Annotated in this window: 67 protein-coding genes (2 of these 67 running past the window's edge); 57 read left to right on the top strand and 10 right to left on the bottom strand. The window is 53.4% G+C overall.

Going from position 1 to position 55683, the window contains the following annotated elements:
• A protein-coding gene (locus KB235_RS07695; RefSeq protein WP_034818091.1) for an ROK family glucokinase crosses the window boundary here: on the top strand, positions 1-425 show its 3' end. It extends 544 nt beyond the left edge of the window; only the last 425 of its 969 coding nucleotides appear in the window; its start codon lies off the left edge, out of view; the stop codon is at positions 423-425.
• Between the two features lie 229 nt (positions 426-654).
• On the top strand, positions 655-2571 hold the full coding sequence (locus tag KB235_RS07700) for an LTA synthase family protein (RefSeq protein ID WP_211779294.1): 1917 nt from the start codon (positions 655-657) through the stop codon (positions 2569-2571).
• Between the two features lie 77 nt (positions 2572-2648).
• Here the strand turns inward: KB235_RS07700 and KB235_RS07705 are convergent, their stop codons facing one another.
• Positions 2649-2828 carry a DUF2759 domain-containing protein gene (locus KB235_RS07705; protein WP_034805892.1) on the bottom strand — a complete coding sequence of 60 codons (180 nt, stop codon included), beginning with the start codon at positions 2826-2828 and terminating at the stop codon, positions 2649-2651.
• A 157-nt stretch (positions 2829-2985) separates the two neighbouring features.
• Here KB235_RS07705 and KB235_RS07710 point away from each other — a divergent pair, with 157 nt between their 5' ends.
• The gene (locus KB235_RS07710) at positions 2986-3606 is read left to right on the top strand and encodes an MBL fold metallo-hydrolase (protein ID WP_034805894.1); all 621 of its coding nucleotides are present in this window, start codon (positions 2986-2988) and stop codon (positions 3604-3606) included.
• A gap of 37 nt (positions 3607-3643) precedes the next feature.
• On the opposite strand, the gene KB235_RS07715 is transcribed toward KB235_RS07710, so the two are convergent.
• Positions 3644-3907, bottom strand: a complete 264-nt coding sequence (locus tag KB235_RS07715; protein ID WP_034805897.1) for a DUF2626 domain-containing protein — start codon at positions 3905-3907, stop codon at positions 3644-3646.
• 251 nt (positions 3908-4158) lie between these two features.
• Between KB235_RS07715 and KB235_RS07720 the strand changes: the two genes are divergently transcribed.
• The 13 genes from KB235_RS07720 (at position 4159) to gcvPB (ending at position 12913) form a co-directional block, all read left to right on the top strand.
• A complete protein-coding gene (locus KB235_RS07720; protein ID WP_211779295.1) occupies positions 4159-4545 on the top strand; it encodes a Spx/MgsR family RNA polymerase-binding regulatory protein in 387 nt (128 codons plus the stop codon).
• 59 nt (positions 4546-4604) lie between these two features.
• Positions 4605-5423: an ATPase, T2SS/T4P/T4SS family gene (locus KB235_RS07725; protein ID WP_211779296.1), complete on the top strand. Its 819-nt coding sequence runs from the start codon at positions 4605-4607 to the stop codon at positions 5421-5423.
• The gene (locus tag KB235_RS07730; RefSeq protein WP_211779297.1) at positions 5393-6367 is read left to right on the top strand and encodes a type II secretion system F family protein; all 975 of its coding nucleotides are present in this window, start codon (positions 5393-5395) and stop codon (positions 6365-6367) included. The genes KB235_RS07725 and KB235_RS07730 overlap by 31 nt, the downstream gene beginning before the upstream one ends.
• Positions 6368-6379: 12 nt before the next feature.
• A complete protein-coding gene (locus KB235_RS07735; protein ID WP_034805903.1) occupies positions 6380-6691 on the top strand; it encodes a prepilin-type N-terminal cleavage/methylation domain-containing protein in 312 nt (103 codons plus the stop codon).
• Positions 6688-7125 (top strand): prepilin-type N-terminal cleavage/methylation domain-containing protein, encoded by a 438-nt coding sequence (locus tag KB235_RS07740; protein WP_034805905.1) that lies wholly within the window; start codon positions 6688-6690, stop codon positions 7123-7125. The genes KB235_RS07735 and KB235_RS07740 overlap by 4 nt, the downstream gene beginning before the upstream one ends.
• Positions 7112-7348 (top strand): hypothetical protein, encoded by a 237-nt coding sequence (locus tag KB235_RS07745; RefSeq protein ID WP_034818095.1) that lies wholly within the window; start codon positions 7112-7114, stop codon positions 7346-7348. The genes KB235_RS07740 and KB235_RS07745 overlap by 14 nt, the downstream gene beginning before the upstream one ends.
• Positions 7284-7778, top strand: coding sequence for a hypothetical protein (locus tag KB235_RS07750; protein ID WP_156028828.1), 495 nt, complete (start codon positions 7284-7286; stop codon positions 7776-7778). The genes KB235_RS07745 and KB235_RS07750 overlap by 65 nt, the downstream gene beginning before the upstream one ends.
• A gap of 29 nt (positions 7779-7807) precedes the next feature.
• Positions 7808-8044 (top strand): hypothetical protein, encoded by a 237-nt coding sequence (locus KB235_RS07755; RefSeq protein WP_211779298.1) that lies wholly within the window; start codon positions 7808-7810, stop codon positions 8042-8044.
• The gene (locus tag KB235_RS07760) at positions 8037-8522 is read left to right on the top strand and encodes a shikimate kinase (RefSeq protein ID WP_246514141.1); all 486 of its coding nucleotides are present in this window, start codon (positions 8037-8039) and stop codon (positions 8520-8522) included. The genes KB235_RS07755 and KB235_RS07760 overlap by 8 nt, the downstream gene beginning before the upstream one ends.
• The gene (locus KB235_RS07765) at positions 8519-8857 is read left to right on the top strand and encodes a hypothetical protein (RefSeq protein ID WP_211779299.1); all 339 of its coding nucleotides are present in this window, start codon (positions 8519-8521) and stop codon (positions 8855-8857) included. The genes KB235_RS07760 and KB235_RS07765 overlap by 4 nt, the downstream gene beginning before the upstream one ends.
• 148 nt (positions 8858-9005) lie before the next feature.
• On the top strand, positions 9006-10079 hold the full coding sequence (gene gcvT, locus KB235_RS07770; RefSeq protein ID WP_211779300.1) for a glycine cleavage system aminomethyltransferase GcvT: 1074 nt from the start codon (positions 9006-9008) through the stop codon (positions 10077-10079).
• A 24-nt stretch (positions 10080-10103) separates the two neighbouring features.
• A complete protein-coding gene (gene gcvPA / locus KB235_RS07775) occupies positions 10104-11438 on the top strand; it encodes an aminomethyl-transferring glycine dehydrogenase subunit GcvPA (RefSeq protein ID WP_211780931.1) in 1335 nt (444 codons plus the stop codon).
• Positions 11438-12913 (top strand): aminomethyl-transferring glycine dehydrogenase subunit GcvPB, encoded by a 1476-nt coding sequence (gene gcvPB / locus KB235_RS07780; RefSeq protein ID WP_211779301.1) that lies wholly within the window; start codon positions 11438-11440, stop codon positions 12911-12913. Before gcvPA ends, gcvPB begins: the two co-directional genes overlap by 1 nt.
• Positions 12914-13003: 90 nt before the next feature.
• Here gcvPB and KB235_RS07785 read toward each other — a convergent pair whose 3' ends face one another.
• Positions 13004-13384 (bottom strand): rhodanese-like domain-containing protein, encoded by a 381-nt coding sequence (locus tag KB235_RS07785; RefSeq protein WP_081825815.1) that lies wholly within the window; start codon positions 13382-13384, stop codon positions 13004-13006.
• A gap of 163 nt (positions 13385-13547) precedes the next feature.
• On the opposite strand from KB235_RS07785, the gene mntR reads away from it, so the two are divergent.
• Positions 13548-13979: a transcriptional regulator MntR gene (gene mntR, locus KB235_RS07790; protein WP_211779302.1), complete on the top strand. Its 432-nt coding sequence runs from the start codon at positions 13548-13550 to the stop codon at positions 13977-13979.
• Positions 13980-14146: 167 nt separating this feature from the next.
• Positions 14147-14674: a hypoxanthine phosphoribosyltransferase gene (gene hpt, locus KB235_RS07795; protein ID WP_211780932.1), complete on the top strand. Its 528-nt coding sequence runs from the start codon at positions 14147-14149 to the stop codon at positions 14672-14674.
• Between the two features lie 36 nt (positions 14675-14710).
• Here hpt and KB235_RS07800 read toward each other — a convergent pair whose 3' ends face one another.
• Both KB235_RS07800 and KB235_RS07805 read right to left on the bottom strand, forming a co-directional pair.
• Positions 14711-15121: an SA1362 family protein gene (locus tag KB235_RS07800; protein ID WP_034805933.1), complete on the bottom strand. Its 411-nt coding sequence runs from the start codon at positions 15119-15121 to the stop codon at positions 14711-14713.
• A 15-nt stretch (positions 15122-15136) separates the two neighbouring features.
• Positions 15137-16078 (bottom strand): DUF1385 domain-containing protein, encoded by a 942-nt coding sequence (locus tag KB235_RS07805; protein WP_211779303.1) that lies wholly within the window; start codon positions 16076-16078, stop codon positions 15137-15139.
• A gap of 139 nt (positions 16079-16217) precedes the next feature.
• On the opposite strand from KB235_RS07805, the gene aroQ reads away from it, so the two are divergent.
• The 15 genes from aroQ to spo0A all read left to right on the top strand — a co-directional run bounded on the left by aroQ (position 16218) and on the right by spo0A (position 29908).
• Positions 16218-16655 carry a type II 3-dehydroquinate dehydratase gene (gene aroQ, locus KB235_RS07810; protein ID WP_034805937.1) on the top strand — a complete coding sequence of 146 codons (438 nt, stop codon included), beginning with the start codon at positions 16218-16220 and terminating at the stop codon, positions 16653-16655.
• On the top strand, positions 16651-17718 hold the full coding sequence (locus KB235_RS07815) for a M24 family metallopeptidase (protein ID WP_034806041.1): 1068 nt from the start codon (positions 16651-16653) through the stop codon (positions 17716-17718). The genes aroQ and KB235_RS07815 overlap by 5 nt, the downstream gene beginning before the upstream one ends.
• A gap of 29 nt (positions 17719-17747) precedes the next feature.
• Positions 17748-18314 carry an elongation factor P gene (gene efp / locus KB235_RS07820; RefSeq protein WP_024371514.1) on the top strand — a complete coding sequence of 189 codons (567 nt, stop codon included), beginning with the start codon at positions 17748-17750 and terminating at the stop codon, positions 18312-18314.
• A gap of 114 nt (positions 18315-18428) precedes the next feature.
• Entirely contained in the window at positions 18429-18881 is a 453-nt protein-coding gene (accB, locus tag KB235_RS07825) for an acetyl-CoA carboxylase biotin carboxyl carrier protein (protein WP_034818107.1), read from the top strand.
• Between the two features lie 7 nt (positions 18882-18888).
• Positions 18889-20232, top strand: a complete 1344-nt coding sequence (gene accC, locus KB235_RS07830; RefSeq protein WP_211779304.1) for an acetyl-CoA carboxylase biotin carboxylase subunit — start codon at positions 18889-18891, stop codon at positions 20230-20232.
• 113 nt (positions 20233-20345) lie between these two features.
• Positions 20346-20729, top strand: a complete 384-nt coding sequence (nusB, locus tag KB235_RS07835) for a transcription antitermination factor NusB (protein WP_024371517.1) — start codon at positions 20346-20348, stop codon at positions 20727-20729.
• Positions 20730-20794: 65 nt separating this feature from the next.
• On the top strand, positions 20795-21631 hold the full coding sequence (gene folD / locus KB235_RS07840) for a bifunctional methylenetetrahydrofolate dehydrogenase/methenyltetrahydrofolate cyclohydrolase FolD (protein WP_034805941.1): 837 nt from the start codon (positions 20795-20797) through the stop codon (positions 21629-21631).
• On the top strand, positions 21624-22973 hold the full coding sequence (xseA, locus tag KB235_RS07845) for an exodeoxyribonuclease VII large subunit (protein WP_211779305.1): 1350 nt from the start codon (positions 21624-21626) through the stop codon (positions 22971-22973). The genes folD and xseA overlap by 8 nt, the downstream gene beginning before the upstream one ends.
• Entirely contained in the window at positions 22942-23172 is a 231-nt protein-coding gene (gene xseB / locus KB235_RS07850; RefSeq protein WP_034805943.1) for an exodeoxyribonuclease VII small subunit, read from the top strand. Before xseA ends, xseB begins: the two co-directional genes overlap by 32 nt.
• Positions 23169-24038: a polyprenyl synthetase family protein gene (locus KB235_RS07855; protein ID WP_211779306.1), complete on the top strand. Its 870-nt coding sequence runs from the start codon at positions 23169-23171 to the stop codon at positions 24036-24038. The genes xseB and KB235_RS07855 overlap by 4 nt, the downstream gene beginning before the upstream one ends.
• Positions 24039-24160: 122 nt before the next feature.
• On the top strand, positions 24161-26053 hold the full coding sequence (dxs, locus tag KB235_RS07860) for a 1-deoxy-D-xylulose-5-phosphate synthase (protein ID WP_211779307.1): 1893 nt from the start codon (positions 24161-24163) through the stop codon (positions 26051-26053).
• Between the two features lie 6 nt (positions 26054-26059).
• Positions 26060-26881 (top strand): TlyA family RNA methyltransferase, encoded by an 822-nt coding sequence (locus KB235_RS07865; protein WP_034805945.1) that lies wholly within the window; start codon positions 26060-26062, stop codon positions 26879-26881.
• 134 nt (positions 26882-27015) lie between these two features.
• Positions 27016-27465: a transcriptional regulator AhrC/ArgR gene (gene ahrC / locus KB235_RS07870; RefSeq protein WP_024371524.1), complete on the top strand. Its 450-nt coding sequence runs from the start codon at positions 27016-27018 to the stop codon at positions 27463-27465.
• A 13-nt stretch (positions 27466-27478) separates the two neighbouring features.
• Entirely contained in the window at positions 27479-29176 is a 1698-nt protein-coding gene (recN, locus tag KB235_RS07875) for a DNA repair protein RecN (RefSeq protein WP_211779308.1), read from the top strand.
• On the top strand, positions 29177-29908 hold the full coding sequence (spo0A, locus tag KB235_RS07880; protein WP_211779309.1) for a sporulation transcription factor Spo0A: 732 nt from the start codon (positions 29177-29179) through the stop codon (positions 29906-29908).
• A 624-nt stretch (positions 29909-30532) separates the two neighbouring features.
• Here spo0A and KB235_RS07885 read toward each other — a convergent pair.
• Positions 30533-30778: a DUF2627 family protein gene (locus tag KB235_RS07885; protein WP_034805950.1), complete on the bottom strand. Its 246-nt coding sequence runs from the start codon at positions 30776-30778 to the stop codon at positions 30533-30535.
• A 131-nt stretch (positions 30779-30909) separates the two neighbouring features.
• Between KB235_RS07885 and KB235_RS07890 the strand changes: the two genes are divergently transcribed.
• From KB235_RS07890 to KB235_RS07925, 8 genes are read left to right on the top strand one after another with little or no spacing between them, the layout of a single operon-like run.
• Positions 30910-32547 carry a sigma 54-interacting transcriptional regulator gene (locus tag KB235_RS07890; RefSeq protein WP_211779310.1) on the top strand — a complete coding sequence of 546 codons (1638 nt, stop codon included), beginning with the start codon at positions 30910-30912 and terminating at the stop codon, positions 32545-32547.
• Positions 32548-32588: 41 nt separating this feature from the next.
• Positions 32589-33566 (top strand): phosphate butyryltransferase, encoded by a 978-nt coding sequence (gene yqiS / locus KB235_RS07895; RefSeq protein ID WP_276514430.1) that lies wholly within the window; start codon positions 32589-32591, stop codon positions 33564-33566.
• Positions 33567-33589: 23 nt separating this feature from the next.
• The gene (locus KB235_RS07900) at positions 33590-34711 is read left to right on the top strand and encodes a Glu/Leu/Phe/Val family dehydrogenase (RefSeq protein ID WP_034805959.1); all 1122 of its coding nucleotides are present in this window, start codon (positions 33590-33592) and stop codon (positions 34709-34711) included.
• A gap of 1 nt (position 34712) precedes the next feature.
• Positions 34713-35804 (top strand): butyrate kinase, encoded by a 1092-nt coding sequence (gene buk / locus KB235_RS07905; RefSeq protein WP_211779312.1) that lies wholly within the window; start codon positions 34713-34715, stop codon positions 35802-35804.
• Positions 35788-37197 (top strand): dihydrolipoyl dehydrogenase, encoded by a 1410-nt coding sequence (lpdA, locus tag KB235_RS07910; RefSeq protein WP_211779313.1) that lies wholly within the window; start codon positions 35788-35790, stop codon positions 37195-37197. The genes buk and lpdA overlap by 17 nt, the downstream gene beginning before the upstream one ends.
• 22 nt (positions 37198-37219) lie before the next feature.
• The gene (locus KB235_RS07915; RefSeq protein WP_211780933.1) at positions 37220-38218 is read left to right on the top strand and encodes a thiamine pyrophosphate-dependent dehydrogenase E1 component subunit alpha; all 999 of its coding nucleotides are present in this window, start codon (positions 37220-37222) and stop codon (positions 38216-38218) included.
• Entirely contained in the window at positions 38218-39195 is a 978-nt protein-coding gene (locus tag KB235_RS07920; protein ID WP_211779314.1) for an alpha-ketoacid dehydrogenase subunit beta, read from the top strand. Before KB235_RS07915 ends, KB235_RS07920 begins: the two co-directional genes overlap by 1 nt.
• 11 nt (positions 39196-39206) lie before the next feature.
• Entirely contained in the window at positions 39207-40529 is a 1323-nt protein-coding gene (locus KB235_RS07925) for a dihydrolipoamide acetyltransferase family protein (RefSeq protein WP_034805969.1), read from the top strand.
• A 52-nt stretch (positions 40530-40581) separates the two neighbouring features.
• Here the strand turns inward: KB235_RS07925 and KB235_RS07930 are convergent, their stop codons facing one another.
• Positions 40582-41355: a sporulation protein gene (locus KB235_RS07930; protein WP_211779315.1), complete on the bottom strand. Its 774-nt coding sequence runs from the start codon at positions 41353-41355 to the stop codon at positions 40582-40584.
• A 98-nt stretch (positions 41356-41453) separates the two neighbouring features.
• Here KB235_RS07930 and KB235_RS07935 point away from each other — a divergent pair, with 98 nt between their 5' ends.
• The 8 genes from KB235_RS07935 to KB235_RS07970 all read left to right on the top strand — a co-directional run bounded on the left by KB235_RS07935 (position 41454) and on the right by KB235_RS07970 (position 47198).
• Positions 41454-42638: a class I SAM-dependent methyltransferase gene (locus KB235_RS07935; RefSeq protein WP_420842129.1), complete on the top strand. Its 1185-nt coding sequence runs from the start codon at positions 41454-41456 to the stop codon at positions 42636-42638.
• A 31-nt stretch (positions 42639-42669) separates the two neighbouring features.
• On the top strand, positions 42670-43098 hold the full coding sequence (locus tag KB235_RS07940; protein WP_211779317.1) for a BrxA/BrxB family bacilliredoxin: 429 nt from the start codon (positions 42670-42672) through the stop codon (positions 43096-43098).
• A 56-nt stretch (positions 43099-43154) separates the two neighbouring features.
• Positions 43155-43496: a DUF952 domain-containing protein gene (locus KB235_RS07945; protein WP_034805977.1), complete on the top strand. Its 342-nt coding sequence runs from the start codon at positions 43155-43157 to the stop codon at positions 43494-43496.
• Between the two features lie 182 nt (positions 43497-43678).
• Positions 43679-44467, top strand: coding sequence for a transporter substrate-binding domain-containing protein (locus KB235_RS07950; RefSeq protein ID WP_051622579.1), 789 nt, complete (start codon positions 43679-43681; stop codon positions 44465-44467).
• Between the two features lie 55 nt (positions 44468-44522).
• Positions 44523-45182 carry an amino acid ABC transporter permease gene (locus tag KB235_RS07955; protein ID WP_034805980.1) on the top strand — a complete coding sequence of 220 codons (660 nt, stop codon included), beginning with the start codon at positions 44523-44525 and terminating at the stop codon, positions 45180-45182.
• Entirely contained in the window at positions 45179-45901 is a 723-nt protein-coding gene (locus KB235_RS07960; RefSeq protein WP_211779318.1) for an amino acid ABC transporter ATP-binding protein, read from the top strand. The genes KB235_RS07955 and KB235_RS07960 overlap by 4 nt, the downstream gene beginning before the upstream one ends.
• 41 nt (positions 45902-45942) lie before the next feature.
• Positions 45943-46617, top strand: a complete 675-nt coding sequence (locus KB235_RS07965; protein WP_211779319.1) for a metal-dependent hydrolase — start codon at positions 45943-45945, stop codon at positions 46615-46617.
• Positions 46617-47198, top strand: coding sequence for an HD domain-containing protein (locus KB235_RS07970; protein WP_211779320.1), 582 nt, complete (start codon positions 46617-46619; stop codon positions 47196-47198). The genes KB235_RS07965 and KB235_RS07970 overlap by 1 nt, the downstream gene beginning before the upstream one ends.
• A 31-nt stretch (positions 47199-47229) precedes the next feature.
• On the opposite strand, the gene fadH is transcribed toward KB235_RS07970, so the two are convergent.
• Together fadH and KB235_RS07980 are read right to left on the bottom strand one after the other, a co-directional pair.
• Complete coding sequence (fadH, locus tag KB235_RS07975; RefSeq protein WP_420842130.1) at positions 47230-47994, bottom strand: 2,4-dienoyl-CoA reductase; 765 nt, start codon at positions 47992-47994, stop codon at positions 47230-47232.
• A 95-nt stretch (positions 47995-48089) separates the two neighbouring features.
• Positions 48090-49160 carry an N-acetylglucosaminidase gene (locus tag KB235_RS07980; protein ID WP_034818136.1) on the bottom strand — a complete coding sequence of 357 codons (1071 nt, stop codon included), beginning with the start codon at positions 49158-49160 and terminating at the stop codon, positions 48090-48092.
• A 79-nt stretch (positions 49161-49239) separates the two neighbouring features.
• Here KB235_RS07980 and KB235_RS07985 point away from each other — a divergent pair, with 79 nt between their 5' ends.
• Entirely contained in the window at positions 49240-50238 is a 999-nt protein-coding gene (locus KB235_RS07985; protein ID WP_211779321.1) for an aromatic acid exporter family protein, read from the top strand.
• Positions 50239-50410: 172 nt separating this feature from the next.
• On the top strand, positions 50411-51538 hold the full coding sequence (locus KB235_RS07990) for a M20/M25/M40 family metallo-hydrolase (protein ID WP_211779322.1): 1128 nt from the start codon (positions 50411-50413) through the stop codon (positions 51536-51538).
• A 48-nt stretch (positions 51539-51586) separates the two neighbouring features.
• On the opposite strand, the gene KB235_RS07995 is transcribed toward KB235_RS07990, so the two are convergent.
• Complete coding sequence (locus KB235_RS07995; RefSeq protein ID WP_167331260.1) at positions 51587-51760, bottom strand: hypothetical protein; 174 nt, start codon at positions 51758-51760, stop codon at positions 51587-51589.
• Between the two features lie 74 nt (positions 51761-51834).
• On the opposite strand from KB235_RS07995, the gene rnz reads away from it, so the two are divergent.
• The 6 genes in view from rnz to KB235_RS08025 are tightly spaced (at most 1 nt apart) and all read left to right on the top strand, a layout consistent with a single transcriptional unit that may run on beyond the window.
• Entirely contained in the window at positions 51835-52740 is a 906-nt protein-coding gene (gene rnz, locus KB235_RS08000; RefSeq protein WP_211779323.1) for a ribonuclease Z, read from the top strand.
• 1 nt (position 52741) lies between these two features.
• Positions 52742-53632, top strand: a complete 891-nt coding sequence (locus tag KB235_RS08005; RefSeq protein ID WP_211779324.1) for a hypothetical protein — start codon at positions 52742-52744, stop codon at positions 53630-53632.
• Positions 53629-54039, top strand: a complete 411-nt coding sequence (locus KB235_RS08010) for a DUF4430 domain-containing protein (protein ID WP_034806005.1) — start codon at positions 53629-53631, stop codon at positions 54037-54039. Before KB235_RS08005 ends, KB235_RS08010 begins: the two co-directional genes overlap by 4 nt.
• Positions 54017-54691, top strand: coding sequence for a hypothetical protein (locus KB235_RS08015; protein ID WP_034806006.1), 675 nt, complete (start codon positions 54017-54019; stop codon positions 54689-54691). The genes KB235_RS08010 and KB235_RS08015 overlap by 23 nt, the downstream gene beginning before the upstream one ends.
• Positions 54654-55610: an ATP-binding cassette domain-containing protein gene (locus KB235_RS08020; RefSeq protein ID WP_211779325.1), complete on the top strand. Its 957-nt coding sequence runs from the start codon at positions 54654-54656 to the stop codon at positions 55608-55610. The genes KB235_RS08015 and KB235_RS08020 overlap by 38 nt, the downstream gene beginning before the upstream one ends.
• Positions 55583-55683 carry the 5' portion of a hypothetical protein gene (locus tag KB235_RS08025; RefSeq protein WP_034806008.1) on the top strand. It continues 445 nt past the right edge of the window, so only the first 101 of its 546 coding nucleotides appear in the window; the start codon lies at positions 55583-55585; its stop codon lies beyond the right edge, outside the window. The genes KB235_RS08020 and KB235_RS08025 overlap by 28 nt, the downstream gene beginning before the upstream one ends.

Genomic DNA, 55683 nt, shown 5'->3' on the forward strand with positions numbered 1-55683 from the left:
GCCGCACCGGATGCATCGAGACGATCGCCTCGGCGACGGGCGTCTCGCGTTTGGCGCTACAAAAACGTAAAAATCGGACAACGTCGTTGAATGAATTGAAAGAAGTGACCGCTCGCGATGTGTTCGAAGCGTACAAAGCGAACGATGAAGTGGCAACCGAAGTCGTCGAAGAGATGACGGAATACCTCGGTCTGACGATTTCGAATATCGCCAACACGCTCAACCCGAAGATCATCGTCATCGGTGGCGGCGTCTCGAAAGCGCGTGAAGCACTCCTTGAACCGCTCGATGCCCAGTTCAAACGATTCGCGCTCGAACGCGTGTATGAGTCGACGACGTTCAAAATTGCGGAACTCGAAAACGATGCCGGTGTCATCGGTTGCGCCTGGCTCGCCCGGAAACACTTCTTGCCGACACGCGTCTAACTCGATGTCAGACTGTCACGCCTATGCGACTCGCATAGGCGTGTTTTTTACGTGGAACGGGTATTGAGTAATGTAAATTTTGTAATCGTGGAGTTGATTTTTTGTTAAAAAAGGGGTAAGATTTGAACTTGATACTGGACTGATACCGTTCGTGAAAAAGAGAACAAACTATACACGAACCTCATACGACTGCGGTCGTTAAAAACTGAAAAGAGGAGGAGACCGTCAGATGAAGTCATCTCAACGCTTCTCGAAGCTAACTATGCGACTGAATGAAACGGTCCGCGCTTCGTTTCAAGAATATCATTTATTCTGGATTTTTACTTTATTGCTTTGGACGAAGACGTACATCGTATACCAATTTTTCTTCAACATTCCGATTGAAAACACGGCGCAAGCCTTCATTTTACTAATCAGCCCGATTAGTTCGACGCTGTTCCTGTTCGCGTTCAGCTTCTTCTTCAAAGGCAGTAAACAAAAATGGGTGATTTTCACGCTCTATGCGTTCGCCTCGTTCATCTTGTTTGCGGATGCTGTCTATTATCGGGAGTTCACAGACTACTTGACGATGCCGGTCATCTTGCAACCGTCGAACATGGAGACGTTGTCGACATCGTTCACGTCATTGCTTGAATGGAAGGACTTGATCATCCTTGGCGATGTGCTCGTGTTGCCGTTCATCCTTTGGAAAGTGAACACGCGTCAGAACGCGGCATCCCATCGACGTGCGCTCGTCACATTCGTGGCGGCCGTCGCGGTGTTCCTCTTCAACTTGTCGCTCGCGGAGACGGAACGCCCAGAGCTCTTGACACGCTCGTTCGACCGCGAACTGCTCGTCAAAAACATCGGGACGTTCAACTTCCACGTGTACGACGCGATGCTCCAGACGAAGACGTCGGCGCAAAAAGCGATGGCAGATGGGTCGGAGCTTGCTGAAATCGAACAGTTCACCCGTCAAAACTATGCGGCGCCGGACCCGGAGCTGTTCGGGAAGTATAAGGGCAAGAACGTCATCGTCGTCTCATTCGAGTCGGCTCAAAACTTCACCCACAACATGAAGGCTTCAAACGGCGAGTACATCACGCCGAACTTGAACAAACTGATTGAAGAGTCACACTTCTGGCCGAACTATTATCACACGGTCGGACAAGGCAAGACGTCCGATGCCGAGTTCGCCCTCGACAATTCGCTCTACGGACTTCCGCGCGGAGCCGTCTACTTCACGAACGCCGATAACGAATATCAGGCCCTTCCTGAAGTGATCAAAGAAGATAATTATTATTCGGCCGTGTTCCATGCGAACAACAAATCGTTCTGGAACCGCGACCATATGTATAAGAACGTCGGGGTCGACGAATTCTTTGACGAGAAGAGCTATGACCTTGGGAACCCAGAAGACATGACCGAGTGGGGACTGCTCGATGATAGTTTCTTCGAACAGTCGATTCCGATCCTTGAAGAGCTTCCGCAACCGTTCTATGCAAAGTTCATCACGCTCACGAACCATTTCCCATACACGATGCCGAGCGAAGACTATGAGCTCGTGCCGAAGTTCGAGACGAACTCGACGACGCTCAACAACTTCCCGCAGGCGCTCGCCTATCAGGACTATGCGCTCGGGCTGTTCATCGACGAGTTGAAGGCGAACGGCATGTGGGACGACACGATCTTCATCGTCTACGGGGACCATTATGGCATTTCGACGAACCACAACGCCGCGATGGCTGACTTGCTCGGGAAAGAAGAATTGACGCCGTATGACGTGGCGAAACTTCAACAAGTACCGTTCGTCGTCCACCTACCTGACCAAACAAAAGGTGAAGTGCATGAAACGATCGGCAGTCATGTCGATATGAAACCGACAATTCTCCACTTGTTAGGGATGGATACGTCCGACTTGATCGGATTCGGAAACGACCTGTTCTCGAAAGAACGGAACAGTCGCGCCATCTTCCGGGACGGCACCGTGTTGACCGATGAGTACGTTTGGACGCAATCGACATGTTATGATGCGCAGACAGGCGAAGTCGTCGAGGACGCTTCGCTCTGTGGACCAGTCAACGAAGAGGCAGAGTCGATTCTACAGATGAACGATGATTTGATTTACTCCGATTTGTTGCGTTTCAAAGAACAGTCGAATAACTGATTGAGAAAAGCGTCGTCCGTTCGGACGACGCTTTTACTGTACAAAAAAAACGACCGAAGTCGTTTTTTAGTACTTCATTAGCTTGGAATTCCACCGTAAATCAATGTCGCGATACCGAAAAATCCGAAGACGAGCACGGTGACGGCTGCAAAGGCGAGTGGAAAGAATTGACGCTTCTTGAATGAACGGGCCATTCCCCAAATCGCAACGAGTGCCACGATGAGTGAGATCCATCCAAATGGCTCATACAAATGCATGACGAGTTCCCCCTTTATTATACGTCATGAAATTCATAAAAATTTCACTGAAATATCACTATTATTTTATCCGAAATATGTGACGCTGTCGAGCAAAGAAAGGCGCTGCTACAATTTTGCCACAATATCGATTAGAATGGATACGGAGGTGTTCATAATGAACGTTGTAAAAATCACATCCGGCTTGGCACAAGAGAACGGTTATGTCGTCGAACAGGACGGAACGGTCGTCATCATCGACCCGGGGACGGATGATAGTCGGTTCTTTGAGGCGGTCGAACGGTTCGGCGGATTACACGCCATCTTGTTGACCCACGCCCATTTCGACCATATCGGCGGCATTGATGCGTTACGCGATCGCTTTAACGTGCCCGTGTACGTCCACGAAGCAGAGCGGACGTGGTTAACCGATGACGAAAAGAACGGGGCGGCCAAATTTCATTTGCCATCCGCTTCGATGCGACCTGCGGAACGAACGTATCAAGGAAAAACACTTGAGATTGGGGCGCTCGCGTTTGAGCTGCATCACACGCCGGGACATTCACCTGGGAGTGTGACACTCTATCTTCCAAGTGACAAAATCGCGTTTTGCGGCGACTTGATCTTTAAGCAATCGGTCGGGCGCACCGATTTGTATGGCGGCGACCAGGCCACGTTGCTCGGATCGATTGACCGGCTTCGCCAACTGTTACCAAAAGAGACGGTACTCTATTCAGGTCACGGCCCGAAAACGACACTCGGGGCCGAAATCACGTCCAATCCTTTCTTTAGCCGATGAACGAAAAAAGATTGTCTCGTCATGAGACAATCTTTTTTTACATTTGGAAGTTACTCCAATACGTGAAGACGATGAAGAAGACCGTCAAATAAGCGCCAAACACGTAGACATACGTTTTTTCAGTCAGTTTCAAATAGCCGAGTGCGACGAAGAAAATAGTTTGAGCCAAAAAGACAAGACCCATAACGATAAAATCATTCGTGTAATGACTGTCGCTTTGATCTCCACCGAGCGCGCCCACGAACGCAAGCGCTGCGATCAACCCAGTCCAAAATCCAAGGACACGGTACATTCTCGCCATGTTAATCCCCCCATACGTACATTATTCCATTCTCATTCACTATTTTACCAACACATTAAAAAAAATGCTACGGAAACGTGTGAATTGAGCAAAATAATCGTGAAAAATATGTGAAGTCTTAACGTTGAACAATCTTGTACAAAAAATAAAAAAAGTTGTACAAACACTGTACATTATTGTCTAACCATTGTATAATCATCTTACACACAACATGTACGAGCGGAAACCGAACTTATAAGGAGGCAATTATAATGGCAAATGAATTGATGTTTTATACGTATCCAAGTTGTACGTCATGTCGAAAAACGAAGGCGTTTTTGCAAGAACAGCAACTCAACGTGAGTGAACGTCATATTTTCCGTGACACTCCTTCGGTAGATGAATTGAAGACGTTGCTCACATTGTGTGAAAACGGCGTCGAATCACTGCTAGCGACAAGAAGCCAGGCGTTCAAGCAATTGAACGTTGACGTCGATGATTTGAAATTGAGCGAGTTGCTTCACTTGATGAGTGAAAATCCAAAGTTGCTGAAACGTCCGATTTTGACGGACGGTAAAGAAGTCATTGTCGGATATGACAAAGTGTCAATCGAGACGTACGCACGTCGCCATGATTTAACTTCAGCTAACGTTTCATAACACAAGTCCACTTTCCTACAGGTGGGCTTTTTTTTTATGCTTATCGCGAGGTGGGGACAATGCGTACAGTTACGAGGCGATTGATTGAATTGGCGCGGGAGCATCGGGCAAGTGATGTGCATTTCATGCCGAATGAGTATGATGTGGCGGTCCACTTTCGGTCTGGGACGCGGTTGGACGTGGTCGAGACGTTAGGCAGGACGGAGTATGAACGATTGACGCTACATATGAAATACTGGTGTTCATTGACGGAAACCGATCAACGGGTCCCGCAATCTGGAATGTACAATGCGGAGACGGCGATGATTCGAGTCACGTTCTTGCCGTCGTTCGAGCATACGTTAATGTCATGGCGTATGCCGAACGTGTCGTTCGATTTACATGAACTAGTGGGAAAGGAAGATCAAATGCTGTTTGAGCGATTCGCGATGATGCGACACGGACTCTTTTTAATTGGCGGAGCGACCGGGGCAGGGAAGACGACGGTGTTATACGCCTTGCTCGAGCGGATGAATCACCGACGGATTGTCACGATTGAGAACCCGCCGGAACAACCGATTACCGGTGTTATCCAATTAGAGGTGAACGCGAAGGCGGGCCTCGATCATCGTAGTCTTCTGAAAGAGACGCTGCGAGCCGACCCTGATGTCATCGTCATCGGCGAGGTTCGGACGAGCGAAGAATTGAAAGTCGCGCATGATGCAGCGCTTAGCGGGCATCTGACGATTGCGACGTTTCACACATCCACGATTGAAGACGGGGAACGCCGTCTCAGAGAGTTAGCGGGCGACATGGAAATCAATCGATACTGGTGTGTGCTTCACCGAGGAGAGGAGATGACATGTTCATGGTCACTACCCGAGTCATGTGTGAACTGAACACGATCCGTCGATTTTTAAGGTTACAGTCACGAGGTGTCGGATTGAAAAAGGCGTTTGAGACGCTCGAGATGCATGAACGTGGAAAGCGTCGCCAAAGCGTGACGAACATGCGTGTCGCGCTCGAAGAAGGGGCGTCACTCGCCGAAGTGTTTGCGACACTCGTCTCGAACGAGCGGATGCGAGAGTTGCTCGAGACGGCGGAACGCGGACACCATTTTATTGAAGGGCTCGAGCAAGTGCTCGCCTTGTCGGAAATGCGGTCCTCCCTTGAACAGGAGTTGAAGCAGCTAGCCCGATACCCGCTCGTCATTATGACGATGTTGTTTGGTCTAGGCACGATTTACGCCCTGTATATTTTTCCTAAGCTGTTGACGATGGTCGAGCTCGAACGGTTGGGCGGCATGAACGCGATTTTGTTATCGAAGTGGTTCTTCCCGGGCTTGTTCGTCTGTTTCCTTGTTGCGGCGGCCGGTCTCTATCGTCTTGGAAAAGCCGGGGTCATCCGCATTCCGCTCATAGAGCGGGGGCAGCGACTATACGTCACGTACTTGTTCGTCAGTGAACTTTCGCTACTTCAGGACGGAGAGGCGTCAGTGCGCCACATCGTTGAGCGGTTGGCTGTAGGGGACGGCGAAGTGGCGATGATTGCGAGACGAATACATGACCGGATGTCGGCCGGCTATGAGCTTGAAGCGGCCGCGAGGGACGAACCGTTTTTAGACCACGAAGTTGTGAGTCTGTTTGGCGTCGGTTCCGTCAGCGGGGAGCTGGGTACGATGATGGCCGTCCATCGGGAACTCGTCTTTGAAGAGATGGAAAGTTATTGGAAAGAACTGATTGCCAAGGCGGAACCGGCGTTATATGGTGTGTTAACGGTCATGGTGACGATGATGTTTTATACGATTTATTTACCGGTACAACTGATTATGGGTCAACTATGAGGAGGAATTAAGATGATCAATCGGGATACGGAACGCGGTTTCACACTTGTCGAGATGGCAGCGGTCTTGTTGATTATTTCTGTTTTGTTGTTACTGCTCGTCCCGTCGATGACGGACGGGAAGAGCCGAGCCGACAGCGTCAGTTGCGAAGGGAGTGTCCGCATCGTCGAGTCAGAGATTAACCTCTATTATGCGGAGCATAAAACATATCCTGAGACTCTCGCGGTCATCAAACGCGGCGGCGCGACGGATCCACTCACGTACAGTTGTCAGTCGACGGCGTATACGTACGCGCCGGCAACAGGCACGCTCACAAAAAAATGAGGCAAGACGGCTATACGTTCATTGAGATGGCGGCGGTGCTGCTCGTCTTGTCATCGATGCTACTACTGGCAATGCCGGCGGTACGTTCGATTGACCGCCTCGCTTTAATCGACTTCACTGAAGGGCTCTTGTCCGACATCGCGGAGGTGGGCCAGTATCCTTATGTCGCCGCTGACGAGAAATGCGTGCCGCGCTTGCGCTGGTACGTGAAAGAACGGCGCTATCATATCACATGCGGATTGACGTCGATTAAGACGGTCCCAGTTCCAGATGGGATTGTGCTCAGTCTGCCGACGTCAAGCGAGATTGTGTTCTCGAAGACGGCGGCTTCGTATGCCGGGCAATGGAAATTTTCTTCAGGCACCCAATCGATCACACTAAAGTTTCGGATGGGAACGTACGAACCGGAGGTGATTCGAAGTGAGGGGTTTTGAACGAGGTGTCACGCTATGGGAGATTTGTCTGAGCCTGGCATTGCTACTTGGATGGATCGGAGTACTCGTCCCGTTTATCGTGAACGGCAATGAACGAATCGAACGATTGGAAGCGACGGTCCGGCAGTATGAAGCGTTGCAACGGGAGGTGTTGATCGATGCAGCTAACCCGAGCGGGCGAGGACGTGTCTGTGTTGAAGAGTTATGTCTGCCGACCCTTTGAGCGCGGGTACACGATGTTAGAACTGACGTTTGTACTCATGCTCGTCCCGTTGTTCGTCGGACTTCTCGTCCATCTGCTCTCGCTCGGTGAGACGTTGTATGAGCAGCCGAGAGGAAATGTGACGACGACTTCTCAGCTGTTCGTCCGTAAAGTCATCGACAGTCGGGATTGTGCCGTCAAGGACGGCCGTCTCATCGGTGTATACGTGCGTCCGGACGAGACGACGTGGTCGTGGACGTTGAAACAGATTAACGGCAACTTGGTCATGGTCGGGGACGGGGGAGGGAATCTATTATTCGTCAGAGGAATCGAACAGTATCGTGTCGAATCGGTAGGGCAGGGGTATCAAATCCGGTTCGACGATCGGCATGGGAAGCGGGAAAAATACGTGATGTGCATGAGAGCGGCTTCTTCCTCCTCTCTTCCTTGATTGTCGTGACATGGATACTTGGCGCATCGTTGTTTTGGTATACTGATATTGAACGAAGTACGGAACGGCTGTCCCGTGATATTCTCGCCATCCGGTTCGAAGCGCACTTGCTCGTGGCGAAAGCGAACTGCAAGGCGAAAGCTGCCGTCATAACGAGACCGACCGGGACAGTCTCGTGCCGACCGCTCGGGAGCGGGACGACGGAAGTCGAAATCCGGCTCGTGACGGGCGAGCGACATAAAGAGGTGATTTATTTCGATGATTAAGCCGTTTTATATCATCGGGTTTATGGGTACAGGTAAAACAAGCGTAAAACGATATCTTGAAACAACAAATCATGTCGTCGACTTAGACGAACAGCTAGAACGACATGCCGGTATGGACATTCCGTCCTTCTTTGATCAACACGGGGAAGTTGTCTTTCGTGAACTCGAGAGTGAGCTTTTGCGATCGACGAAGGCGGAGTATATTATGACCGGCGGGGGCATCGTGGAGCGTCCGAGAAACATTGAATGGATGAAGGCGCACGGTACGGTCATTGCGCTAGATTTGCCGTTCGAATTGTGTTGGGAACGGATTCGTCATTCAAGCCGCCCGCTCGTCAAAGGCGGCAAAGAGAACGTACGCGCCTTATATGACCGTCGTCTACCGCTTTACCGGGAGGCGGATATCGTCCTCGATGCCTCACGTGGTACAGAAGACGTCGTTCGACAATTAAATCGATTGAAGGAGGAGAACGAATGATTTGGATTAATTTGGGCATCGTCGGGCTCGCGCTCGTCGGGCTCGGCTTACATGGCTTTCTTCTATACAAAAAGAAGATGGCAGGGGACATCCGGCGCGTCAAACGCCTGACCGAACGTTTTCAGATTCGGATTGGCGTGATTCAACAGTTGATTGATGAGATTAAACGTCACGTCGACACGGTGAACGCGTCCGTCGCCGAAATGAAACGGTTATCGGTCAAAGTGAAGACGGAGTCGGTCGAGCTGAAAGATGCATCGATCGGTTTGACACAAGAAATCAAACGGACCGCAGGAATTGAAAGCTCGCCCGTTTCCACTGAGAGCAAAATATGAAATAATGAGGATGAAAACGTTTTCGTTTTCCATCCTCTTTCTTTTTGGTCGTTTTAGGCTAGGCAGCAGCTGTGAAAATTGATAGAGTGATAGTGGAAACGAAATATTTCATTTGTTTTTATTTTTATGTTCGGGATTGGGGGATAATATGGAGAAAGTTACGCTTAAACGTACGCCTTTGTATGACTTGATCGCACCGAAGGCGAAAATGGTGGAGTTTGCGGGGTTTGATATGCCGATCATGTTTTCAACGATTAAAGAAGAGCATATGGCCGTCCGCGAAAATGTCGGGATGTTCGACGTCTCGCACATGGGGGAAATTCGGATCGAAGGGCCTGACGCGTTACAAAACGTCCAACGGCTCGTGACGAATGACGTGTCAAAACTTCAAATCGGCCAAGCCCAGTACAACTTGTTTTGTTTACCTGACGGCGGTGTCGTCGACGATCTGCTCGTCTATCGATTAGACGAAGACGCGTTCTGGCTCGTCGTCAACGCCTCGAATATCGAAAAAGATGTCGCGCACGTCAACGCTCACGTCGAAGGGGACGTCACTGTGACGGATGAGTCGGATGCATACGGTCAAATCGCAGTCCAAGGGCCAAAAGCAGAGGAAATCCTATCCAAATTGACGGATTTACCGCTCGCAGAGATTAAATTCTTCCGTTTCCTCACAGGAGACGTGGCTGGTGTGTCGACGATCGTCTCTAGAAGTGGTTACACCGGCGAGGATGGTTTTGAGTTATATGCGCGGGCAGAACACATCGGTCGGATTTGGTCAGCGCTCGAGAACGAGCAAGTGACACCGTGTGGGCTCGGTTCGCGTGACACGTTGCGATTTGAGGCATGTTTACCGTTATATGGCCATGAACTCGACGAGACGGTCACGCCGTTCGAGGCGAACGTGAACTTTGCGGTGAAGCTCGATACAGACTTCATCGGGAAAGACGCACTCGTGAAACAAAAAGAGGATATTCCGCGCCGGATGATTGGCTTGAAGCTGCTTGGGCGAGGCATCGCCCGTCAAGGCGCGACTGTCGAGTTTGACGGAGAGACGATTGGCGTCGTCACGACGGGTACGATGCCACCGACCGTGAACGAATCAATCGCCTGGGCTCGGATCGATCGCCGCTTCGTGGAAGAGACGCACTTCATCGTCGACGTCCGGGGGAAAAAAATAGAAGCCGAACGCGTACCGACACCGTTTTATAACCGTAAATAAACAGGGGGATTCAGAATGAACAGAATGGAATTTCGCTATTTGCCGATGACAGAACAAGATGAGCGTGACATGTTGTACACGATCGGCGTCGAGTCGATTGATAACTTGCTTGAAGACATCCCGGCCTCATTACGAGAGTCGGCATCGCTGTCAGCGATCGGGGCACCGCTCCCTGAAGTGGATCTCGTCCGTCATATGACGAAACTCGCCGAGAAAAACATGCATACGAAATCGCATCCGAGCTTCCTTGGCGCGGGCATGTACGATCATTTGTCGCCGAGCGTCATGAACCATATGTTGCTTCGCTCTGAGTTTTACACGGCATACACGCCGTACCAACCTGAAATTTCACAAGGAGAACTTCAAGCGATGTTTGAGTTTCAGACGATGATTTGTGAATTGACAGGGATGGATGTCGCCAACTCATCGATGTACGATGGCATCACGTCGCTCGCTGAGGCAACATATCTCGCGAGCGCCCACACGAAGAAAAAACGTATCGTCGTCTCGGGGGCGGTCCATCCTGAAGCGAAAGACGTGATTCGGACGTATGCTGGCGGCCCAGGGCTTGACGTAGAAGTCACACCGGTCGTCGACGGCTTGACGTCGGGCGATCTCGATTTGACAGATGCCTCGTGTCTCGTCGTCCAGTACCCGAACTTCTACGGTCGAATCGAAGATTTGGCGTCGCTTGCGAAAGCGGCACACGATGCGGGGGCGCTCTTCGTCGTCTCGAGTAACCCGCTCGCGTTGGGCGTACTCGAATCACCAGGTGCGCTCGGGGCCGACATCACGGTCGGTGATGCGCAACCGTTCGGGATTCCTCAAAGTTTCGGTGGGCCATCGTGTGGTTACTTTGCCGTCAAAAAGGCACTCATGCGTAAACTGCCAGGCCGACTCGTCGGTCAGACGGTCGATGAGGACGGCAAACGTGGGTTCGTGTTGACGCTTCAGGCGCGGGAGCAACATATCCGCCGTGATAAAGCGACGTCTAACATCTGTTCGAACCAAGCGCTCAACGCCCTCGCTGCATCCATCACGATGTCGGCGCTCGGGAAGTATGGGATTCGCGACATGGCGGTCCGCAACATGCAGACGGCGCACTACATGAAAGAGTCATTGAAGGCAGCCGGTTATGCCGTGATTGATGAAGGTCCGATGTTCAACGAGTTCGTCGTCGATTTCGGTGTCGACGCCGACGACGTGTCACGCCACTTGCTCGACCATGGCATCATCGGCGGATTACCGCTCGGGACGTATGAGGCGGAGCGCCGCACACAGATGCTCGTCTGTGCGACCGAGCTCCGGACGAAAGAGGAAATTGATCAATTTGTTGAAGTGGTTGGGGGGATGAACTGATGCAACAAGAACAAACGCTCATTTTTGAAGTGTCACGTGCCGGCCGGACCGGCTATAACTTGCCGACACCGACAGTACCGGAAGTGGACCTCGAGTCGCTACTACCGGCATCGATGATTCGAAAACAAACGGCTGAGCTACCGGAAGTATCTGAACTCGACGTCGTGCGCCACTATACGTCGCTCTCGACGCGGAACCATGGCGTTGACTCTGGTTTCTATCCGCTCGGGTCGTGTACGATGAAGTACAACCCGAAAGTGAATGAAGACATGGCACGTCTTCCTGGCTTCGCCCACATCCACCCGCTCCAACCGGTCGAATCGGTTCAAGGGGCGCTCGAGATGATGGTCGATCTTCAAGACAAGCTCGCTGAAATCACGGGAATGGACGAAGTGACGCTTCAACCGGCCGCAGGTGCCCACGGGGAATGGACGGGCCTCATGCTCATTAAAGCGTTCCATCATCATAACGGGGACATGCAGCGGACGAAAGTACTCGTACCGGACTCTGCTCACGGTACGAACCCCGCTTCCGCTGTCGTGGCAGGATTCGAGACGGTGACGGTCAAATCGGATGCGCGTGGTCTCGTCGACTTGGACGATTTGAAAGCGAAAGTCGGGGATGACACGGCAGCGCTCATGTTGACGAACCCGAACACACTCGGCTTGTTCGAAGCGAACATTCTCGAAATTAGTAAAGTCGTCCATGAGGCGGGCGGGAAGCTGTATTACGACGGTGCCAACTCGAATGCGATTCTCGGAATCGCCCGTCCGGGGGATATGGGCTTTGACGTCGTGCACTTGAACTTGCACAAGACGTTTACAGGACCGCACGGCGGTGGTGGACCGGGATCGGGTCCGGTCGGTGTCAAGCGGGACTTGATACCATACTTGCCGACGCCGATCGTCCGAAAAGCGGAATCGGGCTACACGCTCGACTATGACCGTCCGCAGTCGATTGGCCGAATCAAACCGTTCTACGGAAACTTTGGCATCAACGTCCGGGCGTATAGTTACATCAAGACGATGGGCGCGGAAGGATTGACGCGCGTGTCGAGTGAAGCCGTCTTGAACGCTAATTACATGTTCGCCCGATTGAAGGACGCGTTCGACGTGCCGTACGACACGTATTGCAAACACGAGTTCGTCTTGTCCGGCAAACGTCAAAAAGCGCTCGGCGTCCGTACGCTCGATATCGCCAAACGCTTGCTCGACTTCGGCTATCACCCGCCGACGATTTACTTCCCGCTCAACGTCGAGGAGTGCATCATGGTCGAGCCGACGGAGACCGAGTCGAAAGAGACGCTCGACGCATTCTGTGACGCGATGCTCCAAATTGTGAAGGAAGCAGAAGAGAATCCTGAAATCGTCCAGACGGCGCCGCATACGACCGTCATCAAGCGACTCGACGAGACGCTCGCTGCCCGGAAGCCAGTGCTCAAATATGAGCACCGACAGCCTTCATCAATCAATTGACCAATGAAACGAGGCCCGCTCCCGTCAAGAGAGTGGACCTCGTCCTAAAAAAACGGCCGATCCTCTGCGATGAGAATCGGCCGTTTTGGCTTAATCTTTTTTGATTTTGCCTTTCCAGTTCTTGAATCCGCCTTCGAGCATATAGACGTCCGTGAATCCGTTCTTCAATAGCAGCTTGGCCGCCTGGTTCGTCCGGGACTTCCCTTGGCAGTACATGAGGATCGGTTGGTCCTTACGAAGTTCTTTCATGCGTAATTTCATCTGACCGACGGGGATGTTCCGCGCGCCGATGATGTGACCACCTTTGTATTCGTTCGGTTCGCGGACATCAATCAATTGTCCTTTTCGGAGCGAGGCCCGGAATTCTTCTTGCTTCATCTTTTTCAAACCACGTGCTGGCATGAAGCGCCATACGATGTATGCGATGAGTGCACCCCATAGGATGATGACGAGGATTGTTTCGATTCCCATTACTGTTCTTCCTTTCTCTACTTGAGTTACCACCATTCATTATAAAGAAGATAAGGTCATGAGACAATGATTGACTCACGGATTTCCGCCTCGCGCTTTCGGTTTATGGGTCGTTACGCTAAAATAAAGATTGGAGAATGGAACTGAAGGGGAGGCCACGCCCATGCCGACACCGAGTATGGAAGATTATTTAGAACGAATTTATTTATTGATGGAGGAAAAAGGGTACGCCCGAGTATCCGATATCGCGGAACATTTAGGGGTGCACCCTTCTTCAGTCACGAAGATGGTCCAAAAGCTCGACCGAGAAGACTATTTGGTTTACGAAAAATATCGCGGCCTCATGTTGACGCATAAAGGTCAAAAGATTGGAAAGCGGCTTGTCGAGCGCCATACGATGTTGGAATCGTTTCTCCGGCTCATTGGAGCAGACGAAGCGCACGTCTATGAAGACGTTGAGGGAATCGAGCATCACTTGAGTTCGGATACCCTCGACTGTATGACGAGATTCGTGGAGTTTTTCGAGGATAAGCCGGAATTGATGGAGCAGTTTCATGAGTTCCAGCAACATCGTCGCACCCAAGATGAATCATGAAAGTGAGGTATCGGTCGTCGGACCGGTGCCTTTTTTGATAGATACCCTTCTAAAACCGAACATTAAAAATAAATTTAAGAATAACATCTGGTTTTTTGCTAGTGTTGTGATAGAATGGGGGCTGGATAGATTGAAGAGGGGGTGACGGCGCGCGATGCGCCGACATGATGGATATTCAGATTAAAGGAAAATTATTTGATGAGGATCAGATTAAACACCGTGTGCGCGAACTTGCAGAGCAGATTGAACGGGATGCGGCGGGGACGCCAATCGTTCTTGTTGCCGTCCTTAAAGGGTCGATGGTGTTTGCGGCTGACTTGATGCGACAGATGAACGGGAGCGTCCAACTCGATACGGTCGCGGCGTCTTCATACGGCAAAAAGTCAGTCTCGAGCGGAAACGTCCAATTACGAAAAGATCTCGACTTGGATGTCGAAGGCAAGTACGTCGTCATCATCGAAGACATCATCGACACGGGTCAAACACTGAAATTCTTATGTCAGCACATGTCGCTCCATCAACCGGGCGAGTTGAAAATCTGTACGCTCCTCGACAAGCCGGCCCGTCGTCTCGTCACACTCGAAGCGGATTATGTCGGTTTTGAGATTCCGGATGAGTTCGTCATCGGCTATGGGATTGATTACGCCGAGCAGTATCGCAACTTGCCTTACATCGGTTTCGTGGAGACGGACTAAAAAACAGGAGGGACACATGATTGTGTCGCCTCCTGTTTACATATTCGCTTTTTTCTTCTTCTTGCCCTTTTTGCCTTCGATGACGGTGAGTTGCGGTCTGTCCGTCCGATTCAAGGACGGGCGTTTTGACAGTTTCGTCACGTTCGATCCAGGCTTTTGCTTCACTTTTTTCTTCGCGGCCGCCGAAGGTTTCACTTGAGGGCTGTTCGGACGCTGCATCCGCTTTTTCGAGGCTTGGGCCGTCTTGCGGTAACGCATGTCTTCAGCCGAGATTTTAGGCGCCATGAACACTTTGTAAATCACATAAAAGATTAACCCGAAAATACCGATGAAAAGCAACTGTCTGAACAAACGACCGGGGTCGGTCGCGAGCATGTGCCCGACACCGATGAAGCCTAAGATGAACACGATGGTCGCTGCGGTCGAGCCGATTCTTTGTCTGATCATGGCGTTTCCTCCTCTTTAACCCTCTCTTTTAACGGCCGGTTGAACGGTTTCGGCGCGCTCCCACGTCTCGAACGCCTCGATGGCGACTTGGATTTGTTCATCGTTTGGCTCACGTGTTGTCAACAACTGAAGTGAGAGGCCGGGTTTGCCGAGAACCGACAAATAACGATGATCGCGGAAACGGTTCGTGAATTGAAGTACTTCGAATGAGATGCCGATGACGACCGGCAACAGTGCGATGCGGCTGACGAGTCGGACCCAGAGCGGGTCAATCGGCACAATCATATAGACGCCGATGCCGACGAACACGGTGAACAAGATGAAGCTCGAACCGCAACGATAGTGCAGTCGTGAGCTCGCGCGAACGTTCTCGACCGTAATCGGTCGACCGGACTCGTAACAATTGATGACTTTATGCTCGGCACCGTGATACTGAAACACGCGCTTGATGAGCGGAGTCAAGGAAATCAAGTAGAGATAACTGAGCAGTAATACTAATTTTATTCCCCCTTCGAGGAGGTTTTGAATCACGTGTCCGGACAATGCCGGCACGCTTTGAAACATGGCGGCCAATAATGCCGGGGTGACGTTGAAGATAAGCTTCCCGAAAACGTAGGAGATGACCCCGACGATGGCAATCATGAGCACCATAAAAATGTTTTGTTTTTTCTCGGGTTTCTCGACTGCATCTTCGCTCGGGTCGACATCGTAGCGGTCACTCGCGAACGTCATGTGGGCCGAGCCGTTCTTCAACGACTCATATAACGCGACGACGCCGCGCAGAAATGGGACTTTCTTTAAAGACTGTACCCAAGGCACGAGGATGCGAGGTTGACTGAACGTCTCGATTGACCCGTCTTTACGCCGGATCGCCGAAGCGCTCTCGCTCCGTCCTTGGAACATCACACCTTCAACGAGCGCCTGCCCGCCGACGGGGATGGATGGTTTAGTTGTCATACGATTTCCTCGATTCTAGCCGTAGTATAGTTGAATTATACCGTGATTCGTTCGAAAAACGAAACCTTAGGTGACTCGATTCACGCACTGTGTCTAAATTTGTTACAATAGAAGCGACTTGACGAAGGGGGAATGTAGATTGCGTATTCTTGTGTTGAACGGACCGAATTTGAATCTGCTGGGCAGACGGGAACCTGACGTGTACGGAAACGTATCATTGAAGGGGTTAGCCAGTGAGTTGATGCTCGTTGCGCCTGATGACGTCGAGCTCACGTTCGTCCAATCGAATCATGAAGGCGCGTTACTCGATGCGTTGCACGAGGCGTTCGATTACGAAGGGGTCATCTTCAATGCCGGTGCCTACACGCATACGTCGATCGCGCTTCGAGATGCCATCGCGGCCATCTCCGCCCCTGTCGTCGAAGTACATATCTCGAACGTGCATGCCCGTGAGTCGTTTCGGCATGAATCGAAGCTTGCCGCCGTCTGTCTCGGCGTCATCAGTGGCTTCGGCTTGACGAGTTATACGCTCGCGTTGCACGCATTAATCGAACATTGGAGGAATCGCCATGATTGAACGTGTCAGTAAGTTACAACGTGAACTCGCCGCTAACGGGATTGACGGACTACTCGTGACGAAACGAGAGAACATCCGTTATTTGTCTGGCTTCACCGGGTCGAGCGGTGTCGTCTTGATCACACCGGAATCGGCAAGCTTTATTACCGATTTCCGTTATACAGAGCAAGCTGCGAGCCAAGTGAAAGGCTATTCGATCGTCGAACTCAAGACGTCGCTCGTCAAGTCGGTCGCTGAAATCGCTGCGCATGAGTCGGTGAAGCGCCTCGGAATCGAGCAAGACGATATGACGGTCGGATCGTACCGGACATATGAGAAGGAAGTGACGGCAGAGCTCGTCGAGACGTCAGGAATTGTGGAAAAGCTACGCTTGATTAAGGATGAGGCAGAGCTTAAGATAATGAAGGAAGCTGCGGCGATTGCCGATGCGGCTTTCGAACATATCCAAACGTTCATTCGTCCAGGTCGGACCGAGAAAGAAGTCGCGAACGAACTCGAGATGTTCATGCGTGGCCAAGGAGCGGACTCATCATCGTTTGATATGATCGTCGCCTCAGGATGGCGCTCAGCGCTCCCGCACGGCGTAGCGAGTGATAAGGTGATTGAAGCGGGCGAACTCGTCACGCTTGATTTCGGCGCATATTACAAAGGCTACTGTTCGGATATCACCCGGACACTCGCGGTCGGCGATATCTCGGACGAACTGCGTAACATTTACGACACGGTGCTCAAAGCGCAGCTCGCGGGCGTAGCCGGGACGAAAGCCGGCATCTCAGGAATCGAGGCGGACGCGTTGACGCGTGACGTCATCAAAGATGCCGGTTACGGGGAGTACTTCGGTCACTCGACCGGGCATGGACTCGGTATGGAAGTGCATGAGGCGCCGGGGCTGTCATTCCGCTCCGAGACGATTCTCGAGCCGGGCATGGTCGTCACGATTGAGCCGGGCATTTATATCGCGGGTGTCGGCGGTTGCCGCATCGAGGACGATGTCGTGATCACGGAGGACGGATGTGTTCGTCTCACGCAATCGCCAAAAGAGTTAATCACGATTGAGGCGTAAGCCTCGTCTGAATTTAGGAGGAAATCAACATGGTATCAGTAAACGATTTAAAAACAGGCCTCACGGTCAAAACGTCAGACGGTTCAATTTGGCAAGTCATCGAATTCCAACACGTCAAACCAGGTAAAGGCGCTGCCTTCGTTCGGACGAAGATGCGTAACTTGCGCACAGGTGCGATCCAAGAAACGACGTTCCGTGGTGGGGAACGCATCGAACGGGCTCACATCGAGCGCAAACGCATGCAGTATCTTTATCCGATGGGTGATACGTACGTGTTCATGGACAACGAATCGTACGAGCAACTCGAATTGACGAGCGAACAAGTAAAAGCGGCCCTTCCATACATGCTTGAAAACATGGAAGTGAGCATCGCGGACTACAACGGCGAGATTCTCGGTATCGAGCTCCCGACGACGGTCGTCTTGACGATCGTTGAAGCCGACCCAGGCGTCAAAGGGGATACGGCATCGAACGTCAAGAAAAACGCGACGGTCGAGACGGGCCACATCATCCAAGTGCCACTCTTCATCGAGCCAGGTGAAAAAGTCACGGTCGATACACGAACAGGCGAGTTCACAGGCCGTTATAACGGGTAAAATGAAGTGGGTCTATTCTTCGGAATGGACCCGCTTTTTTGTCGTTGCATTCACTGGTCTGACCAGTTATAGTAGAGTAGAGTTTAGTACCAGGTATAAACAGGGGGTATATTCATGCAAATCGATCATATTAAAGAGCTGATGGAATTGCTCGATCAAACGTCAATCCATGAAATGGAACTTGAGACGTCTGATTTTAAATTGTCATTGAAAAAAGAGGCGGTCCCACAAGTCGTCACACAAGCCGCGCACGCAGTCCCGGTCACGCCGGTTGCAGCACCTGTCGTCACGAACGACGTGGAAGAAGTGGCTGCACCTGTTGCCACGCCAGCCTATAAAACGATTACCTCGCCGATGGTCGGGACGTTCTATTCACGCCCGGCACCGGACAAAGAAGCGTTCGTGAACGTCGGAGACCGAGTCGAGACAGGTCAAGTCGTCTGTATTCTCGAAGCGATGAAGTTGTTTAATGACGTCGAAGCGGAAATCAGTGGCGAAATCGTCGAAGTACTCGTGGCCGACGGTGATTTGGTCGAATACGGTCAAGCGCTTTTCAGCGTGAAGTGAGGTCGCTATGAAACTACTCATTGCAAACCGTGGTGAAATCGCTGTCCGAATCATTCGAGCCGCGAAAGAATTGAATATTCCGACCGTCGCCGTCTTCTCGGAGGCAGATCGGGAGGCGCTTCATGTCAAGCTCGCGGACGAGGCGTATTGCATCGGACCGAACCCGTCGAAAGACTCGTATTTGAATATCCCGAACATTTTATCGGTCGCTTGTGCGGTCGATGCGACGATGATTCACCCGGGATATGGCTTTTTGGCGGAAAATGCGGAATTCGCCGAGATGAGCGAAGCGTGCGGCATTCAGTTCGTCGGTCCGAGCAGTTATGCGATTCGAAAGATGGGCATCAAGGACGAAGCAAAACGGACGATGATCGACTCGGGCGTCCCGGTCGTACCGGGTTCGAGCGGCGTCGTGACGGACGGGGAGGCCATCGAGCTCGCCCGTGAGATCGGCTACCCGGTCATCATCAAAGCGACAGCCGGCGGTGGCGGACGCGGGATTCGTGTCGCGTTCGATGAAGCGGAACTGATTAAAGGGCTCAGCGCGACGCGTAAAGAAGCGAAGCAGGCGTTCGGGAACGGCGATGTCTATTTAGAGAAATATATCGAATCGTTCCGTCACGTCGAAGTACAAGTGCTCGCCGATCAATATGGAAATGTCATCCACTTAGGCGAACGGGATTGTACGATTCAGCGCCGCATGCAAAAACTCGTCGAAGAAGCGCCGTCTCCGGCCATCGACGAAGCGACAAGACGGGCGATGGGCGAAGCGGCCGTCAAAGCGGCGAAGGCGATCCGGTATTCAGGTGCCGGAACGATCGAGTTCATCTACGTCCCGGAAGTGAACGAATTCTACTTCATGGAGATGAACACCCGGATTCAAGTTGAACATCCGGTGACCGAGATGATCACTGGGTTTGACCTCGTCCAAGCGCAGCTTGAGGTCGCGCTCGGTCACCCGCTCGCCATCTCGCAAGAAGACATCACTTTTTCCGGTCACTCGATTGAATGTCGCATCAACGCCGAAGACCCGTTCTCGGACTTCCGGCCGATGGCTGGGAAGATCGATCAATACATCATCCCAGGCGGTATGGGGGTCCGCGTCGACAGTGGGCTCTATGCCGGTGCCGTCATCCCACCGTTCTATGATTCGATGGTCGCGAAGTTGATCGTCCATGCCCCGACTCGGGAAGAGGCGATTGCGAAAATGCTCCGGACCCTCGATGAATTCACGGTATCGGGCATCCATACGACGATTCCGTTCCACCAGCAAGTGATGGCGCACGAGCGTTTCAAAACCGGTTCGTTCGACACGAAATTTGTCGAAAAAGAAATGACGCTCTCGAAATAACGACTTTCAGGAAGCCCGAACATTATTTCGGGCTTCCTTGTTTTTTGTACTGAATTTATGAGTGCTTTATGCTAAACTATCACAATGAAAGCAAGCAAAAGGAGAGTATCTGAATGAAACGTCATGAAGCACGCGAAAAAGCGATTCAAACGCTTTTTCAAATCGAAGTATCAAATCTTGAGGTCGAGGACGCGATTGAGTTCGCGCTCGACGGGACAGAGTCTGACCCGTTCTATGAGCAACTCGTCACGGAGACGCTCGAGCATAAAGAAGAGATTGACGCCCTGCTCGTCGAGAACTTGAAGAACTGGCGCCTCGATCGACTCGGAAACGTCGAGCGGACGATTCTCCGTATGGCGACGTACGAGTTGCTCTACGTCGAGACGATCCCTGAAAGTGTCACGATCAACGAGGCGGTTGAACTCGCCAAATCGTTCGCAGACGAAGAAGCGGCGAAGCTCGTCAACGGCGTACTCGGCAATATCATCAAAGCGTAAATCAACTAAAAGAGAAGACACCACACCAACTACAGAGAAACCTAACATAACGGGGGATGAGAGAGATGGCAGTAGTGATCGACGGGAAACAAATCGCAACATCGTATCGGGAGACGTTGAAAGAGCGCGTTTCGGCGCTCCGCGCACGAGGCATCGTGCCGAAGCTGAAGGTCGTCCTTATCGGGGATGACCCGGCGAGCCACAGCTATGTACGCGGGAAAGAGCGGGCGGCAGCAGAGATTGGAATTGATTCACAAGTGCTTCGATTTGATGCATCGATTTCGGAACGAGAATTGCTTGAACTGATTGATTCGATGAATGACGATTCGGAATTGCATGGGATTCTTGTCCAGTTGCCGTTACCGAAACATATCGACGAGAATCGCGTCATCATGCGCATCTCGCCTGAAAAAGATGTCGACGGCTTCCATCCGGAAAACGTGGGCAAGATGATGCTCGGGCTCGAGACGTTGCTTCCATGCACGCCGCACGGGATTCTTCATCTCGCGAAAATGCAGACGGACCTCGTCGGTAAGCACGTCGTCGTCGTCGGCCGCAGTCAAATCGTTGGCAAGCCGGTCGGGATGTTGTTCTTGAATGAGTCGGCGACTGTGACATACTGTCATTCTAAGACGAAAGACCTTGGAGCGATGACGCGTCAGGCCGACATTCTCATCGTCGCTGTCGGTCGGGCCGGTCTCGTCACGAAAGACATGGTCAAACCAGGCGCCGTCGTCATCGATGTCGGGGTCAACCGTGTCGAGAACCGTCTCGTCGGTGACGTCGACTATGAGCCTGTCAAGGAAGTCGCAAGTGCCATCACCCCTGTTCCTGGTGGTGTCGGCCCGATGACGATCACGATGCTCATGCACAACACCGTCGAGGTCGCGTCTCGTGGCTAATCCGCTTCCCGTCTCCGAAGTCGTCCGTTATGTGAAACGTCAACTCGACGGGGACCCGGTGTTGCAACAAGTCGCCGTTATCGGTGAAATCTCGAACTTCAAGCGCTACGCCTCCGGTCATTGTTACTTCACGTTAAAGGACGAATCGTCGCGCATGAAAGCCGTCATGTTCGCACGTGATGCGAAGACGCTCACGTTCGACCCGACGGACGGGATGAACGTCATCGTCGTCGCCCGTGTGACGATGTATGAGTCGACCGGCGATGTGCAGTTGTACGTCGAATTGATGCGTCAAGACGGCGTTGGGCAACTGTACGAACGTTTTGAGGCGAGGAAACGCGAACTCGAGGCCAAAGGCTGGTTCGACGACGAGCGAAAACGCCCCTTGCCAGCCTTCCCGGAACGAATCGGGATCGTGACGTCGCCAAAAGGCGCCGCGCTTCATGATATCGCCACGACGCTCAGACGTCGGGCTCCACACGTCGCCATCACGTTCGCTCCGGTCGCCGTCCAAGGTGCGACGTCGGCCCCGCAAGTAGCGAACGCGATTCGCTGGATGAATGAGCGGACCGACTGTGACGTCTTGATCGTCGGCCGAGGCGGTGGCTCGATTGAAGAGCTATGGGCGTTCAATGAAGACGCGGTCGTCGAGGCGATCTTTGAATCGGACATCCCCGTCATCTCCGCCGTCGGTCATGAGACGGACTTCACGCTAGCCGATTTCGTAGCGGACGTCCGAGCGGCGACGCCGACGGCAGCAGCGGAACTTGCCACGGCGACGATTGAGGCGCAGCGGAAAGATGTGGAGCGGCTCGGACTTCAACTCCATCGTGTCGTCACGACGCAAGTGGCATCGTTACGTGAACGCGTGGAACGCATGCAACAAAGCTATGGGCTGAAGTCTCCGCGATATACGATTCTTCAAAAGCGGGAACGTTTTTCGCAAGCGGAGATTCGGCTCGAGCAAGGCGTGTTGAAACAAGTGGCGACGGCCCGGCATCAACTCGTCCATTCGAGCCAACGTTTAGATGTCCGCAACTTGCAACACGTGTTCCGGGCCCAACAGGACCGTTTCGGCCAGTTTGAAGAACGGCTCGCCCGACTCCGGCCTCTCGAGCGCCCGACAGACCAATTCGCTCGTCTAACGGGGCGGCTCGCATCCGTCAGCCCGCTCGCCGTGTTGGCGCGCGGCTACACCCTCGTCGAACAAGACGGTTCTTACGTGAAAGATGTCAAACAACTACATGACGGCCTCGTGACGATCCGCTTTCGAGATGGTCACGCCGTCGCGGAAGTGAAGGAGAGACACGATGGCGAAGAAACAAGAAGAACAGACGTTTGAGGCGGCACTCGCCCGCCTTGAAGACATTGTAGCTAAGCTTGAGGCTGGTGACGTCGCGCTGGAAGAAGCGATGACACTTTATGAGGAAGGTGTGCGTTTATCCGCCTTCTGTCAGGCGAAGCTCGCGGCAGCCGAGAAGAAGATGGACGAGATTCTCGAACTTGACGGGACGCTCCGTGAGAAAGGAGGTCCGGCATGAAGACGTTACAATCGTGGAAGCACGAAGTCGAACGCTCGCTTGACGTATTCAATGAACGCGAATCGATGCCGGATCGACTTCACGATGCGATGATGTACTCTCTCGAGGCGGGAGGGAAACGAATTCGCCCGGCACTCGTCTACGCCGTCCTAGAGACGTATGACCGTCCGCTCTCGCTCGGTGCCGAAGTGGCCGCCGCACTCGAGATGGTGCATACGTACTCGCTCATCCATGACGACTTGCCGGCGATGGACGATGACGATGTCCGCCGCGGACGTCCGACGAACCATCGTCAATTCGACGAGGCGACGGCGATATTAGCCGGTGATGCCTTGTTGACCGATTCGTTCCGCATCCTCGCCGAAACGAAACTCGAGGCACACAAAGTGGTCGAATTGATCGGTTTGTTCAGTCAGGCTGCCGGGAGTCGCGGCATGGTCGGTGGACAGCTCGACGATATGCTCGCAGAAAAACGAGCCGACGTATCGCTTGAGACGCTTCAGTCGATTCATGAGCGGAAGACCGGTGCGCTTCTCGTCTACGCGCTTGAAGCGGGTGCCGTTTTAGCCGACGTCCTCCCGTCCGATCGCGCAGCGTTAAAGGCGTTCGGTCGACACCTCGGAATTGCGTTCCAAATCCAAGACGATATTTTGGACGTCGAAGGTGACGAGGCCGTCATCGGGAAGCGAGTCGGATCGGACGAACACAACGATAAGACGACGTATCCGAAACTTCTAGGCCTTGACGGCGCGAAACTTGCGCTCGCACGAGAGGTCGAGTTGGCAGAGGCGGAACTGACGTCTTTATCGGTTAAGGCGCCGCTCTTACAGGCGATGCTTGACTTCATCGTCAAACGAAACCATTGACAAAGGTGACACGATTGCACATCGTGTCACCTTTGTTTTTGTGAATGTATGGCATCCTTGGACACATTCTTGTAAAATGTAAGGTACGAATCAGTAATAAGATAGGAGAAAGGATGGTCATCATGGACTTGACATCCATTCAAGACCCGTCATTCCTGAAGCGAATGTCGGTACCCGAGATGGAAGCGCTTGGCGCTGACATTCGACGGTTCTTGATTGAAAAATTGGCAGAAACGGGAGGGCATTTGGCGCCGAACTTAGGCGTCGTCGAATTGACGCTCGCCCTGCACCGTGTATTCGACAGTCCGAAAGACCAGCTCGTATGGGACGTAGGTCACCAAGCCTACGTGCATAAAATCTTGACGGGACGGACGAAACAGTTCGACACACTCCGTCAGTACAACGGTTTATGCGGGTTCCCGAAACGTTGTGAGAGCGACCATGACGTCTGGGAGACCGGTCACAGCTCGACTTCGCTTTCGGCGGCCATGGGGATTGCCATCGCCAACGAATTGAAGGGGCGATCGGAAGACCGTGCCATCGCCATCATCGGGGACGGGGCACTCACCGGCGGAATGGCGCTTGAGGCGCTCAACCACATCGGTGCCGAGAAACAAAACGTGATCGTCATCTTGAACGACAACGAGATGTCAATCGCCCCGAACGTCGGGGCGATGCATAACATGCTCGGTCGGATGCGCGCTTCGCGTAAACTTAAGCATGCGCGGGAAGAAATCGAGTCGCTCATCAAGCACATCCCGATTGTCGGGGGACCGCTTGAACGGAGTGGTGAACGGGTCAAAGATATGTTGAAATCAGCGCTCATTCCAGGGACGTTCTTTGAAGAGCTCGGGTTCACCTACTTTGGACCGGCTGACGGACACGACTTGAAAGACTTGCTCGAGACGCTCGAGTATGCGAAAAAAATCGACGGTCCTGTCATCGTCCACGTCATCACGAAAAAAGGGAAGGGCTACCGTCCGGCAGAGCTTGACGGCGTCGGTACGTGGCACGGGCTCGGGCCGTATAAAATCGAGTCCGGCGAAGTGATTAAAGGCAAAGTGAAAGGACCGAGCTATTCGAAAGTCGTCGCGGAAACGGTGACGAAAGTCGCGGAGACGGACGAACGCGTGACGTTAATCACGCCGGCGATGAGTGTCGGGTCGAAGCTCGATTGCTTCTCGAAGAAGTTTCCTGAGCGTATGTTTGACGTCGGAATCGCCGAACAGCATGCGGTCACGCTCGCGGGTGGTCAGGCGACGCAAGGGTTGAAACCGGTCGTCTCGATTTATTCGACGTTCTTCCAACGTGCGTATGACCAACTCGTGCACGACATCTGTCGTCAAAACTTGAACGTCGTCTTCACGATCGACCGTTCAGGACTTGTCGGGGCCGATGGGGAGACGCATCAAGGCGTGTTTGACATCGCGTTCATGCGCCACGTGCCGAATATTCGCATCCTGATGGCGAAAGATGAAGAAGAATTGCAACAGCTCATCTACTCGGCCTTGCGCTATGACGATGGCCCAATCGCGATTCGCTTCCCGCGCGGGGAAGGGATCGGCGTGCCGATGAGCGGCGCGCTGAACGAAATTCCACTCGACGTCTGGGAAGTCGAAGCGGAAGGGACGGACGTCGCCATCTTGACGTTCGGTCCGCAAGTGCAAGACGCCCTTGAAGTCCGTGAGCAGCTCGCTGGCACGCTCAGCGTCCGCGTCATCAACTGTCGGACGATCAAACCGCTCGATGATGTGATGCTCACCTCACTTTACGAGGAAGGCATCCCGCTCGTCACACTTGAAGAAGCGGCGCTCGCCGGAGGATTTGGTAGTAGCGTGCTTGAGCATGCGAGTGACGCGAGACAGTTCCCGCGTGTATTACGGCTTGGCATCCCGGACCGTTACATCGAGCATGGCGGCGTCAATCAACTTCTTGAAGAGATTGGCCTCAGGCCGTCACAAATCGCTGAATCGGTTCAGCAATTCGTCCAAGCGACAAATCGACAGAATGTGTGAGGAACTATGGAAAAAAGAAAGAAAACAAGATTAGATGTACTGCTCGTCGACCGTGGTTTAGCGGAGACGCGCGAGAAGGCGAAGCGAGCCGTCATGGCTGGCCTCGTCTATAGTGGCACGGAACGGCTCGACAAGGCGGGCGATAAAGTATTCGATGACATCCCGCTCGACGTGAAGGGGCAAGTTCTCCCATACGTCGGCCGCGGCGGGTTGAAGCTCGAGAAAGCGCTCGACGTCTTCCCGCTCGACGTGTCTGGTAAAATCGGGCTCGATATCGGGTCGTCGACGGGCGGCTTTACCGACTGTGCCCTACAGAACGGGGCGCAGCAGATGTATGCCGTCGACGTCGGGTACAATCAATTGGCGTGGAAGCTCCGGAGCGATGACCGCGTCGTCGTCATGGAACGGATGAACTTCCGCCACGCGACGGCTGACCAGTTTAAAGACGCACCGGACTTTGCGACGATCGATGTCTCATTCATCTCGCTTCGATTGATGTTACCGCCGCTCAAACAGATTTTGAAACCGGACGGTGTTGTCATGGCGCTCGTCAAACCTCAGTTTGAAGCCGGAAAAGCGGACGTCGGTAAAAAAGGGATTGTCCGCGACCGCGCTGTCCACGAGCGTGTCGTCGACGACATGGTCCGGTATTTCGCGTCGGAAGGATTCCACGTCGAAGGGCTCGACTACTCACCAATCACCGGGGGGGACGGCAATATTGAATTTTTATTGTTTGCCCGCCTCACAGATGTCGGAGGAATCGACCCGACGATTGACGTGCCGGCCGTCATCGACGCCGCGCACGCACAACTGAAGAAAAACGTGTAACCTGCAGCTTGTCTGCAGGTTTTTCTAATGCGTGCCGAGCCGTTTGAAATCGTTCGCCGAAAGCTAGACCTTTTTTCGACAATACTTTAGAATGAACATGAGTATGTGAAACGAAAAATGAGGTGTCAGCGAGTATGAACAAAGGACAGCGCTTGATTAAAATTCGAGAGATCGTCACGAATCGTGAAGTCGAGACGCAAGACGAACTGGTTGACGAATTACACCGTGCCGGCTATCCGGTGACGCAGGCGACGGTATCACGAGACATCAAAGAGCTCCATCTCGTCAAAGTGCCGCTCAACGATGGACGGTATAAATATAGCCTCCCGGCCGACCAACGCTTCAATCCGTACGGGAAGATGAAACGGATCCTCGGGGACAGTTTCGTCTCGGTCGATTCGGCTCAAAACTTGGTCGTCATGAAAGTGTTACCGGGGAACGCAGATGCGATTGGCGTTTTGATTGACCACTTGTCATGGGATGAATTGATTGGGACGGTTTGCGGGGACGACACGATTTTGATGATTGCCCGCGATGAACGACAAGCGAAACAAATCATCGAGCGACTACTCGGAATGTTATGAGGTGAATGGACGTATGTTAGCAGAACTATCGATCAAACAATTTGCGATCATCGACGAGTTGAACATCGACTTCAATCGAGGGATGACGGTCCTTACCGGTGAGACCGGGGCGGGTAAATCGATCTTGCTCGACGCGATAGGACTGCTTGTTGGGGGGCGTGGCTCGAGCGAGTTCGTCCGATACGGTCAAGACAAGGCGGAAATCGAAGGGTTGTTCATCGTGGAAGCCGGACATCCGATTTTCGAGGCGGCATCGCAATACGGAATTGAGATTGAGGACGGGACGGTCATCTTGCGTCGTGATTTACATAGTAGCGGCAAAAGTGTTTGTCGCGTCAACGGTAAGATGATGCCACTCTCGACGCTTCGTGAGTTCGGACGACAACTCGTCGACATTCACGGGCAGCATGAACATCAACATTTAATGGACGCTGAGTATCATCTCGGCATTTTAGATAGCTTTGCGGAAGGAGACGTCGCGCCGCTTCTCGAACAGTATCGGGAAGCGTATAAGGCTTGGAACGATGTCGCGAGCGAACTGAAACGGCTCAGTCAAAGCGAGCAGGAGCTGGCGCAACGGATGGATTTGCTCGCCTTCCAGACGAATGAAATCGAGGCCGCCGCTCTGCAAGTCGGGGAAGAACAGGCGCTCACGGAAGAGCGGGACGAGCTCGCCAACTTCGAACGGATCCATCAGCACGTTCGGTTGTCATATGAGGCGGTCGCGGATGAGTCGCGCGGCCTTGATCAAATTGGCGTCGCGATGCGGGAGATGGAAGAGGCGTCGACGCTCTCGACGTCACTTTCACCGATGGCCGAGACGATCTCAAACGCTTATTTCTTACTCGAGGATGCAAAGTTCCAACTTCGGGACCAGCTTGACTCGCTCGAGTTCGATCCAATCCGTCTCGATGAGATTGAGACACGGCTCGCCTTGTTCCAACAATTGAAACGAAAATATGGCGCCACAATCGATGAAGTCATCGCATACGGAGAAAAAGTGGCCGAAGAGTTAAAATCGATGACGAATCGGGAAGAACATTTGCAAGAACTGACCGAAAAGCTCGAGCGACTCGAGGTCGATGTGCGTGAGAGCGGGCTTGCCTTGTCGGCAGCCCGGAAACGAGCTGCGACCGAGCTCGAGCAAGCGATTCATCGCGAACTGCAAGAGTTATACATGGAGAAGACCCGATTCGAAGTCCGGTTCAAAGAAGGTGCGTTTAGACAAGACGGCCTCGACCAAGTCGAGTTTTACATGATGACAAACGTCGGAGAACCGTTCAAACCGCTCGCGAAGGTCGCTTCTGGTGGAGAACTGTCACGGGTCATGCTCGCGCTGAAATCGATTTTCTCTCGGACGGTCGGCGTCGCCTCGATCATCTTCGACGAAGTCGATACAGGTGTGTCGGGTCGCGTCGCGCAAGCGATGGGGGAGAAGATTTTCCGCCTCTCGGTCGGCTCGCAAGTGCTCTGCATCACGCATTTAGCACAAGTCGCTGCCATGGCAGACCAACACCTCTACATTACGAAGTCGGAGACGGACGAACGGACGAAAACGAACGTGAGCGTACTCGACCGTCAACAACGGATTGACGAGCTCGGACGCATGATTGCCGGACCGCAGATGACAGAGTTGACGAAACAACATGTAGAGGAACTGCTCGACATGTCGTTGCAATTAAAACGGAAGTTCATTGAAGGGGTGTCTTAATTGATTACATTATGCATCGCGGACGACAATCGAGAAATCGTCGATTTGTTGACCCGCCAACTTGAGACCGAGACCGATTTGAAGGTCGTCGGGACCGCCTTTGACGGCGAGGCGTGCTTAGACGTCGTCAAGACACACCAACCGGACGTGTTACTACTCGACATCATCATGCCGCACTTGGACGGGATTGGCGTATTAGAACGCCTGCAAGATGAATTGGCAGACGCAAAGCCTGAGGTGATCATGCTCAGTGCGTTCGGGAAAGACGAAGTGACAAAACAAGCCGTTCAACTCGGTGCTTCATACTTTTTAGTCAAACCGTTCAATATTCAGCAATTGATTGCTAAGATTCGAGAATTGGCCGCCGGGTCGAATCGTGAGTTCGAGGCGATGTCGCCGGAAGAACTCGATATCTCACTCTTACTGCAACAGCTCGGGATCTCACCGCGCATCAAAGGATTCAAATATATTCGTCAAGCTGTCATCTACGTGCGCGAGCGACAAGAGTTGCTCGGCCTCATCACGAAGGAACTTTATCCGATGGTGGCCAAAAAGCATGAGACGACGTCGTCACGCGTCGAGCGGGCGATGCGTCATGCCATCAAGACGGCATGGGAGAACGGGATGCGCGACCATGAGATGTTCAACGGGCGACCGGAACGGGAACGGAGTCCTAAAAACTCCGAGTTCATCTCTTATTTTGTGACGTACCAGTCATTGAAGCAACAATGAAAGGTCAGGGGCTCCTCTGACTTTTCTTTTAGTTTGTTAAAGAAAGCGCTTGCAATTCAGCGCGAGCTTGTTATAATAAAGGTGTACCAAGTTACTTGGACGAGCGTCAGATGAACGCTTTCTAATCTGTTCCGGAACAGGTTAGAGCAAGAAATCATCTCGGACCGCTATCCGTTAATAGCTCAGAGGTGGGAACGACATCTCAAATCGCCTATACGTCCCGACGAGAGGTCGCGACGTTCGCTCATTCGCGAGGTGGTTCTGAATTCGATTCGAAGCTAGGGATCGTTTCAGGGAAAACAAATCGTTCAGTTGACCAAAAGGAGTGTTGTCAACCGTTGAACAGTTTATGGCAAGCGTTCGACTTCACGATGGATGGTTGGACATGACCCGATGAAAAACCGTTAGTAACTCGAATGGGTACGTTTCCGTTCACGCAAGACGGCAGTTACTAGTTTCTTTCAAACTTCTTCATTAAGAAGACCATTGGTGAATCATGTCACATGAAGTGCAGTAAGTTATGAGAGGAGATCATCCGTAGTGATCACAATTCAATATGAATAAAAAGGTTCCGCACTTGAAATGAAGTCAAGTTAGGGAACCTTTTTTTGTGCGTCCGGATGATTAAGAATCTATAGGGACTTTTCCAGTTTTTTTATCACGGTTGAAGATATAGCCTGCGACGAACCCGATTCCGCCCATGGCGATCAACAATCCGAACGTCCCTTGTAGCATCGAAGCGGCCGCGACCGATTCAATCCATGAGAACGGGGCGCTCGTTTTCAAGAAGAAACTGTCACGTAACAGCTTGATTCCATATACACCGAGCAGGCCAGGGACGATTAGGATTAGAAGCGCGATGACTCGCATAGTATCTCCTCCTTTTCCACTCATTATTTTAACAGAAAAGGGGCGGCCCGACACGGTCTTTTTACGGCAGTTGCGAAACGTGACGGGTTTCAGTAGCATGAATGCAGATAGAGAAATGGGGGAATGGTTCAATGAAGAAACGACTGCTCATTGTCGGGGCCGGAAAAGGCGGCACGGAAGTATTGAAGATGTTGCTCGATTCGCCGCTCGTGCGGATCGTCGCGGTCGTCGATTCGGCCGAATCGGCCGAGGGGCTGAAGCTTGCACGAAGTCGGGGAATTCGAGTCGAACGTGACTGGCGCGATTGTGCGGGAAAACAAGTGGACTTCGTCATCGAGACGACGGGGAAAAATGAGACGTTCCATGAATTGAAGGCACACTTCACGGAGGCGGTCGTCTTACCGGGTGAGTTCATCCGCGTCGTGGTCGAGCGGTTGCAACAGAATCAACAGATGCTCGAGGCGATCATCGATTGCACGAGCGAAGCGATCTCGGTGGCGGACCATCACGGCAATACGATTTTAATCAACCCGTCCTATACGCGTCTTACAGGATTTAAGAAAGAGGACGTCGTCGATAAGCCGGCGACGGCCGATATCGGGATGCAAGAGAGCGTGCATTTAAAAGTGTTGTCGACCGGTAAAGGCGTCCGCGACATTCGGATGCAAATCGGCGCGACGCGGCGTGACATCCTCGTCAACGCCGAACCGATTATCGTGGAAGGGAAGCTACGGGGTTCTGTCGGGGTCATCCGAGACGTCTCGCAACTTCGGGCGCTCCGTGACGAACTGCAAGAAGCGAAGACACGGATTCGAAACCTGGAAGCGAAGTATCAGTTTTCAGACATCATCGCCACGAGCGATGCGATGCGCTTCGTCATCGAACAGGCCCGTCTCGCAGCGCTCACACCGGTGACCGTGCTGATTCGGGGTGAGTCCGGTACGGGCAAAGAACTGTTCGCCCATGCCATCCACGGTGAGTCGCCGCGAAAGTATAAAAAATTCGTTCGCGTCAACTGTGCCGCCATCTCACCGACGTTGCTCGAGAGTGAGCTATTCGGTTATGAGGACGGGGCGTTCAGCGGGGCGAAGCGTGGCGGGAAGGTCGGATACTTCGAGGAATCGGACGGAGGGTCGCTTTTCTTAGACGAGATCGGGGAGTTGCCGCTCGACGTGCAAGTCAAACTGCTCCGTGTCCTCCAAGAGCATGAAGTCGTCCGTGTCGGTGGGACGAATGCGATTCCGGTCGACGTCCGAATTATCGCGGCGACGAACGCGGACCTTGAACAAAAAGTGGCCGACGGCTCGTTCCGTGAAGACTTGTATTATCGGATCAATCGCATGCCAATCTATATTCCGCCGCTTCGGGACCGATTGGAGGAGATTCGACCACTCGCAGAACGAATCATCCGTAAATTGAATCAAGAATATGGACGGAGCGTGCACGGAATCGAGGCGGAGGCGATCGAGTTGCTAAAAAGTCAGTACTGGAAAGGGAACGTCAGGGAGCTCGAAAACGTGCTCGGTCGGGCGATGATCTACATGTCGAATAACGATCAAGAAATCGCGCCGCATCATCTTCAACTCGCCCCGCGCCGAACGGTGACAAAACAAACGGACACGGCGACACTCCAAGAATCGGTCGCCCGCTATGAGCGTGATTTGATTGAGCGGGCAATCGAAGAGGCCGACGGGAACAAGTCCGAAGCGGCACGACGTTTACACATTTCGATTCGGACATTGTATAATAAGCTTGACCGTATGCAATAAATTACCTGCAATAAAATGCATGGTATGAAATAAAATGCATGATGAACGACAGTTTAAAGCGCTTTCAATATTGGAACGTAAATTGCATAGATATAGATGAAGCATTGTTAGGGGGGACACGTATGAATTTTGAACAGATGCTCGCAAAGGCGAAGCAGTTGGACGGATGTACCGTCTCGATAGCCGGAGCTGCTGACGTGGAAGTGATTCGGGCGGTCAAGCTCGCAACCGATCACGGTCTATCGCGGTTCATCTTGATTGGGGATGCCCGTGAGATTAAGCGTTTATGTGATGACGAAGGCATCAACGAGGCGGCCATCGACATTTTGCATGTGAAAGGTGAGGCGGACGTTGCGAAGCGCGCGACGCTCGCCGTCAAAAATGGTGAGGCCGACGTGCTCATGAAAGGGATGGTCGCGACGTCAACGTTCATGAAGGCGGTGCTCAGTCGGGAGACGGGTCTTCGGACGAGCAGAACGCTCAGTCATGTCGCCTTGTTCCAAATCCCTAACCGTGAGCAGTTGATCGGGGTGACCGATGCGGCCATCCATATCGCCCCCACGCTTGAGGAGAAAGTGGACATCATCCATAACGCCGTCGGGGCGATGCGAGACATCGGTTACGAGTCGCCAAAAGTCGCAGCTATCGGCGCTGTTGAAGTCGTCAACCCACAGATGACGGCGACGGTCGATGCGGCCTTGCTCACACAAATGAACAGGCGCGGCCAAATCAAAGGCTGTGTCGTCGACGGACCACTCGCCCTCGACAATGCCGTCGACATGGTCGCGGCCAAACAAAAAGGGATTGACAGCGATGTTGCCGGCCAAGCCGATTTATTGCTCGTACCCTACATAGAGGTCGGCAACGTCCTTTATAAGTCAATCATGTACTTCGCGGGGGCAAGCGTGGCAGCCATCGTCGTCGGCGCCACTGCCCCTGTTGTCTTGACGAGCCGGGCCGATACGGCCGAGGCCAAGCTATACTCGCTCGCTTTCGCATTGTTGCACGCAAAAAACTAACCACTTCCTAGGAGGAATCATCCATGATGGAAACTAATATCGAACCACGTTTTCGGATCTTTGACGTCTTGCAAGCGGAGGACTACGAACAAATCGTCTTTTGCCAAGATCAAGCGTCAGGCTTGAAGGCGATTATCGCGATTCACGATACGACACTCGGACCTGCTCTCGGTGGGCTGCGCATGTGGAACTATGACTCGGAAGAGGCGGCGCTAACAGACGTGCTCCGACTCGCTAAAGGGATGACGTATAAGAACGCGGCTGCCGGTTTGAACCTCGGCGGCGGTAAAGCGGTCATCATCGGCGATGCGAAGACGGACAAGTCCGAGGCGCTGTTCCGGGCGTTCGGGCGTTACGTCCAGTCGCTTAGTGGCCGTTACATCACGGCCGAGGACGTCAATACGTCCGTGGCCGACATGGACTTCATCCATATGGAGACGGATTATGTGACCGGCGTCAGCCCGGCGTTCGGCTCAAGCGGCAACCCGTCGCCGGTGACGGCGTATGGCGTATATCGTGGCATGAAAGCGGCAGCGAAGTGGAAGTTCGGTTCGGACTCACTCGCAGGTAAGACGATTGCCGTTCAAGGAGTCGGCAATGTCGCGTATAACTTATGCCGCCACCTTCATGAAGAAGGCGCTCACTTGGTCGTCACGGATATCAACGAAGAGGCGCTCAAACGGGCCGAGACAGACTTCGGGGCAACGGTCGTCAAACCAGATGAGATTTACGCGGTCGAGTGCGACATCTTCGCACCTTGCGCGCTCGGGGCGGTCATCAACGACAAGACGATTCCACAGCTGAAAGCCAAGATTGTCGCCGGCGCGGCGAACAACCAGCTCGCTGAGGACCGTCATGGGGACGTATTAGAAGAGCAAGGGATCCTCTACGCACCGGACTTCGTCATCAATGCGGGCGGGGTCATCAACGTCGCGGACGAACTCGAAGGGTACAACCGAGAACGGGCGATGAAGAAAGTCGAGCTCATCTACGACAACATGATGCGCGTCTTCGAAATCGCAGAGCGCGACGGTGTGCCGACCCACGTGGCGGCAGAGAAGATGGCGGAGGAGCGGATCGCGATGATGTCTCGTTCACGCAGTCAGTTCTTGAAAGTCGAGAAAAGCTTGCTTGGGGGACGCTGATATGGCACGTCAACTCATCCTCGCCATCAACCCTGGGTCGACGTCGACGAAAGTCGGCTTGTTCGACGGTTCAGACGAGATATTGACGAAAACGGTCCGACACGGAGAGGACGTCACCAGATTGTCACTTCCAGACCAACTGCCCTACCGGGAACGAGAAGTTCAGGCCGTCTTGACCGAGGCCGGCATCGCAGGCGAACAGTTGTCTGCGATCGTCGGCCGCGGCGGCTTGCTCGCGCCGATGCCGTCTGGTACGTACGAAGTCAACACCCTTATGCGGGAGGACTTGACGAGCGGGCGCTTCGGCATGCACGCCTCGAACCTAGGCGGCTTGATCGCCTATAAGCTTGGCAGCGCCTCGAACGTACCGAGCTTTATCGTCGACCCGGTCGTCGTCGATGAGCTCCAGCCCGTGGCACGTCCGACCGGGATTCCGGAAATCGAACGTCGCAGCATCTTTCACGCCTTGAACCAAAAAGCGGTCGGGAAACGATTCGCCGCAGAAAATGGAAGCGATTACAAATCGTTGAACTTGATTATCGCCCATCTCGGGGGAGGGATCACAGTCGGGGCCCACGCACGGGGACAGGTCATCGATGTGAATAACGGTCTCGACGGAGACGGACCGCTCGCGCCAGAGCGAGCCGGCTCGATTCCTGTTGGACAGGTGATAGAACTATGTTATAGTACCAGGTATAAAGAAACGGAGATGAAACAGAAAATCGTCGGTCGCGGTGGACTCTATGCGCACCTTGGCACGTATGACGCGATTGAAATCGAGGAACGCGTGGCGACGGGAGACGAACAGGCATCCCGGCTTTACGAGACGATGGCATATCGGGTCGCCCAAGAGATTGCCAAGCATGGGGCGACGCTCTTCGGGGAAGTCGATGCGATCATCCTCACGGGAGGAATCGCTTATTCCGAGTGGTTGACCGACTATATTAAACAGCGGGTCAGTTACCTCGCACCCGTTCACGTCTATCCGGGCGAAGATGAGCTGAAAGCGCTCGCTGAAGGCGCGCTTCGAGCCATCCGCCAAGAAGAAGCAGTTCGACAATATGAGGGGGATACACATGGCACGAGAATTTGAAGTCGTCGTCATCGGCGGCGGGCCGGGCGGATATGTGGCTGCCATCAAGGCGGCCCAGGCCGGGAAAAAAGTGGCAATCGTGGAAGCGTCAAAACTCGGGGGGACATGCCTACATAGAGGATGCATCCCGACGAAAGCGTTGTTGAAAGCCGCCCACGTCTATCAGACCGCGAAACACGGGGCGGCGTATGGCGTCGAGACCGGGACGGTCACGTTCAACCTCGAGCGGGCTCAGGCGTTCAAGCATGACTTGGTCGCAGGACTTGAAAAAGGAATTGAACACTTGATGAAGCAAGGGAAGATTGAAGTGTTCCGCGGGAAGGCGTCCATCCTTGGACCGAGCATCTTTTCGCCGCAACCGGGGACGGTCGCGGTCGAGGACGAGACGGGTGAGTCTGAACTCATCTTACCGAATCAACTGATTATCGCGACGGGATCGATTCCACGTGAACTTCCAGGTCTGCCGTTTGACCACGAACGCATTTTGAACTCGGACGACTTGCTTCGTTTTGAACAGCTCCCGAGCTCAATCGCAATCGTCGGTGGTGGCGTCATCGGGGTCGAATGGGCATCGATGCTTGTCGACCTCGATGTTGACGTGACGTTGATCGAAGTCGGAGAGCGTCTGCTCCCACTCGAAGATAAAGCCGTTTCGCGTGAAGTCGAACGGTTGCTCAAAAAACGCGGTGTCCGCGTGAAGAAGAACGTGACGGTCGACCCGGAACAGACGACGGTCAAAACGGACGGTGTCAAGTTGGTCGTCGGAGAAGAGACGCTCGCTGTCGACCGTGTGCTCGTCTCTGTCGGGCGCGTCGCGAACACGGAACACCTCGGATTACAGAACACGTCAATCGTCGTCGAGAACGGCGTCATCCAAGTCGATGCGCAATATCGGACGAAAGAACGACATATCTTTGCCATCGGTGACTGTATCGGTAAATTACAGCTCGCTCACGTCGCCTCGGCTGAAGGTGTCAAAGCCGTCGAGACCATCCTCGGTCACGAGCCGACGCCGCTCGACTATGACTTGATTCCACGTTGCGTCTACGGCGTTCCTGAAGTCGCATCGGTCGGTTTGACCGAAGAGGCGGCGAAAGCGTCAGGTCGCAACGTCAAGACGGGCACATATCGCTTCAACGGACTCGGTAAGGCGCGAATCGAAGGGCAGGCGGACGGCTTCGTAAAGCTCGTCTCGGATGAAGAGACGGATGATTTGCTCGGAGTCCATATCGTCGGACCGAAAGCGACCGAATTGATCACGGAAGGCGGTCTTGCCCTTGTCTTGAACGCGACGGCATGGGAGATGGGCCAGCTCGTCCATCCACACCCGGCATTGAGCGAGGCTTTCCAGGAAGCGGCACTTGCCGTAGACGGCTTACCGATTCACGCCTAAGGAGGAAACGAAAATGGAACAAATGACAGTGAATTCATATGAAGAACTCGGCCTCTCGAAACAAGATTTGGTTGCGATGTTCGAGACGATGGTCCGAGCACGTAAAATCGATGAGCGGATGTGGAAGTTGAATCGTGCCGGGAAAATCCCGTTCGTCGTCTCATGTCAAGGGCAAGAGGCGGCCCAAGTCGGTGCGGCGTTCGCACTCGAGAAAGGGACTGACTATATTTTGCCGTATTACCGCGATGTCGCGGTCGTCCTGCATTTTGGGCAAACGGCACAAGACCTGATGCTGTCGGCGTTCGCGAAAGCGGAAGACCCAAACTCGGGCGGGCGTCAAATGCCGGGTCACTTCGGCTCGAAACAACATCGGATCGTGACGGGATCGTCACCGGTCACGACGCAAGTCCCCCACGCGGTCGGCGTCGCGCTTGCAGCGAAACTGAAAAAAGAAGAACTCGTGACGTTCGTCTCGTTCGGGGAAGGCTCGTCGAACCAAGGCGACTTCCATGAAGGTGCGAACTTCGCCGGCGTCCATAAATTGCCGGTCATTCTGTTCTGTGAGAACAACAAGTATGCCATTTCGGTACCTTTGTCGAAACAGCTCGCCTGTGAGCGTGTCTCGGACCGGGCGAAAGGTTACGGGATGCCGGGCGTGACGGTTGACGGGACCGACCCGATCGCGGTGTACGCGGCGGTGAAGGAAGCACGTGCACGTGCCCTGCGCGGTGAAGGACCGACGCTCATCGAAGCCGAAGTCGAACGTCTCGTCCCGCACTCGTCCGATGACGATGACAAGGCGTATCGTTCGGTCGAAGAGTTGGCCGACCTGAAGCATCGGGACGGAAACCAGCTGTTCCGCGCCCGTTTGATTGAAGATGGTATCGCGACTGAAGAAGAGCTCGCGTCCATCGAATCGAACGTCGATACGGAAGTGAACGAGGCGACGGCGTATGCGGACAAAGCACCGTATGCATCACCGGAATCGACGATGGATCACGTGTACGAGGGGGATAACTGATGAAAACGTTTATTGAAGCAATCAATGAAGCGATTCATGAAGAGATGGAGCGTGATGAGAACGTCTTCGTCCTCGGCGAAGACGTCGGGGTCCGCGGCGGTGTGTTCCGGGCGACGCAAGGATTGATTGAAAAGTACGGTGAAGACCGCGTCATCGATGCTCCGCTTGCCGAGAGTGCGATTGCGGGCGTCGGCATCGGGGCGGCCATGTATGGGATGCGTCCGATCGCCGAGATGCAGTTCGCGGACTTCATCATGCCGGCGGTGAACCAAATCGTCTCGGAAGCGGCGAAAATCCGATACCGTTCAAACAACGATTGGACTTGCCCGATGGTCATCCGAGCTCCGTTCGGCGGCGGCATTCACGGTGCCCTCTATCACTCGCAGTCCGTCGAAGGCATGTTCAACTCGACGCCAGGACTCAAAGTCGTCATCCCGTCTGACCCGGTTGATGCGAAAGGGTTGCTAAAAGCGGCGATTCGTTCGAATGACCCGGTCCTCTTCTTCGAGCACAAACGGGCGTACCGACTTTTAAAAGCTGATTTGCCGTCTGAAGACTATACGGTCGAAATCGGTAAAGCGGCCGTCAAACGTGAAGGTGACGACATCACCATCATCACGTATGGCCTCTGTGTCCACATGGCACAAGAAGCGGCGAAGGCGCTCGAGTCTGAAGGGATTAGCGCACATATCCTCGACCTTCGGACCGTCTATCCGCTCGATCAGGCCGGGATTATCGAAGCCGTCAAGAAGACGGGGAAAGTGCTCCTCGTCACGGAAGACAACAAAGAAGGAAGCATCATCGGCGAAGTCGCAGCCATCATTGCCGAGAAGGCGCTGTTCGAGCTCGACGCACCGATTGAGCGGTTGGCTGGTCCGGACGTTCCGGCGATGCCATACGCCCCGCCGATGGAGAAATTCTTCATCGTCTCGCCTGAAAAAATTGCGGAGCGGGCCCGTCAGCTCGCTGCGTTTTAAGGAGGGCTATTATGGAACAGACGATTAAAATGCCACAGCTCGGTGAAAGTGTGACCGAAGGAACGATTACGACGTTTCTCGTCAAACCAGGGGACCGTGTCGATGAATATGAACCACTAGCGGAAGTCATGACGGATAAAGTAACGGCCGAGATTCCAGCGACGAGTGCCGGTGTCATCAAAGAAATCCTCATCGGCGAAGGGGATACTGTCGCAGTCGGCACGCCCGTCCTCGTCATGGAAGTCGAAGCTGCCGTGCAAGAAGAACCGGTTCAAGAAGCATCAACAAAAGAAGCGGTCGTGGAAACTTCGGTTACAGAGGGACGTGCCGAAGCCGTGACGGCCTCGTCGGCGCGCAAACCGAGCGGGAACGGCCGCTTCTCTCCGGCCGTCATCCGCTTGGCGAACGAGAACGACATCGATTTGAATGAGCTCGATGGATCAGGACTCGGAGGACGGATCACACGGAAAGACGTGCTCCGTTACTTATCGGAAGGACGTCCTGCGAAGTCAGGGGCCACCCAAGCGCCGCTACAAGAGACGATGGTTCAACAAAAGCTTGATGTGCCGACTGAAGCCGAAGCGGTCAAAGAAGCGCCGCCTGCGCCAGCACCTGCACCGGAAACGTCATCTGATCGGGTCGAGATGATTCCGACAGCGGGCGTTCGCCAAGCGATCGCCACCAACATGGTCCGCTCGAAACACGAGGCCCCGCATGCGTGGCTCATGATTGAAGTCGATGTGACAAATCTCGTGGAAGCGCGCGCCAAATTGAAAGATGAATTCTTTAAACAAGAGGGCGTCAAGTTGACGTTCATGCCGTTCTTCATGAAGGCGGCCGTCGAAGCGCTCAAGAAGTATCCGATGATGAACTCGGAATGGGCAGGCGATCACATCAAAGTGCATAAAGACATCCATTTATCGGTCGCCGTGGCGGCAAATGATGCGTTATACGTCCCGGTGATCAAACACGCGGACGAAAAGAACATCAAAGGGCTCGCCGTCGCCTTACAAGACGTCGCGTCGCGTGCTCGCGCGAACCGCCTGAGTGCGAACGAGATGCGAGGCGGCACGTTCACGATCAACAACACGGGGGCGTTCGGTTCCATTCAATCGGCACCGATTTTGAACTACCCGCAAGCGGCCATCCTCTCGGTCGAGTCGATCGTGAAACGTCCGGTCTGGGTGAACGGTATGTTCGCGGCCCGCGACATCGTCAACTTATGTATGTCGGTCGACCACCGCGTGCTCGATGGCCTCGTCGCTGGTCAGTTCTTACAGGCGATGAAACAGTCACTCGAGTCGATTGACCCGAACACGTCTAGCGTTTATTAATGAAAAAAGAGATGGTCCTTTGTCAGCGTGACATCGGACACATCTCTTTTTTTTACAGCGAACGTTCAATCAACCGTTCCACATCTTGTTGAATCCGTCCACTTGTCAGGTCGCTGACGTCGTAGCTGAGGCGATGCGTCGACTCGTCCGTTCCTGTCAAGTCGGCGAACAGGCTTCCTAAATTGTGTACGCTCTTGTCGACTTGAATCAATACGTCGAGTGACGTCTCGTCTTGCAACAGGACGACTTCAAGTTCATCGAGCTTACGTCCAAAACGAGTCCCGTTCGGGGAATATTCGAGCTCTTGGGCGATCGGCAGGCGGCCGGAACGGTGACGGGCCGGCAACATCTCCGTGTCGGCCTTCTTCAAGCGGAAGCCGATGGCGTCGATGGCGTCGAGGACGGTTTGTTGCGCACGGTTCGGTTTGACGACGATGGCGTCCTCGTCTTTCGGGTCGACGGCTTGCGCGATGTCGAGTCCGGTCTCGATCCATGATTTGGATTGGCTGACGGATAACGGCGTATTATACGGGACGTGTATCGTGAACGGAATCTCTTTCACTTCGTTCGGGCCGATTAAAAACGGCGCCTCGTTCAACGACACCTTCTCAATCGTGAACGTCGAGTACGTCGGTTTATCGTTCACCTCGTGCTTATACAGCGTATTGAAGAAGATATAGATGCGGTCGACCAACTGTTCGACGTTCCCGCCTTTCACATGGACGACTCCGTTAAGCTGACCGCCTGGCTGACAGTTGCTGTCGGCGAGGCGCGTGTCGACGGTCGCGGCGCCGACCCCGATTGATGAAAGCAGTTTTTTGAACATGGTACTTCCTCCTTTGACGTTTGCACGGCTTCGTGTAATAGTATGTACGGATGAACGAATTGAAAAGTTCCGAAACTAATCAAAAAGGAATGATTGAAGTGGAATACGCACAATTAGTGGACCGCCTGAAGACGGCAATCGATCGCGAAGAGCTGGTCACGGCGACGATCAGTCAGCCTCGGTCGAAATCGAGCGACTTGCGACGCGTCAAACTGAAGCCGGTCTTGTTGAAAGAGACATATCATATACAGTTTGAGTACCAATATGAGCGGGTGATGAAACATAAAAATTTACAGCGGGATGAAGCGATGCAAGAACTCGTTGCGCTGCTCGATTCGTTCCGCCAAGGACAGTTCCAATTGAAGTCCTCTGATGTTCAATTCCAATTGTCTAAGAAGTTCAAAGTGACGTTCAAAGAGCGTCAGACGACGGCAAAACAAGTCCAGTTGACCCATAACCGCGAAAAACAGTACGTGTTGCCGTTACATGAGCCGGTACCTTTCCTCATCCGCCTCGGCGTGCAGTCAGAAGACGGGAACGTGAAACGACAAAAGTATGATAAGTTCAAGCAAATCAATCGTTTCCTCGAATTCATTGAGGACTCGATTAAACATTTGCCGACGGACCGGACGATTCGCATTCTCGATTTCGGCTCAGGCAAATCGTATTTGACGTTCGCCCTTTACCATTTCCTTCATGAAATGAAAGGGTATGACGTTCACATCACGGGCCTCGACTTGAAGAAAGAAGTCATCGAGGAGTGTGCCGGGATTGCCCGTGATTTAGGATACGAGCGGCTCGAGTTCCTTGTCGGGGACATCAACGAGTATGAGGGCGAATCCGCGGTCGACATGGTCGTGACGCTCCATGCTTGCGACGTCGCGACGGACATGGCGCTCGCACGGGCCGTCCGGTGGGGGGCGAAAGTCATCTTGAGCGTCCCGTGCTGCCAGAAAGAGTTGAACCGTCAGCTCGATGCAAAGCCGTTAGACGTGATGCTTCAGCACGGGCTGATCAAAGAACGGTTCGCCTCACTCGCGACCGACTCGATTCGCGCCGAGTTGCTCGGCTTTGTCGGGTATGAGGCACAGCTGCTCGAATTCATCGATATGGAACATACACCGAAGAATATCCTGATTCGGGCATTTTTGACAAACCGGGAGGCGTCGGCAGAAGAGCGGGCCCGTTATATGGCGTTCAAATCGCTGCTCGGGGCTGACCCGTTCCTCGAACGAGAATTGAGCGATAGACTTGTTTTCCCGGCCGAAGAAGACGTAAAATGAGAAAGAACAGATGCCAGAAAGGGGAAACGATATGGATTTTCAATTATACTTCCAAGATGTAGTCGAACAGGCACGAAATGAGGTTCGCACCGCAGGATATACAGAATTAACGACAACAGAGGAAGTCGATGCCGCCCTCAAAAAAGAAGGGAAGACGCTCGTCCTCGTCAACTCGGTATGTGGTTGTGCCGGTGGGATTGCCCGTCCGGCGGCGGCTTATGTCAACAAGATGGAAGGGACGAAACCGGATCACTTCGTGACCGTCTTTGCTGGTCAAGACCGTGAAGCGACGGATCGGGCTCGCGAGTATTTTGAAGGATATGCTCCGTCATCACCTTCAATCGCGTTGCTTGAGGACGGCAACATCGTCACGATGGTCGAACGCAGCACGATCGAGTCGTCGACAGCGGAAGAACTCGTCGACCAACTTCAAACGTTGTTCGATATTTATTACGCATAACGGACAAGCGCAGAGGCACCGCCTTTGCGCTTTTCGCTAAGAAAGGAACCGATTCGATGGAACCAGTCGTTAAGATTATGAGCGAAGCCGAGTATACGATTGCGTTATCACGCGGTGAAATCAATGAACCGATGCTTCAATCGGAAGGATACGTCCGCTGTTGTACCCCGCAGCAGATCGGGCAATATGTGCGCCGTTATTACCCGAATGAGCGGGTCGTCCTCGTCTCGTTCCATGTCGGGCGTTTGGGGAGCTTGTTGCATTACGAGATGGATGAAGACGGCGAACGCTATCCGCACGTCTACAGTGCGATTCCAATCACCTCGGTCAAACGCGTCCAACCGTATGGCTCGCGAGACAACGGTACGGTCACTTATTTTGCTTACGAGCGAATGTGACCGTATTTTTTTGTCGTTTATGCATGAATATGCTTTACAAGTTATAATTATGTGTATATAGTGGTTGAAGGACAAGTCAGACATATGAAGAGTCAAAGAACGATTGAGGCATATTCACATATATGTCATAATTTTGTTAATGTTCTGATTATTTCATTTCAATGGAGAAGGGAACGATGATCATGAAAAAAGGTTTTCTAGCATTATGTATCGCAAGCCTCGCGGCTTTCTCGGTCGCCTGTGGCGCCGACGTCAACGAGGGAGGCTCTTCTTCTGGAGGCGACGAGGATAAAGTGCTCGTCATGGGTACGAGCGCAGACTACTTCCCGTACGAGTTCGTCGACACGGCGAACGGGGACGAGATTGTCGGATTCGATATCGACATCGCCAAACAAGTCGCTGAAAACATGGGGTATGAACTAAAGATTGAAGATATGGACTTCGGCAGCCTCCTCGGAGCGCTCAACGCCGGTCGTGTCGACTTTGTCATGGCGGGGATGACACCGACGGAAGAACGGAAAGAGAACGCGGACTTCTCAGACATTTACTTCACAGCGAAGAACTTGATCTTGTCAAAAGGAGATGCCATTCAGTCGCTTGAAGACTTAGACGGCAAACAAGTCGGCGTCCAGCTCGGGTCGATTCAAGAAGGCATCGCCAAAGACCAAATCCCGGGGGCGGAAATCGTCTCGTTGAACAAGATTCCGGAAATCATTCAAGAAATCAAGACGGGCCGCATCGATGCGATGGTCATCGAGGACACGGTCGCGAAGAAATACTTAGATCAAGACAGCGAACTGTCGACGTTTGAAATCGTTGACGAAGAAGAAGCGGGATCGGCCGCGGCATTCCGCAAAGACGATGAACTGCGCAATCAGTTCAATGAAGAGTTGAATAAGTTGATTGAGAGCGGAGAAATCGAGAAGTTGGCTCAAAAATGGTTTGAAGAAGAAGCCGCACCAGCGGAATAATTCATGTACGAGGCTGACTGGAATATCGGTCAGCCTTTTTTAGGAGGAACTCACAATGGATTTTAGTCGGATTTATGATTCAATCCCTTACATTTTAGAAGGGATTCCGGTCATGTTCCAAGTCGTGCTCGTCTCTGCACTGTTCGGAATCACACTCGGGATCGTGATCGCTACGTTTAAGATTATCCCGAACCGGTTCGTCAATTTCATCGGACATGCGTATACGGCCGTGTTCCGTGGGACGCCACTCATTTTACAACTGGCGATCATCCACTTCGGTCTCCCGCAGTTGACAGGCTTCATCACGACACCGTATCAATCGGCCGTCATCGCCTTCTCGCTCAACTCGGCGGCCTATATCTCGGAGATTATCCGAGCCGGGATTCAAGCCGTCGATAAAGGGCAATGGGAAGCGTCTGACGCACTCGGCGTACCTTATGTCAAACAGCTTCGGTCAATCATTTTGCCGCAGGCGTTCAAGAATATCCTACCGGCGCTCGTCAATGAGATGATTACACTCACAAAAGAATCGGCGCTCGTCTCGACAGTCGGAGTGCTCGACATCATGCGTCGCGCCCAAATCGTCGGTGGGCAAAAGGCGATCTACTTCGAACCGCTTCTGTTCGCTGGTGTGATATACTTTACGATAGTGATGGTGTTGACGTATCTCGGTCAGCGCCTTGAAAAACGGCTTAGAAAGAGTGATGGCAGATGATTCAAGTTAACGATTTATACAAACAGTTTGGTGAGTTAGAAGTATTGAAAGGCATCACGACGACGATTGAGCGTGGCGAGGTCGTCGCCGTCATCGGCCCTTCCGGTTCAGGGAAGTCGACGTTCCTTCGTTGCCTCAACATGTTAGAGGTCCCGACGTCCGGGACGGTCGTTGTCGATGGGTTCGAATTGACGAAAAAAGGGGCCAACGTCGCTAAGGCACGTCAAAACATCGGCATGGTGTTTCAACAGTTCAACTTGTTCCCACACATGAGCGTGCTCGACAACTTGACGTATGCGCCAATCAACGTCTTGAAGGTGAGCAAGGCCGAGGCGGTCGAACGGGCGAAGAAGTTGCTCGAGCGGGTCGGTTTATCTGAAAAAATAAACGCTTATCCGAGCCAACTGTCCGGTGGTCAAAAACAACGGGTCGCCATCGCCCGTGCACTCGCGATGGAACCGAACGTCATGTTGTTCGATGAGCCGACGTCTGCTCTTGACCCAGAGATGGTCAACGAAGTACTCGACGTCATGAAAGGACTCGCCGAGACGGGAATGACGATGGTCGTCGTCACACACGAGATGGGCTTCGCACGTGAAGTCGCGGACCGTGTCCTCTTTCTCGATGAAGGGATTTTGATGGAGGAAGGTAAACCCGCGGACCTGCTCCTCAACCCGCAGACCGACCGGGCGAAGCGTTTCTTAGAGAAAGTCTTGTAAGTGAACCGTTCTAGCTGACACCAGTTAAGGGAGGAATCATGATGAAGATCACGTATTATGGCCATGCGACCGTGTTATTGAATATCGATGGGGTGAATGTCCTCATCGACCCGTTCTTGACGAGCAACCCGCACACGGACGTCGATCCAGCGACCGTACCGGCTGACTATATCTTGCTCACCCACGCCCATTTCGATCACATCGAGGACGTGGAATTGATTGCAAACAAGACCGGGGCGACAATCGTCGCGACCCACGAGCTCGCCACGTATTATGAGAAGAAAGGCTTCTCGGTCCACGGGATGAACATCGGCGGTGGCAACGCCTTTCCGTTCGGCCGTGTGACGATGACGCAAGCGTTTCACAGCTCCAGCCTCGACATGGGCGACACCCCGGTTTACATGGGCATGCCAGGGGGCTTCATCATCGAGACGAACAGCTTGACCGTCTATCATGCAGGTGACACGGCCCTGTTCTCCGACATGAAGCTGTACGGGGAGCGGTTTGAAATCGATGTCGCCTTCCTCCCGATCGGGGACAACTTCACGATGGGACCGACGGACGCGCTCGACGCGGCGCATTGGCTACAAGCCAAACGGGTCGTCCCGATTCATTTCGACACGTTCCCGCCAATCAAACAAGATGCCCGGGCATTCTGTGACCAGTTGCATCAACGCGGTCTCTTGATTGAACTGAACGCGACGATTGAGATTTGATGCAATCGAACGAGGTGATTGACGCGACGGAACGCTTCGTCGCGGAACTTCACGGAAACGATCATACCGGACACGACGTCGCCCACCTCGAACGGGTGAGGCGACTGGCCGAAGTGCTCTCTGACGGACTAGCGGTCAACCGACTCGTCGTGACGCTTGCGGCTCTCTTGCATGACGTCGAAGACCGTAAGCTCGGTCGGGAAGCGGGACTCGTGAAGCGTCATCTGGATTCACTCGACGTGTCAGACGCGTTGCGCCAACACGTCTTGGATGTCATTTCGGAGACGTCATACTCAAAAGGTTCGGCGCCGTCCTCGCTGGAAGCGGCAATCATCCAAGACGCCGATCGGCTCGATGCGATGGGGGCGATCGGCATCGCCCGGACGTTTCAATACGCCGGTGCGAGCGGCACCGCGTTATATGGAGAATCGAGCGCAATCTCACATTTCCATGAGAAATTGCTTCGGCTTCTTGACGGCATGCATACGGAGGAAGCGAAACGAATCGCGCGTGCACGCCATACGTTCCTCCTGACATTTTTGGAACGGTTCGAGGCGGAATGGAACAGAAGCGACATATGAAATGGCCGAGGAGCTCCTCGGCCATTTATTGTTAGAATGGATGTTTATTGAGCCAGTGACCGCCATCGAGCGAGATGCATTCCCCGTTCAAATAACGCATCTCATCCGACGTCATCCAAAACGCCAAGTCGGCAATCTCTTCAGGTGTGCCGAAGCGGCCGAGCGGGACGTTCCGTCGGATGCGTTCTACTTCCTTTACGTGGACCGCGAGTTTATCGGCGCCGCCCGTCCGTTCAATCGGTCCCGGGCTAATCGCGTTAATGCGCGCGCCGAACTGATAGCCCCATTCCACCGCGAGCGTCCGCGTCAAATTGAGGACACCGGCTTTCGCGGCGGCGCTCGGTGCGACACCGGCCCCGGCCTGCCAGGCGTAGGAGGCGACCATGTTGATGATTGAGCCGTCGCGTATCTGTTCAGCTTCCCAATGTTTTCCGAGCGCATGCGTGCAGTTGAACGTGCCGTTTAAGACGATGTCGATGACGCTCGTCCAACCGTTCGGCGTCAAGTCGAGCGTCGGACAAACGAAGTTACCGGCGGCGTTGTTCACGAGCGCATGCACCGGTCCGTAGGAGTCGATGATGCGTTCAAGTGCCTGCTTGCATCCATCATAGTCGCGGACGTCGTGCTGGACGGCCAACGCCTGTCCAGTGTCGATCGCGTTCAGCTCGGCCATCGCCTCATCGAGCCGTTCTGCGTTTCGGCCGCTGATGGCCACGTTCCAGCCTTCTTGTTTGAACTTGAGCGCCATCGCTTTCCCCATACCGGACGACCCACCTGTAATCCAAATCGTTTTCATACATATTCCCCCTTTAAAAATGAATGGTCGTTCATTTCTTTATTCTTGATGTGACGGGGAAATTCCTGCAATGAAAAAAGTGATGGTGTGCACCATCACTTGATTCGTTCATAATATGCAGAGCCTAGGGCACGGTCGATCCGATACATCGTGCCGGCAACTTTCTCACCCCAGTACGGGTCTGAAGCGTAATAGATGTTGATGCCTGTTTGTTTGTTCCCTGGGTACGGGCCACGCGCATACGCCCCGGTCACATACTTCTCGGCGAACAATCGTGACGCCGCATCGATGCTCGCCTCGACCGTCTCGAACGCCGCCGCGTTCCCGCTCGGGTCGTCATCGGTCGCCTTGAAGCCGAACAAGTTGTTCTTATCGCGGGCGATGGCGGACGTGCCATAACTCGACTCGTGCCCGGCAACGGCGAGGAGGAACACGGCGTTGATGCCATGTTTCGCTTCTGCGTCCTTGAAGGCGGCACCTTTTCCTTTGAGCGGAGAGTCAGCGAGCGTCTCGAGAAAACGGTCTAGTTCAGCCGCTCCGTATGGGGCAGGTGTCTCGATTGAGGCGAATTGATACGGCGAGGCAAACACGTCGCGAACGTTCTCCGTATAATAGCGATCCGGCGCCGCCCCGCCGGCCGGTCCGACGAGAAACGTGCCGGCCAAAAAGTCGTTCGCCTCGACGGTGTGATACACGTCGCCGTCACGGACTTCATAGAATCCGCGTCGCTCGACGAGTGCGTCCGGATAGAGCGTCATGTTCGCGAGCGGCACATAGACGTCCGCGCCTGAGATGCGCACCTTCAAATGGTCGTTCCCACGCTCAAGCAATCGCAATCGAGTACCTCCGGCCACGTACGACTGCCGCTCGGACAAGGCGGCGTCTTTAAAGAGGTAAGTGACTTCGTCCGTCGGCGTCACGGCGATACCGGAGCCGGTGAAGTCGATGACGTCACCATCGGGTCCGACGAGGGCGCGCTGTTCGCCTTGTTCCATATAGGCTCTTGCCTCATCGAGCGACTCGAACTGACGCGTCTCGGTCGTGCCGTCGACGTACGTCTTGACCGTATACGTGCCGACGGAGCGTCCCTCGAGCCAAAGAAACCCAATGACGGCGATACCGAGGATGACGAGGGAAGGGAGGATTTTTTTCTGTTTTGTCTTCATGTTCCATCACTTCCAAACATAAGGATTGCCAAACACGCGAAACTAGTGAACAATTTTGTATGAGAAAGGGGGGGGTTCGATGAAAATCGGGTCACGTACGCTGAAGACGGCCGTCGCCGCCGGGATCGCGATGCTCATCGCTGAGACGATTCATTTGGATTACTATGTGTTCGCAGCCATCATCGCCATTCTCAGTATTCAAGAGACGAGGAAGAAATCCTTCCGTGCCTCGTATGAACGGGTCATGGCGAGTTTGATCGCCATCGGCATGGGTGCGCTCATGTTCACGCTCCTCGGCTACTCACCGGCCACGCTTACGTTATATTTTGTCATGTTTATCCCGCTCGTACAACAGCTCAAACTGCAGGACGGGATGATCACGAGTGTCGTCATCTTGACGCATCTGTACACAGAAGGTCGATTCACGATCGAGTTGTTCATGAACGAATTACTGTTGATTGCGATCGGTGTCGGTGTCGGGCTCATCGTCAACATGTACATGCCGGCACTCGACCGGGAGATTGAACGCGTTAAAGACAATATCGACCGGGCGCTCGCCGTGTATTTTTATGACATCGCGGCTTGTGTCGAGACAGGTATCTATAACGACCACGCCATGATGCTCTTGAAGACGCGCGATTATTTGAAGCAAGGAAAAGACCTCGCGCTTCGCCGGATGGGGAATTCGATCGGGAAACGGAACGAGGATATGGATTACCTCTACTTCCGGATGCGCGAGCGCCAGTATGACATCTTGAAACGAATCGTCGACAACGCCCGTGAAATCACGCTCGTCGTCGATGAGGCAAAACCGGTCGCGACGTTCCTCCGCCTTGTCGGGGACAATGTGAATGAGCGGGCCGACGCGTCGGCGTTCCTCCGTGAGCTCGATGCGACGATCGACCACTACCGAAAAAACGTACCCCTCCCCACGTCACGTGAGGAATTCGAGGTACGTTCGTCGTTGCTCAATATCTTGTCGGATGTGAAGAGCTACTTGATTTTAAAAGAGCGCTACATTCTGCTGTTAAAAGAACATGGCCATGCTCGAGAGCACCGTGCTGAGCAAAAAGATTGATACGATGACGACAACGCCGATTTGAATGATGCGCTGTCGTTTCTTTTGTTTATTTTTCATGTCGTTCCTCCATTACACGTTTGACCCCATTGTACAGAATGGAAAACGTTCGTGCAATCGTCATGAGTTTGGTATAATGACCAAGAAATGTTTGGATGGAGGGATGGTTTTTATGGTAAACGAGACACGCGTGCTCGACACGTTCTTAGGACTTGTCGGCATCGATTCAGAAACGAAAGAAGAAGCGGTCATCTGTGAGCACTTGAAAGCGGTGTTCACTGAACTCGGCTGTGACGTCTATGAGGATGACGCATCGACGAAGACGGATCATGCGGGGAACAACTTGATCATAACCGTTCCGGCTACGAAAGCAGGCGTCGACCCGATTTATTTCACGGCGCATATGGATACGGTCACGCCTGGTAAAGGCATCAAGACGAGTATCAAAGACGGCTACGTCATCACGGACGGGACGACGATCCTCGGGGCGGACGATAAGACCGGCCTCACGGCGATGATTGAGCTCGTGCGCGTGTTGAAAGAGGAAGCGATTCCGCACGGTCAAATCCAGTTCGTCATCACGGTCGGCGAAGAGTCGGGCCTTGTCGGGGCGAAAGTGCTCGATTTGTCTAAAATCGAAGCCAAGTTCGGTTTCGCGCTCGACTCGGACGGCCCGGTCGGGGACATCATCGTCGCCGCGCCGACGCAGGCGAAAGTGAACGCACGGATTTACGGGAAGACGGCTCATGCCGGCGTCGCACCTGAGAAAGGGGTGTCGGCCATCCAAATCGCAGCGAAGGCGATTGCGAAGATGCCGCTCGGGCGGATTGATGAAGAGACGACGGCAAACATCGGACGGTTCGAAGGCGGTCGAGCGACGAACATCGTCTGTGATTACGTCGAGGTGTTCGCGGAGGCGCGTTCGCTCATCCAGGAGAAGATGGAAGCACAAGCGGACGCGATGAAGCAAGCGTATCTTGAGACAGCGGCCACTCTAGGTGGACGTGCGGAAGTCGACATCGACATCATGTACCCTGGCTTCAAGTTCGAAGAAGGTGACGAGGTCGTCGAAATCGCGAAAGCGGCGGCTGCTTCAATCGGCCGTCCGACGCGCATCCTTCACTCGGGCGGTGGGTCCGATGCGAACGTCATCGCGGGAGGCGGCATTCCGACGGTCAACCTTGGCGTCGGCTATGAAGAGATTCATACGACGAACGAGCGGATGCCGCTCACAGAACTGTATAAAATCGTCGAGTACGTCGTCGAAATCGTCAAGCACGTCGCCACACCGAACAAGTAACCAAAAAAGAGCCGACATGACGTCGGCTCTTCGTATGTGTTCGTGCAATTATGCGGCGAACTCCAGCGACTCGAGAATAAGTTCATCGGTACAGTGAAGTTCTAGTGCTATGTCGTGAATGCGGATTGAGGTGCCTTCTTCTTGTTGGTGTTTGCGATTCAACAAAGTCGCTCGTTCCCGAATCACTTGATAGACAGTGTCGGAATGGTCAACTGTTTTCATCACGGATCACATCCTTTTCAACGATTACGTTAAGTATAGCATGGAACGGTGTACAAGAAAGGACAAAATTATTTATGAAGTTACATTTTTTAGGAACTGGGTCAGGGATGCCTTCGAAACAACGGAACGTGTCCGGGCTCGGTTTGACATTACCGAAACAGACGTGGTTGTTCGATTGCGGCGAAGCGACACAGCATCAAATCCTCCATACGTCATTGAAGCCAAGGAAAGTGTCTGCTGTCTTTATCACCCATCTCCATGGCGACCACGTCTTCGGCTTGCCGGGTTTTTTATCGACGCGCTCGGCGCTCGCGGGGACGGACCCGCTCACGCTTTATGGGCCGAAAGGGATTAAGAAATGGCTCGAGATGACGCTGAACGTGACGGGGTCATATCTAGGGTATCCGTTGACCATCGTCGAGTATAGGGATGGAGACGAATTTCTCCAGGACGGTCATCGCGTCACGGTGAAAAAGCTCGAACACCGTTTTCCGTCGTACGGGTTCCGGATTGAGGCGCCGATTCGCCCAGGGACGCTCCTCGTCGACAAAGTGAAGGCGCTCGGCATCCCGAACGGGCCGATTTACGGTCAAATCAAGCAGGTTGAGACGTTCGAGTTTGAAGGAAAAACGTACGAGTCTAAAGAATACGTCACAGAGCCAGTCACCGGGCCCGTCATCGCGATTCTTGGGGACACGGTGCCTTGTGAGAATGCGGAGCGGCTCGCCCGGGACGCAGATGTGCTCGTCCATGAGGCGACGTTCATGGAGGCCGAGGCAAAACTCGCCCGACAATACGGTCATTCGACGACGGTCGAGGCGGCAGCGCTCGCGAAGACGTGTCGTGTCGGTCAATTGATCGTGACACATATCTCGGCACGCTATCAAGGACGGGAGTCGGAGTTTAAGGCGGAAGTCGTCACGGCGTTCGGCAATAGCCACGTCGCGTCCGACTTTGATGAAATCATAGTGGGGGATTGATGTGACTATTCAACTTTACGTGTGGCTAGGGTTTCTCGTCATCAGCGTGTTGCTCGGCTTGCGCTTGAACCAGCTGAAAGAACCGGAACCGCGCTTCTTCTTAAAGTTCTTGTTCTACTCATTGCTCGGAATCGTCTCGTTCCCAATCGGCGGATTCCATATTCCAATCGGTTTTTTGTTATCTTTCTTGTTTTTCCCGAAACGGAACAGCCGTTACAAATGGTACGGGGCACTCGTCGGCTTCTTTTTCTTTATCGTGCTGTTGTTCGTCCCGCTGTTCGACCAATCCGAGTTTCGGGCCGAGTCGCAACAAATCGGGGCCGTCTCGATTCAAGATGATTCGTTTGACCAGATGACGAACCACATCTTGCGTCGGGTCAACGCGGAAGGGATTAAGCTCGACCGCAGCAAAATGGTGTTCACCCGGGACGGCGACTTGCAGTCACTCGAGTACTTGCTCCTCGTCGAACGTAGCAATTCGTTCCAACAGATTCGCATCACTTACGACGAATCGGGCGAATTGTCTTACCGGCAAGTCGATGAGTTGAACAAAGATTCAGGGCGTGCTTTTTTCGAAAAACTCGTCGACTTTGATCGCGTGTTAAATGCGATCGGGGATACGGAGTGGCAAGACTTCGTGGACCAAGTGAACGCGCCGCTCGTCCAGCTCGCTTTCGACGGGCTGTACGACATGTATACGTATGAGAACGAGGCGATGTTCATGATTAACCGGGAAGGCCGCGTCGTCAAGTTTTGGCTCCAACGTGACCCGGTGCTTGCCAACAGCATCCAACTGTCGGGGCTCACCCGAGAAGGAAGGAGCACCGGAGAGCGTTATATTATTTTATACAACTATTCCATTCACCAACGAGAGGATTTGACGGACCAATGAAACGATTACTCCTGTTAGGCTTACTCGTCCCAATGCTCACGGCTTGTGCCGGGACTGGGACTGAAGAGGCAAGCGACGGATGCGCCGTCGAACCGACCATCTCTGTATACAACGCGGCGACGGAAGAGACGCTCTTCCATGAAAAGAGCGTCTGTCTCGATGAAGGGGCGACGGTCATGGATGCGCTCAAAGCGACGGAACTAGAGATTGAATCGGTAGGCGACGGAGAGATGACATACGTCACCGGAATCGATGGCATCGAGGAAAAGTCAGAAGGGCAATCATCAGGTTGGGTGTATGCATTCAACGGTAGCCCGGGTGACGAAGGTGCCGGAGCGAAAGAAGTCGAGTCGACCGATATCATTCAATGGCGTTTTGAAGAAGATGCGATTTCTTTCTTCGAATGAGGCGGATTGGGAGCGAAGACATCCGGTCACGCTCCTTTTCTTTCTTTTGGCGCATCTGTACGTCATCGTCCATTTGAACGGATCGCTTTGGCTCTTATTCGGCTTGGTCGGTCTGCTCCTCATCGAGCGCCGGTTTCCGCTGGCGATGACCGGTGTGCTCATCGCGTTCACGCTCATCTCGTTTTCCCCCGTCTTGATTGGATGGGACGTTTCGACGGCGCGGGTTACGCGTCAACTCGTCCAATTGGCGACGTTCTTGTTCGGGATGGTCTGGGTCAGTCGTTTCCTAAAGCTTGATCGGCTGTTGCCTTTACTCGAGCGTTGGCCGCGGTCGACGAAACTTCTTTACGGCGGATGGGCGCTCATTCCTTCGATGGAACGGGCCGTGCGTCTGTCCTTGAAGAGTCATGCGCGTCAAGACTGGCAGGAGGCGGTGGTCGTAGGGATTGAGAGCCAACGCGATGAACCCGTATACGCGAAGGCGCGGCTGCGACGCCTCGGCTTGCATGACGTCACCCATCTGATTGTCATGGGGATTTGTTTCATAGCGATTTATTTAGGGTGGCCAGTCATTTGGTTACTGTATCCGTATTTAACGAAAGGAGGGCTACGCGATGGAATGGTTATCTTCCGGACAGGGACGAGTCGATGAGTGGGTGACCACCAATGGCGCGACGCCCGTTAAACTCGATTCACCGCTCGCTGGCAGGGTCGCCTCCTTGCTCATCGAGGAGGACCCGTTATATGGGTCCGAGGTCGTCGCCATCTTGCAAATCGATCACTTGCTCTATAAGCGGTTCGATGAATGCTCGAGCGGCGAACGCCAACTCGTCCGAATCGCCCATGCGCTCATGAGACGGCCACAGGCGCTCGTGTTGTATGAGCCGTTCCGCCATCTTGACCGATATCGTCGCGAGCACTTGACGATGTTATTGGAACGTCTCACCCATCTCGGCGTCAAAGTGGCGTATACGGAGCGCGCGCGTGAGGCCGGTGCCGCATCCGCCTTTTCAGTCGCGCCTTCAATTGGGGAAGTCGAGATTTCGGCTCGTGACGTGTCTTACCGTCATCCGCTGCAACCTGCATATGCCGTCGAACATGCGACGTTCACGGCGGACAAGCCCGGCTTGACCGTTTTGATTGGCACGAACGGGAGCGGAAAGTCGACACTACTCGAGCTGCTAGCGAAAAGCATTCGGCCGCTTCAAGGGAAAATCAAGCGAGTGAGACGCCCGCTTTATTTACCGGCCGAGGAAGAATACGGTCCGTTCCCGGAGGCGTCGAACCGTCGGGTCGCCCAGCTGGCGGCCGTTCTCGTCGCGGATGTCCCGGTCGTCTTGCTCGACGAACCGACTGTCGGTCTGACAGATGAAGAGCGGCGGCATTTTTGTCGGGCGCTCCTTGAAAAGCGACAGACCGCTCAGCTTATTTGCGCGTCTCATGATCCCGTCCTTCTCGAGCATGCCGATCGAGTCGTGTCGCTATCGAATGGCACCATCGTCTTCGATGGAACAAAAGAAGCATTCATGGAACGGAGTCTCGTATGGTCACATTCCTCGTCGGCGCTGTGATGGCGTACGGGTTAATGTCCCGATTCGAACGGACGACAACCCCATTGGCCGTGTTGACCCAGCTGCTCGCCGT

Source organism: Exiguobacterium alkaliphilum (assembly GCF_018138125.1).
Lineage (GTDB): Bacteria > Bacillota > Bacilli > Exiguobacteriales > Exiguobacteriaceae > Exiguobacterium > Exiguobacterium alkaliphilum.

Bases quoted from the DNA above. Each gene is read 5' to 3' on its own strand.
- KB235_RS07700 (WP_211779294.1), top strand. From the start codon at position 655: ATGAAGTCATCTCAACGCTTCTCGAAGCTAACTATGCGACTGAATGAA.
- KB235_RS07705 (WP_034805892.1), bottom strand. From the start codon at position 2,828: ATGCATTTGTATGAGCCATTTGGATGGATCTCACTCATCGTGGCACTC.
- KB235_RS07710 (WP_034805894.1), top strand. From the start codon at position 2,986: ATGAACGTTGTAAAAATCACATCCGGCTTGGCACAAGAGAACGGTTAT.
- KB235_RS07715 (WP_034805897.1), bottom strand. From the start codon at position 3,907: ATGGCGAGAATGTACCGTGTCCTTGGATTTTGGACTGGGTTGATCGCA.
- KB235_RS07720 (WP_211779295.1), top strand. From the start codon at position 4,159: ATGGCAAATGAATTGATGTTTTATACGTATCCAAGTTGTACGTCATGT.
- KB235_RS07725 (WP_211779296.1), top strand. From the start codon at position 4,605: ATGCGTACAGTTACGAGGCGATTGATTGAATTGGCGCGGGAGCATCGG.
- KB235_RS07730 (WP_211779297.1), top strand. From the start codon at position 5,393: ATGGTCACTACCCGAGTCATGTGTGAACTGAACACGATCCGTCGATTT.
- KB235_RS07735 (WP_034805903.1), top strand. From the start codon at position 6,380: ATGATCAATCGGGATACGGAACGCGGTTTCACACTTGTCGAGATGGCA.
- KB235_RS07740 (WP_034805905.1), top strand. From the start codon at position 6,688: ATGAGGCAAGACGGCTATACGTTCATTGAGATGGCGGCGGTGCTGCTC.
- KB235_RS07750 (WP_156028828.1), top strand. From the start codon at position 7,284: ATGCAGCTAACCCGAGCGGGCGAGGACGTGTCTGTGTTGAAGAGTTAT.
- KB235_RS07760 (WP_246514141.1), top strand. From the start codon at position 8,037: ATGATTAAGCCGTTTTATATCATCGGGTTTATGGGTACAGGTAAAACA.
- KB235_RS07765 (WP_211779299.1), top strand. From the start codon at position 8,519: ATGATTTGGATTAATTTGGGCATCGTCGGGCTCGCGCTCGTCGGGCTC.
- gcvT (WP_211779300.1), top strand. From the start codon at position 9,006: ATGGAGAAAGTTACGCTTAAACGTACGCCTTTGTATGACTTGATCGCA.
- gcvPA (WP_211780931.1), top strand. From the start codon at position 10,104: ATGGAATTTCGCTATTTGCCGATGACAGAACAAGATGAGCGTGACATG.
- gcvPB (WP_211779301.1), top strand. From the start codon at position 11,438: ATGCAACAAGAACAAACGCTCATTTTTGAAGTGTCACGTGCCGGCCGG.
- KB235_RS07785 (WP_081825815.1), bottom strand. From the start codon at position 13,384: ATGGGAATCGAAACAATCCTCGTCATCATCCTATGGGGTGCACTCATC.
- mntR (WP_211779302.1), top strand. From the start codon at position 13,548: ATGCCGACACCGAGTATGGAAGATTATTTAGAACGAATTTATTTATTG.
- hpt (WP_211780932.1), top strand. From the start codon at position 14,147: ATGGATATTCAGATTAAAGGAAAATTATTTGATGAGGATCAGATTAAA.
- KB235_RS07800 (WP_034805933.1), bottom strand. From the start codon at position 15,121: ATGATCAGACAAAGAATCGGCTCGACCGCAGCGACCATCGTGTTCATC.
- KB235_RS07805 (WP_211779303.1), bottom strand. From the start codon at position 16,078: ATGACAACTAAACCATCCATCCCCGTCGGCGGGCAGGCGCTCGTTGAA.
- efp (WP_024371514.1), top strand. From the start codon at position 17,748: ATGGTATCAGTAAACGATTTAAAAACAGGCCTCACGGTCAAAACGTCA.
- accB (WP_034818107.1), top strand. From the start codon at position 18,429: ATGCAAATCGATCATATTAAAGAGCTGATGGAATTGCTCGATCAAACG.
- accC (WP_211779304.1), top strand. From the start codon at position 18,889: ATGAAACTACTCATTGCAAACCGTGGTGAAATCGCTGTCCGAATCATT.
- nusB (WP_024371517.1), top strand. From the start codon at position 20,346: ATGAAACGTCATGAAGCACGCGAAAAAGCGATTCAAACGCTTTTTCAA.
- folD (WP_034805941.1), top strand. From the start codon at position 20,795: ATGGCAGTAGTGATCGACGGGAAACAAATCGCAACATCGTATCGGGAG.
- xseB (WP_034805943.1), top strand. From the start codon at position 22,942: ATGGCGAAGAAACAAGAAGAACAGACGTTTGAGGCGGCACTCGCCCGC.
- KB235_RS07855 (WP_211779306.1), top strand. From the start codon at position 23,169: ATGAAGACGTTACAATCGTGGAAGCACGAAGTCGAACGCTCGCTTGAC.
- dxs (WP_211779307.1), top strand. From the start codon at position 24,161: ATGGACTTGACATCCATTCAAGACCCGTCATTCCTGAAGCGAATGTCG.
- KB235_RS07865 (WP_034805945.1), top strand. From the start codon at position 26,060: ATGGAAAAAAGAAAGAAAACAAGATTAGATGTACTGCTCGTCGACCGT.
- ahrC (WP_024371524.1), top strand. From the start codon at position 27,016: ATGAACAAAGGACAGCGCTTGATTAAAATTCGAGAGATCGTCACGAAT.
- recN (WP_211779308.1), top strand. From the start codon at position 27,479: ATGTTAGCAGAACTATCGATCAAACAATTTGCGATCATCGACGAGTTG.
- KB235_RS07885 (WP_034805950.1), bottom strand. From the start codon at position 30,778: ATGCGAGTCATCGCGCTTCTAATCCTAATCGTCCCTGGCCTGCTCGGT.
- KB235_RS07890 (WP_211779310.1), top strand. From the start codon at position 30,910: ATGAAGAAACGACTGCTCATTGTCGGGGCCGGAAAAGGCGGCACGGAA.
- yqiS (WP_276514430.1), top strand. From the start codon at position 32,589: ATGAACGACAGTTTAAAGCGCTTTCAATATTGGAACGTAAATTGCATA.
- KB235_RS07900 (WP_034805959.1), top strand. From the start codon at position 33,590: ATGATGGAAACTAATATCGAACCACGTTTTCGGATCTTTGACGTCTTG.
- buk (WP_211779312.1), top strand. From the start codon at position 34,713: ATGGCACGTCAACTCATCCTCGCCATCAACCCTGGGTCGACGTCGACG.
- lpdA (WP_211779313.1), top strand. From the start codon at position 35,788: ATGGCACGAGAATTTGAAGTCGTCGTCATCGGCGGCGGGCCGGGCGGA.
- KB235_RS07915 (WP_211780933.1), top strand. From the start codon at position 37,220: ATGACAGTGAATTCATATGAAGAACTCGGCCTCTCGAAACAAGATTTG.
- KB235_RS07920 (WP_211779314.1), top strand. From the start codon at position 38,218: ATGAAAACGTTTATTGAAGCAATCAATGAAGCGATTCATGAAGAGATG.
- KB235_RS07925 (WP_034805969.1), top strand. From the start codon at position 39,207: ATGGAACAGACGATTAAAATGCCACAGCTCGGTGAAAGTGTGACCGAA.
- KB235_RS07930 (WP_211779315.1), bottom strand. From the start codon at position 41,355: ATGTTCAAAAAACTGCTTTCATCAATCGGGGTCGGCGCCGCGACCGTC.
- KB235_RS07940 (WP_211779317.1), top strand. From the start codon at position 42,670: ATGGATTTTCAATTATACTTCCAAGATGTAGTCGAACAGGCACGAAAT.
- KB235_RS07945 (WP_034805977.1), top strand. From the start codon at position 43,155: ATGGAACCAGTCGTTAAGATTATGAGCGAAGCCGAGTATACGATTGCG.
- KB235_RS07950 (WP_051622579.1), top strand. From the start codon at position 43,679: ATGAAAAAAGGTTTTCTAGCATTATGTATCGCAAGCCTCGCGGCTTTC.
- KB235_RS07955 (WP_034805980.1), top strand. From the start codon at position 44,523: ATGGATTTTAGTCGGATTTATGATTCAATCCCTTACATTTTAGAAGGG.
- KB235_RS07960 (WP_211779318.1), top strand. From the start codon at position 45,179: ATGATTCAAGTTAACGATTTATACAAACAGTTTGGTGAGTTAGAAGTA.
- KB235_RS07965 (WP_211779319.1), top strand. From the start codon at position 45,943: ATGAAGATCACGTATTATGGCCATGCGACCGTGTTATTGAATATCGAT.
- KB235_RS07970 (WP_211779320.1), top strand. From the start codon at position 46,617: ATGCAATCGAACGAGGTGATTGACGCGACGGAACGCTTCGTCGCGGAA.
- fadH (WP_420842130.1), bottom strand. From the start codon at position 47,994: ATGAAAACGATTTGGATTACAGGTGGGTCGTCCGGTATGGGGAAAGCG.
- KB235_RS07980 (WP_034818136.1), bottom strand. From the start codon at position 49,160: ATGAAGACAAAACAGAAAAAAATCCTCCCTTCCCTCGTCATCCTCGGT.
- KB235_RS07985 (WP_211779321.1), top strand. From the start codon at position 49,240: ATGAAAATCGGGTCACGTACGCTGAAGACGGCCGTCGCCGCCGGGATC.
- KB235_RS07990 (WP_211779322.1), top strand. From the start codon at position 50,411: ATGGTAAACGAGACACGCGTGCTCGACACGTTCTTAGGACTTGTCGGC.
- KB235_RS07995 (WP_167331260.1), bottom strand. From the start codon at position 51,760: ATGAAAACAGTTGACCATTCCGACACTGTCTATCAAGTGATTCGGGAA.
- rnz (WP_211779323.1), top strand. From the start codon at position 51,835: ATGAAGTTACATTTTTTAGGAACTGGGTCAGGGATGCCTTCGAAACAA.
- KB235_RS08010 (WP_034806005.1), top strand. From the start codon at position 53,629: ATGAAACGATTACTCCTGTTAGGCTTACTCGTCCCAATGCTCACGGCT.
- KB235_RS08015 (WP_034806006.1), top strand. From the start codon at position 54,017: ATGCGATTTCTTTCTTCGAATGAGGCGGATTGGGAGCGAAGACATCCG.
- KB235_RS08020 (WP_211779325.1), top strand. From the start codon at position 54,654: ATGGAATGGTTATCTTCCGGACAGGGACGAGTCGATGAGTGGGTGACC.